The organism is Streptomyces sp. NPDC097107 (assembly GCF_044762405.1).
In the GTDB taxonomy this organism is placed as follows: domain Bacteria; phylum Actinomycetota; class Actinomycetes; order Streptomycetales; family Streptomycetaceae; genus Streptomyces; species Streptomyces thinghirensis.
On sequence record NZ_JBIWEF010000013.1, the window covers coordinates 120,686 to 178,356 of the forward strand.

43 protein-coding genes and 2 tRNA genes (1 of these 45 cut by a window edge) are annotated in these 57,671 nt (G+C 72.2%); 36 read left to right on the forward strand and 9 right to left on the reverse strand.

What is annotated here, in order from left to right; genetic code table 11:
- The 6 genes from ACIQ1J_RS28425 to ACIQ1J_RS28450 all read left to right on the forward strand — a co-directional run.
- The coding region (locus ACIQ1J_RS28425) for a ribonuclease E/G (protein ID WP_403561213.1) at positions 1–3,789 on the forward strand (3,789 nt) is incomplete at its 5' end.
- A gap of 182 nt (positions 3,790–3,971) precedes the next feature.
- Positions 3,972–5,033, forward strand: a complete 1,062-nt coding sequence (locus ACIQ1J_RS28430; protein ID WP_403561215.1) for an iron-containing alcohol dehydrogenase family protein — start codon at positions 3,972–3,974, stop codon at positions 5,031–5,033.
- A gap of 215 nt (positions 5,034–5,248) precedes the next feature.
- Positions 5,249–5,569 carry a 50S ribosomal protein L21 gene (rplU, locus tag ACIQ1J_RS28435; protein WP_007449531.1) on the forward strand — a complete coding sequence of 107 codons (321 nt, stop codon included), beginning with the start codon at positions 5,249–5,251 and terminating at the stop codon, positions 5,567–5,569.
- A gap of 14 nt (positions 5,570–5,583) precedes the next feature.
- Positions 5,584–5,838, forward strand: coding sequence for a 50S ribosomal protein L27 (gene rpmA / locus ACIQ1J_RS28440; RefSeq protein ID WP_003976205.1), 255 nt, complete (start codon positions 5,584–5,586; stop codon positions 5,836–5,838).
- A 127-nt stretch (positions 5,839–5,965) separates the two neighbouring features.
- Complete coding sequence (gene obgE / locus ACIQ1J_RS28445) at positions 5,966–7,402, forward strand: GTPase ObgE (protein WP_403561218.1); 1,437 nt, start codon at positions 5,966–5,968, stop codon at positions 7,400–7,402.
- Positions 7,403–7,606: 204 nt separating this feature from the next.
- Complete coding sequence (locus ACIQ1J_RS28450) at positions 7,607–9,643, forward strand: glycosyltransferase (protein WP_403561220.1); 2,037 nt, start codon at positions 7,607–7,609, stop codon at positions 9,641–9,643.
- 84 nt (positions 9,644–9,727) lie between these two features.
- Here the strand turns inward: ACIQ1J_RS28450 and ACIQ1J_RS28455 are convergent, their stop codons facing one another.
- Both ACIQ1J_RS28455 and ACIQ1J_RS28460 read right to left on the reverse strand, forming a co-directional pair.
- On the reverse strand, positions 9,728–13,291 hold the full coding sequence (locus ACIQ1J_RS28455) for a CDP-glycerol glycerophosphotransferase family protein (protein WP_403561222.1): 3,564 nt from the start codon (positions 13,289–13,291) through the stop codon (positions 9,728–9,730).
- Between the two features lie 23 nt (positions 13,292–13,314).
- Positions 13,315–15,546 carry a CDP-glycerol glycerophosphotransferase family protein gene (locus tag ACIQ1J_RS28460; protein ID WP_403561224.1) on the reverse strand — a complete coding sequence of 744 codons (2,232 nt, stop codon included), beginning with the start codon at positions 15,544–15,546 and terminating at the stop codon, positions 13,315–13,317.
- A gap of 344 nt (positions 15,547–15,890) precedes the next feature.
- On the opposite strand from ACIQ1J_RS28460, the gene galE reads away from it, so the two are divergent.
- On the forward strand, positions 15,891–16,862 hold the full coding sequence (galE, locus tag ACIQ1J_RS28465) for a UDP-glucose 4-epimerase GalE (RefSeq protein ID WP_403561226.1): 972 nt from the start codon (positions 15,891–15,893) through the stop codon (positions 16,860–16,862).
- A gap of 298 nt (positions 16,863–17,160) precedes the next feature.
- Here galE and ACIQ1J_RS28470 read toward each other — a convergent pair whose 3' ends face one another.
- Positions 17,161–19,203: a hypothetical protein gene (locus ACIQ1J_RS28470; RefSeq protein ID WP_403561228.1), complete on the reverse strand. Its 2,043-nt coding sequence runs from the start codon at positions 19,201–19,203 to the stop codon at positions 17,161–17,163.
- A gap of 351 nt (positions 19,204–19,554) precedes the next feature.
- Here ACIQ1J_RS28470 and proB point away from each other — a divergent pair, with 351 nt between their 5' ends.
- The 5 genes from proB to ACIQ1J_RS28495 all read left to right on the forward strand — a co-directional run bounded on the left by proB (position 19,555) and on the right by ACIQ1J_RS28495 (position 24,627).
- Positions 19,555–20,679, forward strand: a complete 1,125-nt coding sequence (proB, locus tag ACIQ1J_RS28475; RefSeq protein ID WP_403561230.1) for a glutamate 5-kinase — start codon at positions 19,555–19,557, stop codon at positions 20,677–20,679.
- A gap of 145 nt (positions 20,680–20,824) precedes the next feature.
- Positions 20,825–21,301, forward strand: a complete 477-nt coding sequence (locus ACIQ1J_RS28480; protein ID WP_307852189.1) for a hypothetical protein — start codon at positions 20,825–20,827, stop codon at positions 21,299–21,301.
- A 104-nt stretch (positions 21,302–21,405) separates the two neighbouring features.
- A complete protein-coding gene (locus tag ACIQ1J_RS28485) occupies positions 21,406–22,692 on the forward strand; it encodes a glutamate-5-semialdehyde dehydrogenase (protein ID WP_403561232.1) in 1,287 nt (428 codons plus the stop codon).
- A 209-nt stretch (positions 22,693–22,901) separates the two neighbouring features.
- Complete coding sequence (locus ACIQ1J_RS28490; protein ID WP_210962547.1) at positions 22,902–23,471, forward strand: hypothetical protein; 570 nt, start codon at positions 22,902–22,904, stop codon at positions 23,469–23,471.
- An 85-nt stretch (positions 23,472–23,556) separates the two neighbouring features.
- Positions 23,557–24,627 (forward strand): hypothetical protein, encoded by a 1,071-nt coding sequence (locus ACIQ1J_RS28495; protein WP_403561234.1) that lies wholly within the window; start codon positions 23,557–23,559, stop codon positions 24,625–24,627.
- A gap of 28 nt (positions 24,628–24,655) precedes the next feature.
- On the opposite strand, the gene ACIQ1J_RS28500 is transcribed toward ACIQ1J_RS28495, so the two are convergent.
- On the reverse strand, positions 24,656–25,837 hold the full coding sequence (locus tag ACIQ1J_RS28500; RefSeq protein WP_403561400.1) for a M48 family metallopeptidase: 1,182 nt from the start codon (positions 25,835–25,837) through the stop codon (positions 24,656–24,658).
- A 142-nt stretch (positions 25,838–25,979) separates the two neighbouring features.
- On the opposite strand from ACIQ1J_RS28500, the gene ACIQ1J_RS28505 reads away from it, so the two are divergent.
- The 10 genes from ACIQ1J_RS28505 (at position 25,980) to ACIQ1J_RS28550 (ending at position 31,338) form a co-directional block, all read left to right on the forward strand.
- Positions 25,980–26,141 carry a hypothetical protein gene (locus tag ACIQ1J_RS28505; protein WP_167355229.1) on the forward strand — a complete coding sequence of 54 codons (162 nt, stop codon included), beginning with the start codon at positions 25,980–25,982 and terminating at the stop codon, positions 26,139–26,141.
- 142 nt (positions 26,142–26,283) lie between these two features.
- A complete protein-coding gene (locus ACIQ1J_RS28510; RefSeq protein ID WP_210962545.1) occupies positions 26,284–26,451 on the forward strand; it encodes a hypothetical protein in 168 nt (55 codons plus the stop codon).
- A gap of 58 nt (positions 26,452–26,509) precedes the next feature.
- Positions 26,510–27,220 (forward strand): nicotinate-nucleotide adenylyltransferase, encoded by a 711-nt coding sequence (gene nadD / locus ACIQ1J_RS28515; protein WP_403561237.1) that lies wholly within the window; start codon positions 26,510–26,512, stop codon positions 27,218–27,220.
- A 16-nt stretch (positions 27,221–27,236) separates the two neighbouring features.
- Positions 27,237–29,057, forward strand: coding sequence for an LCP family protein (locus tag ACIQ1J_RS28520; RefSeq protein ID WP_403561239.1), 1,821 nt, complete (start codon positions 27,237–27,239; stop codon positions 29,055–29,057).
- Positions 29,058–29,214: 157 nt separating this feature from the next.
- Entirely contained in the window at positions 29,215–29,661 is a 447-nt protein-coding gene (gene rsfS / locus ACIQ1J_RS28525; RefSeq protein ID WP_210962542.1) for a ribosome silencing factor, read from the forward strand.
- The gene (locus ACIQ1J_RS28530; protein ID WP_403561242.1) at positions 29,658–30,329 is read left to right on the forward strand and encodes a histidine phosphatase family protein; all 672 of its coding nucleotides are present in this window, start codon (positions 29,658–29,660) and stop codon (positions 30,327–30,329) included. Before rsfS ends, ACIQ1J_RS28530 begins: the two co-directional genes overlap by 4 nt.
- A gap of 119 nt (positions 30,330–30,448) precedes the next feature.
- Positions 30,449–30,521, forward strand: a tRNA-Ala gene (locus ACIQ1J_RS28535).
- Between the two features lie 201 nt (positions 30,522–30,722).
- Complete coding sequence (locus tag ACIQ1J_RS28540; RefSeq protein ID WP_107095222.1) at positions 30,723–30,896, forward strand: hypothetical protein; 174 nt, start codon at positions 30,723–30,725, stop codon at positions 30,894–30,896.
- Positions 30,897–30,899: 3 nt separating this feature from the next.
- Positions 30,900–31,133 (forward strand): hypothetical protein, encoded by a 234-nt coding sequence (locus ACIQ1J_RS28545; protein WP_003976229.1) that lies wholly within the window; start codon positions 30,900–30,902, stop codon positions 31,131–31,133.
- Between the two features lie 132 nt (positions 31,134–31,265).
- A tRNA-Ala gene (locus ACIQ1J_RS28550) sits at positions 31,266–31,338 on the forward strand.
- A gap of 64 nt (positions 31,339–31,402) precedes the next feature.
- Here the strand turns inward: ACIQ1J_RS28550 and ACIQ1J_RS28555 are convergent.
- Both ACIQ1J_RS28555 and ACIQ1J_RS28560 read right to left on the reverse strand, forming a co-directional pair.
- A complete protein-coding gene (locus ACIQ1J_RS28555) occupies positions 31,403–33,016 on the reverse strand; it encodes an NADH-ubiquinone oxidoreductase-F iron-sulfur binding region domain-containing protein (RefSeq protein WP_403561245.1) in 1,614 nt (537 codons plus the stop codon).
- A complete protein-coding gene (locus ACIQ1J_RS28560) occupies positions 33,017–34,270 on the reverse strand; it encodes a cytochrome b/b6 domain-containing protein (RefSeq protein ID WP_403561247.1) in 1,254 nt (417 codons plus the stop codon).
- A 532-nt stretch (positions 34,271–34,802) separates the two neighbouring features.
- Here ACIQ1J_RS28560 and leuS point away from each other — a divergent pair.
- The 9 genes from leuS to holA all read left to right on the forward strand — a co-directional run bounded on the left by leuS (position 34,803) and on the right by holA (position 46,973).
- On the forward strand, positions 34,803–37,703 hold the full coding sequence (gene leuS, locus ACIQ1J_RS28565; protein ID WP_403561249.1) for a leucine--tRNA ligase: 2,901 nt from the start codon (positions 34,803–34,805) through the stop codon (positions 37,701–37,703).
- Between the two features lie 189 nt (positions 37,704–37,892).
- Complete coding sequence (locus tag ACIQ1J_RS28570) at positions 37,893–38,636, forward strand: hypothetical protein (protein WP_403561251.1); 744 nt, start codon at positions 37,893–37,895, stop codon at positions 38,634–38,636.
- Positions 38,637–38,709: 73 nt separating this feature from the next.
- A complete protein-coding gene (locus ACIQ1J_RS28575) occupies positions 38,710–39,555 on the forward strand; it encodes a DegV family protein (protein ID WP_403561253.1) in 846 nt (281 codons plus the stop codon).
- A gap of 152 nt (positions 39,556–39,707) precedes the next feature.
- Positions 39,708–40,919 carry a helix-hairpin-helix domain-containing protein gene (locus ACIQ1J_RS28580; protein ID WP_403561255.1) on the forward strand — a complete coding sequence of 404 codons (1,212 nt, stop codon included), beginning with the start codon at positions 39,708–39,710 and terminating at the stop codon, positions 40,917–40,919.
- Positions 40,916–43,729, forward strand: a complete 2,814-nt coding sequence (locus ACIQ1J_RS28585; protein WP_403561257.1) for a ComEC/Rec2 family competence protein — start codon at positions 40,916–40,918, stop codon at positions 43,727–43,729. The genes ACIQ1J_RS28580 and ACIQ1J_RS28585 overlap by 4 nt, the downstream gene beginning before the upstream one ends.
- A gap of 4 nt (positions 43,730–43,733) precedes the next feature.
- A complete protein-coding gene (locus tag ACIQ1J_RS28590) occupies positions 43,734–44,561 on the forward strand; it encodes an arylamine N-acetyltransferase (RefSeq protein ID WP_403561259.1) in 828 nt (275 codons plus the stop codon).
- Between the two features lie 182 nt (positions 44,562–44,743).
- The gene (locus ACIQ1J_RS28595; protein WP_403561402.1) at positions 44,744–45,625 is read left to right on the forward strand and encodes a YceI family protein; all 882 of its coding nucleotides are present in this window, start codon (positions 44,744–44,746) and stop codon (positions 45,623–45,625) included.
- A gap of 54 nt (positions 45,626–45,679) precedes the next feature.
- Positions 45,680–45,925, forward strand: coding sequence for a hypothetical protein (locus ACIQ1J_RS28600; protein ID WP_210962533.1), 246 nt, complete (start codon positions 45,680–45,682; stop codon positions 45,923–45,925).
- Between the two features lie 58 nt (positions 45,926–45,983).
- Positions 45,984–46,973 (forward strand): DNA polymerase III subunit delta, encoded by a 990-nt coding sequence (holA, locus tag ACIQ1J_RS28605; protein ID WP_210962532.1) that lies wholly within the window; start codon positions 45,984–45,986, stop codon positions 46,971–46,973.
- A gap of 198 nt (positions 46,974–47,171) precedes the next feature.
- Here holA and rpsT read toward each other — a convergent pair whose 3' ends face one another.
- Positions 47,172–47,438 (reverse strand): 30S ribosomal protein S20, encoded by a 267-nt coding sequence (gene rpsT, locus ACIQ1J_RS28610; RefSeq protein WP_210962531.1) that lies wholly within the window; start codon positions 47,436–47,438, stop codon positions 47,172–47,174.
- Between the two features lie 297 nt (positions 47,439–47,735).
- On the opposite strand from rpsT, the gene lepA reads away from it, so the two are divergent.
- From lepA to hemW, 4 genes are all read left to right on the forward strand, one after another.
- The gene (gene lepA, locus ACIQ1J_RS28615; RefSeq protein ID WP_210962530.1) at positions 47,736–49,604 is read left to right on the forward strand and encodes a translation elongation factor 4; all 1,869 of its coding nucleotides are present in this window, start codon (positions 47,736–47,738) and stop codon (positions 49,602–49,604) included.
- A 301-nt stretch (positions 49,605–49,905) separates the two neighbouring features.
- Entirely contained in the window at positions 49,906–51,783 is a 1,878-nt protein-coding gene (locus tag ACIQ1J_RS28620; protein ID WP_403561262.1) for an AMP-dependent synthetase/ligase, read from the forward strand.
- A 239-nt stretch (positions 51,784–52,022) separates the two neighbouring features.
- The gene (locus ACIQ1J_RS28625; RefSeq protein WP_403561264.1) at positions 52,023–54,197 is read left to right on the forward strand and encodes a SpoIIE family protein phosphatase; all 2,175 of its coding nucleotides are present in this window, start codon (positions 52,023–52,025) and stop codon (positions 54,195–54,197) included.
- A gap of 296 nt (positions 54,198–54,493) precedes the next feature.
- Entirely contained in the window at positions 54,494–55,726 is a 1,233-nt protein-coding gene (hemW, locus tag ACIQ1J_RS28630; protein WP_403561265.1) for a radical SAM family heme chaperone HemW, read from the forward strand.
- Between the two features lie 134 nt (positions 55,727–55,860).
- Here hemW and ACIQ1J_RS28635 read toward each other — a convergent pair whose 3' ends face one another.
- Both ACIQ1J_RS28635 and ACIQ1J_RS28640 read right to left on the reverse strand, forming a co-directional pair.
- Positions 55,861–56,664: a DUF3097 domain-containing protein gene (locus tag ACIQ1J_RS28635; RefSeq protein WP_403561267.1), complete on the reverse strand. Its 804-nt coding sequence runs from the start codon at positions 56,662–56,664 to the stop codon at positions 55,861–55,863.
- A gap of 34 nt (positions 56,665–56,698) precedes the next feature.
- The gene (locus ACIQ1J_RS28640; protein ID WP_403561269.1) at positions 56,699–57,433 is read right to left on the reverse strand and encodes an MBL fold metallo-hydrolase; all 735 of its coding nucleotides are present in this window, start codon (positions 57,431–57,433) and stop codon (positions 56,699–56,701) included.
- A gap of 191 nt (positions 57,434–57,624) precedes the next feature.
- Here ACIQ1J_RS28640 and hrcA point away from each other — a divergent pair, with 191 nt between their 5' ends.
- Positions 57,625–57,671, forward strand: the 5' portion of a protein-coding gene (gene hrcA, locus ACIQ1J_RS28645; protein WP_210962524.1) for a heat-inducible transcriptional repressor HrcA. It continues 970 nt past the right edge of the window; 47 of the gene's 1,017 nt are visible here — the first part of the coding sequence; the start codon lies at positions 57,625–57,627; its stop codon lies beyond the right edge, outside the window.

Sequence of the window (57,671 nt, forward strand, 5' to 3'; positions counted from 1 at the left end):
GCGCCTGCCGAGGACGCTGCGCCTGCCGAGGAGGCTGTTCCGCGCCGTAGCCGGCGTCGTGCCACGCGCAGTGTGACGGCGCCGACCGAGTCGGCTGCCGAGGAGATGTCCGCTGCTGCGGTGTCGGACGCCGGGCCGGCCGCGGTGCCTGCGGCCGCCGAGGTGTCCGCGCCTGCCGAGGACGCTGCGCCTGCCGAGGAGGCTGTTCCGCGCCGTAGCCGGCGTCGTGCCACGCGCAGTGTGACGGCGCCGACCGAGTCGGCCGCCGAGGAGGCGTCCGCCGCTCCGGTGTCGCACGCCGAGCCCGCAGCCGCCGAGACGCCCGCCCCCGCCGAGGCCGAGGACGCCGCCCCGCGCCGTACCCGGCGTCGCGCCACGCGCAGCGTGGCCGCCCCGACCGGCGCGCCCGCCGACGCAGGCGCCGAGGTGAGCGAGTCCGCCCCGGCCCCCGAGGCCGCGCAGGCGGCCCCCGAGACGCCGGAAGAGGCCGCCGCGCCCGTCGAGGACGCCGCTCCGCGTCGCGCGCGCCGCCGGTCCACCCGTAAGGCCGCCACCGGTTTCGCCGCGCCGGCGCAGACCGCCGCCTCCGACGAGGCGGACGCTCCCAAGCGCCCGTCGCGTCCCGCCGTCGCGGTGTTCCAGGCGCCCGTGTTCGCCGAGCCGCAGTTCCAGACGCCCGAGCGGGCCGCCGCCGAGGCCGCCGCGGAAGCGGCCGGGGCCGAGCCGGAGAAGGCGCCGCAGGAGACCGAGGAGCTCCCGGAGGAGCAGACCGCCGGGTCGCGTCGGCGTCGCAAGCGCCGGGGCGCCGCCGCCGAGGAGGCCACCGAGGAGCGGGCCGCCGCCGTCGTGAAGCAGGACGAGCCGAAGGCCGAGGCCGAGGCCGAGACGGACGCGGACTCCGACGCCGACGAGTCCGGCGAGGACCACGACGACGCCGAGGGCTACGAGGAGTCCGGTTCGCGCCGTCGCCGTCGCCGGGGCGGCCGCCGCCGTCGCCGGGGCGACTCCGCCGACGGCGACTCCGCCGACGGTGAGGAGTACGCCGCCGATCAGGCCGCACGGGCCGGTCAGGACGCCGAGGACACCGGCGAGCAGGCCGAGGAGGACGCCGAGGAGAACGAGGACGCCTCGGACGAGGGCGGCGGCTCCAGCAGCAGCCGTCGCCGCCGGCGCCGTCGTCGCCGTGCCGGGGACGGCTCCGGTGACGCCGAGCCGTCGTCCGCCGACGACCCCGAGCGCACCGTCGTCAAGGTCCGCGAGCCCCGTCCCCCGAGGGAGAAGGGCGAGCCGTCGGACGAGGTGCAGTCCATCAAGGGCTCGACCCGCCTGGAGGCCAAGAAGCAGCGCCGCCGGGAAGGCCGTGAGCAGGGACGCCGGCGCGTTCCGATCATCACCGAGGCCGAGTTCCTGGCCCGCCGCGAGGCCGTCGAGCGCGTCATGGTCGTCCGCCAGCACGGCGAGCGCACCCAGATCGGCGTCCTGGAGGACGGCGTGCTCGTCGAGCACTACGTCAACAAGGAGCAGGCCACCTCGTACGTCGGCAACGTCTACCTCGGCAAGGTGCAGAACGTGCTGCCGTCGATGGAGGCCGCCTTCATCGACATCGGCAAGGGCCGCAACGCCGTCCTGTACGCCGGTGAGGTCAACTTCGAGGCCCTCGGCATGTCCGGCGGGCCGCGTCGCATCGAGTCCGCCCTCAAGTCCGGCCAGTCGGTCCTGGTGCAGGTCACCAAGGACCCGATCGGTCATAAGGGCGCCCGCCTGACCAGCCAGATCTCGCTGCCCGGCCGCTACCTGGTCTACGTGCCCGAGGGCTCGATGACCGGTATCAGCCGCAAGCTGCCCGACACCGAGCGGTCCCGGCTGAAGACCATCCTCAAGAAGATCGTCCCCGAGGACGCGGGCGTCATCGTGCGCACCGCCGCCGAGGGCGCCAGCGAGGACGAGCTGCGCCGCGACGTCGAGCGGCTCCAGGGGCAGTGGGAGGAGATCCAGAAGAAGGCGAAGAGCGGCGGCAGCTCGAACGCGCCCACGCTGCTCTACGGCGAGCCGGACATGACCGTCCGGGTCGTGCGCGACATCTTCAACGAGGACTTCACCAAGGTCGTCGTCAGCGGTGACGACGCCTGGCAGACCATCCACGGCTACGTGTCCCACGTGGCGCCGGACCTCGCCGACCGGCTGTCCAGGTGGACCAGCGAGGTCGACGTCTTCGCCACGTACCGGATCGACGAGCAGCTCGCCAAGGCGCTGGACCGCAAGGTCTGGCTGCCCAGTGGCGGTTCGCTGGTGATCGACCGGACCGAGGCGATGGTCGTCGTCGACGTCAACACCGGCAAGTTCACCGGTCAGGGCGGCAACCTCGAGGAGACGGTCACCAGGAACAACCTGGAGGCGGCCGAGGAGATCGTGCGCCAGCTGCGGCTGCGCGACCTCGGCGGCATCATCGTCATCGACTTCATCGACATGGTGCTGGAGTCCAACCGGGACCTGGTGCTGCGGCGACTGCTGGAGTGCCTGGGCCGTGACCGTACGAAGCACCAGGTCGCCGAGGTGACCTCGCTGGGGCTCGTGCAGATGACCCGTAAGCGGGTCGGGCAGGGGCTGCTGGAGTCGTTCTCCGAGACCTGCGTCCACTGCAACGGCCGTGGCGTCATCGTCCACCTGGACCAGCCGACCGCCGCCGCCGCCGGTGGTGGCGGCGGCGGTGGCAAGCGCCGCAAGCGGGCGCGGGCCGGCGGCGGAGAGCAGCCGCACGAGCACGAGGCCGCGGCCGGCGTCGAGACCGGTGTGACGGCGGAGCAGGAGGCGGACACCGAGTCCGAGTCCGAGGTCGCGGCCGAGGTGGCCGAGCCGGTCGCCCTCCCGGCGCCCGACTTCAGCGCGGACGAGGAGCTGTACAGCAGCGCCGCCGAGGCCGAGGCCGCCGCCACGCGCGGTCGCGGCCGGCGCCGCACGAGCCGGCGGGCGTCGGCCCCGGCGGGCGCCCCCAAGGCGGCGAAGGGCGAGGCCCGGCGCGCCGAGGCCCCGACCGCTCAGGACGTCACCGTCCAGGAAGAGGTCGAGCGTCCGGTACGGCAGGAGTCCGCCGCCGAGGTGCTCGCCGAGCCCGCCGCCGTCGAGGACGCCGTCTCCGGTGCCCCGGACCCGGCCACCGAGGAAGCCCCGGCCGCCGTCGAGGCGCCGGCTGCCGAGGAGGCCGCGCCCAAGGGCCGGACCCGCCGTCGGGCCACCCGTAAGGTGTCCGCGCCGGCCGGTTCGCCCGCGGGTGCCGAGGCCGCCGTGCTGACGGTCCCGGAGCACGCCCAGGCCCCGCAGGCCGAGCAGGCGGCTCAGGAGGCGCAGGCGGCTGCCGAGGCCCCCGCGGAGCCGTCCGGTACGGCCGCCGAGAGCGCCGCCCCGGCGCGTCCGCGGCGCCGTGCCGTGCGCAAGCCCACCACGTCCACCGCGGCCGAGGAGGCGGCCGTCATGGTCGTCCCGTCGGCCCAGGCGGAGGACGCGGGCGGGACCGCGGCCGTGGCGGAAACCGAGGCGGACACCGCCGAGGAGACCGCCCCGGCCAAGAAGGCGGCGGCCCGCAAGACGGCCAAGAAGGCGACGGCGAAGAAGGCCGCCACCAAGAAGACCGCGGCCAAGAAGACGACGACCGCGAAGAAGACCACGGCCAAGAAGGCGGCCAAGACGACGACCGCCAAGAAGGCCACGGCCAAGAAGACGGCGTCGAAGAAGACCGCGGCTGCTGCCCAGCAGACGCCGTCCTCGGTCACGGCCGCCACCGACGAGGGCTGATCCGGCCGCCTGTCGCAGCACGTGTGGTCCTGTCCGGCCCGGAATCCGCTCGGATTCCGTTCGGGCGGGACCACACGTTTCCCCGGACGTTCCCGGGCGCATCATCACCGGACAGCCCCGCCGCCGACCCGTCACCGCAGACCCGTCCCCGCCGAACCGTCCCCGCGAGGAGAGAAGATCACGTGCCGGTACTGACGAGGCTCATCCCCTCGCCGCTCGTAGTGGACATCCGTCCGGGAGCGCTCGACGACCTGGCGAGTGTCCTCGCGGACCAGCGGATCTCCCAGTCCGGAAAGCTCGCCGTGGCGATCAGCGACGGCTCGGGAGCCCGTCTGCGCCGGAGACTGGCGCCGTCCCTGCCCGGCGCCGACTGGTTCGAGGTCGGCGGCGGCACCATCGACGACGCGGTGCGGCTGGCCGACGGCATGAAGGCGAGCCGCTACGACGCGATCGTCGGGCTCGGCGGCGGCAAGGTCATCGACTGCGCCAAGTTCGCCGCGGCCCGCGTCGGCCTGCCCATGGTCGCCGTGGCCACCAACCTCTCCCACGACGGCATCTGCTCGCCGGTGTCGATACTCGACAACGACGCGGGCCGCGGTTCGTACGGCGTGCCGACGCCCATCGCGCTCGTCGTCGACCTCGCGGTGATCCGCGAGGCGCCGATCCGCTTCGTGCGCTCCGGGATCGGTGACGCCGTCTCCAACATCTCCGCGGTCGCCGACTGGGAGCTGGCCCACCGGGTCAACGGCGAGAAGGTCGACGGCCTCGCCGCCGCCCTGGCCCGGCAGGCCGGCGAGGCCGTGCTGCGCCACCCCGGAGGATGCGGCGACGACGGGTTCCTGACCGTGCTGACCGAGGGCCTGGTGCTGTCCGGCATCGCCATGTCGATCGCCGGGCACACCCGTCCCTCGTCCGGCGCCTGCCACGAGATCAGCCACGCGCTCGACCTGCTGTATCCGGGGCGGGCGGCGAGCCACGGGGAGCAGGTGGGCATCGGCGCGGCCTTCGCGACGTATCTGCGCGGCGACCGCGAGGGCTCCCTGCTGATGGCCGGGACGCTGCGCCGGCACGGGCTGCCCGTGGTGGCCCAGGAGATCGGGTTCGACGACGCGGAGTTCGTGCGGGCCGTGGAGTTCGCGCCGCAGACCCGGCCCGGCCGGTACACGGTGCTGGAGCATCTCGACCTGTCGCCCGCGCGGGCCAAGGAGGCGTACGCCGAGTACGTCGCGGCGGTCGCCGGCTGAGGCGACGACCGGGGCGACCGGGGCCGGTTTGACCCCTGTCGTGCGGCCCCGTAATCTTGACCGTCGGCGTGTCGACTGACGCGTCACATCCCCGTAAACCCTTCTTCCTTCCGGGTGCGGGCCCCGACGGGCCCCGGCCGGGAGAGGCCGCCCGCGTGTTCACCGGGCGGCTGGACTGCGGGGGTGCCGTTCCAGAGCGAGAGAGTGAGATCCGCTTGTACGCCATCGTGCGCAGCGGTGGTCGCCAGCACAAGGTTGCTGTCGGCGACATCGTTGAGGTTGACAAGATTTCCACCGCCCAGGTCGGCGACACGGTCGAGCTCTCGACCCTGCTCGTCGTTGACGGCGACGCTGTGACCAGCGACCCGTGGGTGCTGGCCGGCATCAAGGTCCAGGCCGAGGTCGTGGACCACCACAAGGGCCAGAAGATCGACATTCTGCGCTACAAGAACAAGACCGGCTACCGCCGTCGTCAGGGCCACCGCCAGCAGTACACGGCGATCAAGGTCACTGAGATCCCCGCGGCTGCGAAGTAAGGGACTGAGAACAGATGGCACACAAGAAGGGCGCATCGTCCACTCGGAACGGTCGCGACTCCAATGCCCAGCGGCTCGGCGTGAAGCGCTTCGGCGGTCAGGCCGTCAACGCGGGTGAGATCCTGGTCCGCCAGCGCGGCACCCACTTCCACCCGGGCGCCGGCGTCGGCCGTGGCGGCGACGACACGCTGTTCGCCCTGCAGGCCGGTGCGGTGCAGTTCGGCACCCACCGTGGCCGCAAGGTCGTGAACATCGTTCCGGTCGCCTGATCGGAAACTTTCGCGAGGCGGACCTCACTTCCCCAGGGGAAGCGGGTCCGCCTTTCGCGTGTTACCCAAGAGACACCCACGAGACTTTTCCGCAGTAAGTAGTAACCGGTAACTGGAGGCACATCCCATGACCACCTTCGTGGACCGCGTCGAGCTGCACGTCGCCGCGGGTAGCGGAGGCCACGGCTGTGCCTCCGTCCACCGTGAGAAGTTCAAGCCGCTCGGCGGCCCGGACGGCGGCAACGGCGGCCGTGGCGGCGACGTGATCCTCACCGTCGACCAGTCGGTGACCACGCTCCTCGACTACCACCACTCGCCGCACCGCAAGGCCACCAACGGCAAGCCCGGCGAGGGCGGCAACCGCTCCGGCAAGGACGGTCAGGACCTGGTCCTGCCCGTGCCCGACGGCACCGTGGTCCTCGACAGGGCGGGCAACGTCCTCGCCGACCTGGTGGGCCAGGGCACCTCGTACGTCGCCGCGCAGGGCGGCCGGGGCGGTCTCGGCAACGCGGCGCTGGCCTCCGCGCGGCGCAAGGCGCCCGGCTTCGCGCTGCTCGGCGTGCCCGGCGACCTCCAGGACATCCAGCTGGAGTTGAAGACCGTCGCCGACGTGGCGCTGGTCGGCTACCCGAGCGCCGGCAAGTCCTCGCTGATCTCGGTGCTGAGCGCGGCCAAGCCGAAGATCGCCGACTACCCCTTCACGACGCTCGTCCCGAACCTGGGCGTGGTGACGGCGGGCTCGACCGTCTACACCGTCGCCGACGTCCCCGGTCTGATCCCCGGCGCCAGCCAGGGCAAGGGCCTCGGCCTGGAGTTCCTGCGGCACGTGGAGCGGTGCAGCGTGCTGGTGCACGTGCTGGACACGGCGACGCTGGAGTCCGAGCGCGACCCGGTCTCCGACCTGGACATCATCGAGGCGGAGCTGCGCGAGTACGGCGGCCTGGACAACCGGCCCCGGATCGTCGTCCTCAACAAGATCGACGTGCCCGACGGCAAGGACCTCGCCGAGATGGTCCGGCCGGACTTGGAGGCACGCGGCTACCGCGTCTTCGAGGTGTCCGCGGTGGCCCACATGGGCCTGAAGGAGCTGTCCTTCGCGCTGGCCGAGCTGGTGGGCAACGCGCGCGCCGCCCGGCCCAAGGACGAGGCCACGCGGATCGTCATCCGGCCCAAGGCCGTGGACGACGCGGGCTTCTCCGTCACCCGCGAGGAGGACGGCCTGTTCCGGGTGCGCGGCGAGAAGCCCGAACGCTGGGTGCGCCAGACCGACTTCAACAACGACGAGGCCGTCGGCTACCTCGCCGACCGGCTCAACCGCCTCGGTGTCGAGGACAAGTTGATGAAGGCGGGCGCCCGCAACGGCGACGGCGTGGCCATCGGCCCCGAGGACAACGCGGTCGTCTTCGACTGGGAGCCGTCGGTGACGGCCGGCGCCGAGATGCTCGGCCGCCGCGGCGAGGACCACCGCTTCGAGGCGCCCCGTCCGGCCGCTCAGCGCCGCCGGGAACGCGACGCCGAACGCGACGAGGCGGACCGGGAGTTCGACGGTTTCGAGCCCTTCTAGGCTCGGTACCCGGCTCTCCGGGAAACGGCCCCACCCTGTGGGCGGCAGCACGCCGCCCACAGGGTTACACAGGTGTGTCGAGGCCGTGATCCGCTGTCGAACATCAATGTGTACGTTGTGAGGAGGATGTGGTCACAGCTGTGTGGCCAGGGGTGGGTGAACGGACTGACCAGCCGTTTCCCGAAAGCAGAGAGAAGCCGCCAAGTGAAGATCGCATTTCTCGTCCGGGACCTGTGCCACATGGGGGGCGTGGTCAGCGCGACGCAGAACCTCGCGGGGGCGCTCGCCGAGCGGCACGACGTCGAGATCGTGGCCCTGCGCAAGGTGCGTGACGAGTCGTACTTCCCGCTGGACCCGCGGGTGTCCGTCCGGGTGCTCAGTGACATGCGTCCGCACTCGCCGGTCTCGGACGTGGACGACCCGCTGTCCGACAAGTTCCCGCTGGTCTACCCGCTCAACGCCGGTGCCAGGACGCCGGTGGTGAGCAGGCTCGCGGAACTCAGGCTCCTGGAGTACCTGGAGACCACCGACGCCGACGTCGTCGTCAGCTCCAGCCCGCGGAACACGATCATGCTGGCGCAGGCGCGCGGTGACTACCTGAAGGTCACTCAGGAGCACTCGATGCCCGCCATCTACGCCACGGACATCAAGGAACGCCTCTTCCCCGCCTACCGGTCCCTGGACGTCCTCACGGCGCTCACCCCGGAAGAGGTCGCCGCCATCGGCAAGCAGGTGCCCGCGGTCGCCAACCGTCTCGCGGTGATGCCCAACTGCGTACCCGCCTCCACCGTCAGGGCCACCGGCACCAACAAGGTCGTGGTCTCCGCCGGGCACCTGACCGGCAACAAGAACCACGCCCTCCTGATCGAGGCGTTCGCCAAGGTCCACGCCGTCGCACCGGACTGGACGCTGCGCATCTACGGCCACGGCGCCGAGAAGAACAAACTGCGCGCCCGTATCGAGGAACTGGGGCTCTCCAACAGCATCCTGCTGATGGGCCAGACCTCGCCGGTCACCCCGGAGTTCGGCAAGGGCTCGGTCTTCGTCCTGCCCTCCAAGCGCGAGGCGTTCGGCAACGTCGTCGTCGAGGCGATGGCCGCCGGGCTACCGGTCGTCGCCACGGACGCCGACCACGGGCCGCGCAACATCCTCACCGACGGCGAGGACGGGCTGATCGTTCCGCGCGATGACGTGGACGCGATGGCGGAGGCGATCCGGAGCCTCGTCCAGGACGACGGGCTGCGGCAGAAGATGGCCGCCGCCGCCGTCCGCAACGCCGAGCGCTTCCACGAGCGGGCCAGTCGCGAGCGCTTCGAGGCCATCATCGAGGAGGCCCTCGCCCGCAAGGAGCTGCCCCGTCATGCCACGGCCCGCGTGGACCGGCAGGGCTCCGTCCACGTCGCCGTGGGCGCGCTGCCGCCGAGCGCCGGGCAGGCCGACCTCGTGCTGCGCAAGGGCGCCGCCGCGGCCGGCGAGCACCGCTTCCCGTTCTCCGCCGAGGGCGACGCCGTCGTGCCCTGGGACGCCGGGCTGCCGCACGGCACGTGGGAACTGACCCTGGCCACCCGCGAGGGCGACCACGAGGTGGCACTCGGCACCGACGGCTACGGCTGCGACACCCGGGACCTGCTCGCCGTGGAGCTGCCGCGCCCGCAGGGGCCGGCCCTGGCGGTGCTGCTGCCGCACCTGCACGAGGACGGCGGGCTACGGCTGCGCAGCGCGCTGCGCGAGGTCCACGCCGAGGTCGGCCCGGTCGGGGTCGACGAGCGGACCATCACCCTGCGCGCCGAGCTGTGGGGCGCCCGGCCGGCCGCGGGCGCCGTCGTGGAGGCCGTGCACCGCCGGGACAAGAAGCGGGTGCTGGCCTTCCCGCTGCGCGACGAGGGCGACGGCCGGGTGGCGGCGGACATCGACTGCGCGACGCTGGTCGGTGAGCACACCGACGCCGACGAGAAGGAAGTCATCTGGGACTTCTCGCTGCGCACCGCGCCCGGCGCGCCCCGGGTGCAGCTGGCCAAGCTCGCCACCGACGTACTGGCGCCGGTCAACGTGTTCACCTTCCCGCGCCCGGTGATCAGCGAGGCCGTGGCGGCGGGGCCGACGGTACTGACCCGGGCGGTGCGCAAGTCCCGCCGGGCACTCGGCCGGACCCCCGCGCCGCCGCCCACCCGCCGGCGTACGGAACTGCGGCCCTACTTCACCGCCGCCTGCCAGTTCGCGGTGAAGACCGTGCGGCTCTGACCCCGGCACCGCACGGCACAAGGCCGAGCGGGCGGGGCCCGGAGGAGATCTCCTCCGGGCCCCGCCCGCTCGCCCTTGTGCCGCTCAGCCCTCCCGGGCCTGTTCCAGCATCCGGTCGACGACCCGCGCGGACGCGTTGCCGTCGTCCAGGTCGCAGAACAGGTGGTGGAAGCGGTCGAACCGGTCCTGGTACTCCGCCTGGACCTGGTCGATGTCCCGGATCGCGTCGACCAGTTCCTTGGAGTTGTCGATCAGCGGGCCGGGGGAGTCCTGCTCGAAGTCGAAGTAGAACCCGCGCAGTGTGTCCCGGTAGTGCTCCAGGTCGTACGTGAAGAACAGCATCGGCCGCTTCAGGTGCGCGTAGTCGAACATCACCGACGAGTAGTCCGTGATCATGATGTCCGCCGCGAGGTAGAGGTCGGCGATGTCCGGGTACTCCGAGGCGTCCCACACGAACCCGTTGCCCGCGCCCGGTACCGCGTCCACCACGTTGGAGTGGCGGCGGATCAGCAGCACGTGGTCGTCACCCAGGCGGCGCTGGGCGTCCTCGAGGTCGATGCGCAGGTCGAACAGGTACTGGCCGGCGCTGTGCGACTGGTCGTCGCGCCAGGTCGGCGCGTACAGGACGACCTTCTTGCCCTCGGGCAGACCGAGCGCCTTCCTGACCCGCGCCGCGATCGCGTCCTTGTCGGGCGAGTACAGGTAGTCGTTGCGGGGGTAGCCCGCCTCCTGGATCTCACCGTCGTAGGAGAACGCCCGCTTGAGGATCGGCGTGCTGAAGCGGTTGGAGGAGACGAGCAGGCTCCACTGCTTGGCCTCCAGCGCCAGCTTCTCCTGGTAGCGCCGGTCGAAGTGCAGCGTGTCGATGTCGTGCCCGATCTTCTTCAGCATCGTGCCGTGCCAGGTCTGCACGATGGACTGGCCGGGCCGGCGCTCGATCCAGTCGGGAAGGTGGGCGTTGGTGACGATGTAGCGGCTGGAGGCCAGCGCCTCGTACCACTCCCGGCCCCACATGCGGACCGGCTCGACACCCTCCGGCAGCGCCACCTGGCCGTCGCGGACCGCCCACAGGTGCTTCAGGCCCGAGTCGCGGCGCCTCAGCTCCTCGTACATCGCGCGCGGGCTGTCCGAGAACTGCTTGCCGTTGTAGCTCAGGTAGAAGACCTGGTCCTTCAGCGGCTGCTGGGACAGCGGCTCGTACACCTCACTGCGCAGCTGCCGCTGGCGGTACGGGCCGCGCTCCAGGTCGCTCAGCTCGGAGCGGGCGTTGAGCTGCGGGAAGTCGCCCCAGCGGTTCTCCAACCAGTAGCGGCGGCCACCGAGTTCGGCCTGGACCGGGAAGGAGTCCGCGGCCAGCCGGTCGACCACGAAGGGCACGTCGGGCGCGCTCTCGTCCTCGGGCCGCAGGAAGAGGTTCCAGCGGCCGGCGCGCAGCGGGACGTCGCCGTTGCCACCGAGCCGGGAGGGGTCGAAGGACACCTCGAAGCGGCCGTCCTCCAGCCAGCGGGTCTCGACGAACCGCTCCTCGTAGCGGTTGCGCGGCTTGAGCAGGAAGCGGGAGCCGGCCAGCCGCGGGTCGGCGTGCCCGGTGAGGGCGATCCGGCCGTCGCGCACGGTGGCGGTGTCGATCAGGGCACGGCGGGTGCGGCCGGAGAACTTCAGGAAGCCGGTGTGGCCGGCCACCACGGCCAGCTCGACCAGGTGCGCCTGGCTGCCGAGCGACGCGGGCAGCGGGAACTCGGCGTCGGACAGCCCCTCCTGCATCACGGTGCCGAACCGGCGCTCCTTGCCCTGCGGGTCGGTCGCGACCAGCACCGTGGACCAGGTGCGCTTCTCCGGCTGGGCCTTCTCGTCGACGCCCTCGTGGAAGACGAGCGCCACGTCGGCCACCGGCACCCCGACCGAGAACGACTGTGCGCCGCCCTCGCGGGTCACGGTGACGGGATATTCGAGGGTCTCGGCGCCCTTCTGGTTCTTGACCCGCAGGACCACCTGCTCGTCCGAGGCCAGCGGCTCGCGGATCTCACCGGTGACCTCGATCCGGTCGCCCTCCAGGGCGCGGCCGGTGACCAGGGCGCGGACCTTCTCGATGCGCAGCTTCAGGGCGCCGCGCTCGACGGACGGCAGCAGCCGGAAGTCGGGGCTCAACCAGTGGTACGGCGGGAAGTTGCAGGACGCGCCGCCGCTGGAGTGGACGGCGTGGCGCCGCACCAGGCCGGAGGAGAAGATGCCGAGGCCCACGTGCCACACGGCCTCCTGCCACTCGCCGCCCCTGCGGAGCCGGGCGGGGTCGATGGTGACCTCCCAGCCGGCCCAGTCGTAGTTGTGGCGGTCCTGGCCGGAGTCGGTGGTGACCTCGGGGCGCGGCACGTTGCGGGCCGGCAGCAGGATGCGGCGGCGGGAGCGGTCCTTGCGCAGCTGGAGCACCTTGACCGAGGCCTTGCGCGACGGCTGGTCGATCTTGTCGATCCAGGCGTTGCCGGACAGCAGGAGCTTGCCCCCGGACCAGCTCACGTCCTGCAGCGGCGCGCGCATGTTCAGGTGCTGGTCGATGCGCAGCGCCTCCTTGGGCAGGTGCAGGTCGGCACCTTCCAGGGAGGGCCACGAGGCGTACTTGCGGACCAGGCCGCTGACCTCGGGCGTCTCGCGGCGGCGCTGGCCGGCCAGCAGGGCGATCAGCTCCTCCGTCTGGTGCTTGCGCACCAGCAGCCACTGCACGCGCAGTTCGGCCGGGAGGTCCATGACGACCTTGGGGTCGATGCTGTCGAGGAATCGGTTCGCCGAGCGCAGGAACTCGGCCCGGTACTCCTCGTCGCCGTCCGGCACCACGTTGAGGAACAGCCGCAGGTCGTCACGGAGGACACGGGTGTCGTACTCGCGCTTGAGACGGGCGTACGTCTCACCGGGCTGCTCGGCGAGGAAGGCGCTGATCTCCATCACGGAGGTGACACGGTCGCGCACACCAGCCGGGTCGGTGCGGCGCTGCGTGATCGACGGGGCGGACTCGCCCTCGCGCAGCCGCCAGTAGTAGCAGGGCTCCGAGATGACGTCGACGCTCTCGGCCAGGTAGTGGGCCCGCATCGTGACCGGGGTGTCCTCGTACAGCCGGCCCTCGGGGAAGGCGAAGCCGTTCTTCTCCCAGAAGGTGCGGCGGAAGACCTTGTTGCACGCGATGCGGTCGGCGACGAGCTTGGCGTAGCGGGATATGTGGGTGCCCACCCGGGCCTCGCCGGCCAGCATCCGCATCAGCGGGACCTGCCAGGACTTCTCGCCCCTGAGATGGAAGACGTTGCCCGTGGCGAAGTCCGAGCCGCTCTCGTCGAGGCTGCCGACCATGAGCCGGTAGGCGTCCGGCGGTATCAGGTCGTCGCTGTCGACGAAGGTCAGGAACTCCGCCTGGGGGGCCAGGTGGGCCATGCCGGTGTTGCGGGCGGCGCCGAGGCCGCCGTTCTCCTTGCGTATGAGCTTGAAGCGCGCGTCGCGGGAGGCGTACTCCTCGGCGATGGCGGCGGAGCCGTCCGGTGAACCGTCGTCCACCATCAGGACCTCGAAGTCGCGGAAGGTCTGTGCCGCCAGGGAGTCCAGACAGGCGGGGAGGTAACGCTCCACGTCGTAGATGGGGACGATGACACTGAGCCGAGGGGCCATGGCTTGGTGATCTCCTTTCGGGGTCAGGCCCGCTCGACCAGTTCGAGCGACTGGGCGGGGGTAGGGGCGTGAGGGCGTTCGTCGAACGGGACGATGGGCAGCAGGCTCTCTTCACCGAGGAAGACGCGTCGCACGACGCGTTCGGCTGCGTGTCCGTCGTCGAATTCGCAGAAACGCCGGCGGAAGGCGTCCCGGCGCTCGCTCGTGTCCCGGCTGTCGTACTCGCCCGAGGCGAGCAGCCGCAGCAGCTCCGCCTGCGTGGTGGCCACCGCGCCGGGCGGCTCCTGGAGCAGGTCGAAGTAGGTGCCGCGCACCGCGGAGTAGACGTCCCAGTCGGGGACGTAGCTGATGATCGGGCGGTCCAGCACGGCGTAGTCGAACATCGCCGAGGAGTAGTCCGTGATCAGGGTGTCCGCGGCGAGGTACAGCTCCTCCACCCGGGCATGCCCGGAGACGTCGATGATGCGGCCGGTGCGGCGCAGTTCGGCGACGTGCGGGGAACTGCCGTAGAAGTAGTGGCCGCGCACCAGCAGGGTCACGTCCGGCCCGAGTTCGTCGGCGATCCGCGCCAGGTCCAGCGGCGGGGTGAACCCCGGCTGGTACTCGCGGTGCGTCGGCATGTAGAGGAACGCCTTGGCGCCGTCGGCCAGTCCCAGCGCCGCCCGCGCCGCGCGCACGTCCTCGGCCGTGGCGTTCACGAGGGCGTCGTTGCGCGGGTAGCCGCTCTCCAGCGTGGTGTAGGAGCAGGGGTAGACCCGCTCCCAGATCACGGTCGAGAACCGGTTGGCACTGATGCTGAAGTCCCAGCGGTCGCACCGCTCCAGGAGCTTCTCGAAGTCCATGTCGGTGGAGGCCGGGAACTTCTGCTGGTCCAGGCCCATGGTCTTCAGCGGGGTGCCGTGGTGGGTCTGCACATGGACCTGGCCCTCCCGCTTCACCACGGAGTCCGCGAAGTTCACGTTGTTCACGAGGTACTTGGCTCGGGCGAGGGCGGCCCAGTACTCGCGCGAACCCACCCGCACGGCCCGCACACCCTTGGGCACCTGCGCCGCGTTCTCCGCGCGGACCGCCCACACGCGGCGCATGTGCGGGGCCAGCCGGGCCAGTTCGGCGTCGATGGCGGCGGGGTTGCAGGAGACGCTGCGGCTCCAGTAGGCGGAGAACAGCACCAGGTTGTCGTCCAGCGGCAGCCTGAGCTGGGACTGGTAGAACGCGCCCATGGCGCTGCGCTTGGACCGGTTGAGGGCGGTGCGGGTGCGGGTCTTGACCCGCTGGCGGAACTTCACCGCCGCGAGCGCGCTCACCATGGTCGTGTACGCGTCGCGCTCCAGCATCCCGTACTTGTGACCGCGACCGCCGGCCGGCCGCGTGAAGCCCTTGGGCAGGCGGGCGCGATAGTCGGCCGAGGCGCGGTGGAAGAACTCCGCCCGCGCGTCCTGCGGCAGGCGGCCCGGGCGCTCCAGGACGGTCAGGTAGTGGTCGGCCATCTTACGGAACAACGGGCCGCGCCACTCGGCGAGTTCCTCGTGCGCGTCGAGGAAGTCGAAGACCCGCTGGTACTGGTCGAAGACGTCGAAGTGCTTGCGGCTCACGGTCTTGAGGATGTTGCCGCCCTCGCGGCGCTGCCGGTATCGCACGCAGACCCGGTCCAGTACGGCGATCCGCTCGGCACTGATCAGGGAGCAGAACGTCCAGGGGGCGTCCTCGTAGTATCCGGGCGGGAAGGTGAGCCCGGTCCGGGTGACGAAGTCGCGCCGGTATGCCTTGTTCCAGACGATCTGCAGCAGGTCGAGCAGCTTGGGGCGCTCGGCGAGGGAGAAGACGTCCGGGCCGTCCTGCTTGAGGAGATCGGCCCGCAGGTTCGGGCGGACCCTGCCGTCCCAGTAGGTGCGGGCGTAGTCGAAGACCAGAATTTCGGGATTGTCCGTGGCGTCGAGCCGGTCGCGAATGGCGGACAGGGCGCCGTCGGACAGCGTGTCGTCACTGTCCAGGAACAACACGTAATCGCCTGTGGCCTTTTCCAGTCCCGCGTTGCGCGCACGCCCCAGGCCCACGTTTTCCGTGAGGTGAATCACATGAATCCGGGCGTCCCGTTTCGCGTACTCGTCGAGAATGGCCCCTGACCCGTCCGGCGAACAGTCGTCGACCGCGATGATCTCGAAGTCCGTGCAGTCCTGTCCGAGTACGGAGTCAAGGCACTCGGGCAGATAGCCCTGCACCTTGTACACGGGGACGACGAGAGAGAGTTTGGGCATCCTTACAACCTGTTCCGAGAACTGACCACGGGACCGCGGGCTGGGACCGGAACGCGTTCCGGGCGTCGTTGGGGCCTGGAGCGCGCCGCCGCCTCAGCGTAAAGGATTCACGCGGAGTTTCCGCTGGCACGGTAGTCGGACCGTCTGTGCCCAGTCACAGCGGGAAATGGCCGGGGCGGGAGGCCCGAATCCACCGCCTCGAAGCGGCTGGAGAACTTCCTCACATTCGGCCCCCCTGTCCTCTTTATTGACTTCCGTCGCCTTCCGCCCCATGTGCCCGACTCGATTTTCCTGGGCGCACGGACGAGTCTGCACCCAGAGACAGAGACCTGGGAGGCATGAGGATGAGCTGGCTGGTCACGGGCGGAGCCGGGTACATCGGAGCGCATGTGGTGCGCGCCCTGGCCGACGGCGGTGAACGCGTGGTCGTGTACGACGACCTGTCCACCGGCAGCACCGACCGCGTGCCCGACGGGGTGCCGCTGGTCGTCGGCAGCGTGCTGGACCGGGCGGCGCTGGAGGACGCGATTCGTGACCATGCTGTGACAGGTGTGGTGCACATCGCGGCCAAGAAACAGGTCGGGGAGTCGGTGGAGCGGCCGCTCCACTACTACCGGGAGAACGTGACGGGCCTGGCGACCCTCCTGGAGGCCATGACGTCGACCGGCGTCGGCCGCCTCGTCTTCTCCTCCTCCGCGGCCGTCTACGGCATGCCCGATGTGGACCTCGTCACGGAGGACACCCCCTGCCTGCCGATGAGCCCCTACGGCGAGACCAAGCTGATCGGCGAGTGGCTGATCAACGCCGCCGCCCGGGCCCACGGCATCCGCGCGGCGTCCCTGCGCTACTTCAACGTCGCGGGCGCGGCCGCCCCCGAGCTGGCCGACTCCGGCGTCTTCAACCTCGTCCCCATGGTCTTCGAGCGCCTGGCGGCGGGTGACGCCCCGCGCGTCTTCGGCGACGACTACGCCACGCCGGACGGCACCTGCGTACGGGACTACATCCACGTCGAGGACATCGCCTCCGCCCACCTCGCGGCGGCCCGGCGCCTGACGGACGCCCCCGAGGGCACGTCGCTCATCCTCAACATCGGGCGCGGTGAGGGCAGTTCGGTCCGGGAGATGGTGGACCGCATCCTCAAGGTCACCGGCAGGCAGGACGTCGCCCCGCACGTGACCGAGCGCCGCCCCGGCGACCCGGCCCGCGTGGTCGCCTCCGCCGACCGCGCCCACGAGGAACTCGGCTGGTCGGCACGCCATGACCTGGACGACATGATCGACTCGGCCTGGCAGGGCTGGCGCCACCACCACGGCTGACCGGCGCGGGTGACCGGCGCGGGTGACCGGCGTGGGTGACGGCGCGGGTACCGCCGGGTGGTGAACGGGGACCGCCCCGGCGGGTCGGGTCCCGGCGGGTCGGACTCTCGCGGGTCGGGCCTTCGAGGTCAGGTCCTCGCGGTCATGCTCGGGCCGGGCTTTCGAGGTCAGGTCCTCGCGGTCATGCCCGGATCAGGCCCCCGCGGGCCAGGCCCGGATCAGGCCCCCGCGGGCCAGGCTCCGGCATGGGCCCGCCGCGGCTGCCCGGGAGCAGCGCAGGGGCCCCGCCCCCGGCGGATCAGGCCCCGGCGCGCTGCCCGCCGTGGCTGCCGGCGGGCAGCGGTGCCGGCTGCTGTCGTGGGCCGGGGAGCGCGAGTTCCGTGCTGAGCCGCTCCGCCATCCGCGCCCGGTGTTCCCCGGCCGCCGCGCACAGCGCCTCCACCGCCCCGGCGAAGCGCTCCTGGGGCGGCGGCTCGGCCGGGCCCAGCAGGCGCAGGGCCAACGCGGCGCGTGCCTCGGCCAGTTCGTCGCGTTCCGGGTGCCGGACCGCGGCCAGCAGCTCCGGCACCCCGGCCGCGTCCGGCGTCAGCACGGTCGCCGCCGCCACCGTCGGGAACGACTTGCGGAACCCGTCCTCGGCCAGCCCGCTGGTGTTGGCCACCGCGTACGGCTTGCCGCTCGCCAGGAAGTCGCTGATCACGCTCGACACGTCACTGATCAGCAGGTCGGCCCGGTTGAAGCAGGCGTACAACGGCGGCCGGGCGTCCGTGACGACCTGGTGCTCCCACTCGGGCAGCGAAGCCCAGTACGCCTCCTCCCAGGCGGCCGTCGCCCGCGTCACGGCCCCGGCCCGCCCAGGCTCCGGCGCGGACCGGCGCAGCATCCGCTCCGCCTGGTCGGCGGCCGGCCGGAAACCGGCAGCGGTGAGCCGGTCCAGCTCCGCCGTCCGCCGGGCCAGCTCACCGGCCGCCGACGCCTCCTGCCGGGGCCCGCTCCGCTCCCGGTTCGCCGCCCGCACCAGTTCCCGGATACGCAGATCGGCGGCCGCGGCCCGTCCATCCACCGACCCCGTCAGCGGATGCGGCTTGTACAGCAGCCGCACGCCCGGGTCCGCGAGCAGCGCCCGTACGAGGTTCTCGCCGGCCTCGACCACCGACGTGTTGCCGGGGTTGCCGTCCCAGCCCTCCCACGTCGGCGCGTACAGGACGGTCGTGAACGCCCCCGGGGCGGGCGGCCCCGCGTACGGCCGTACGGCGTCCAGCTGCGGGCGGCCGATCTCCACCACGTCCTTGTCCTCGACGCCGACCTCCGCCAGGGCGTACCGCTCGCGCGCCGCCGGACCGGCCACCCACACCTCGTCGTAGGCCTTCGCGTACGGGTTGCACGAGGACAGCTTGTCGCTCTCCCCGTGGTTGACGAAGGCGTGCTTGATCGTGGGGATGCGCAGGACCTGCGAGGTCTTTCCGGAGTTGGAGGGGTGCAGGAGGACCCGGAGTGTGGAGTGCTCCAGGCGCATCAGCGTGGACACCTTCGGCAGGCACACGACCGGGATGTCGGTCGCCGCGATCCGCTGCACCATGAACCGCTCCCGCAGCACGATCACCGGCCGCCCCTCCAGTCGCGCGAGGGGCTCCAGCCACATGTTGGCCTGGTAGGCCGAGGACGCCCCACCCGAGAAGTACAGGCCGACGGTGGGCCGGTACTCCGCCAGCCACGCCTCGAACCAGTCGAGCACCTCCTGCTCGCCCGCCGGCCGGCGCCCCGGCAGCAGCCGCAGGAGCAGCGCGCCGAGACCCGTCAGCGCCACCGACAGGGACAGTGCGAGGCCCGCCGCGCCGTACACCGGTGCGTCGGTGGCCGCCGTCGCCAGCAGTCCGGCCGTCGCCGGCAGCCCGAACGCCGCGAGGCGGTGCCCGGGGCGGCGCAGCAGCAGCGGAGGCGCCGGGGTCAGCCGCAGTGCCGAGGGGTCGATGTTCCGGGTCACCACGGGCAGCGTCCGGGTGCGCCGGACCAGGACGGACACCGCCTGGATCGCCCAGTGCAGCCCGTAGAAGGCGAGCAGCCCGGCGACGAGGGGGGCGTACACCGTCTCCCGGTGCTGCTCGCCGAGCCGCAGCAGGCCCACCACCAGCAGCAGGTCCCGCAGCACGTGCCGCACCGTGACGTCGGCGTGCGACTTGGCGAACAGCGACACCATGCCCCGCTGCCAGCGGTACAGCACCGCCTCGGCGGCCAGCGAACCGGCGGTCGCCGCCAGCAGCAGCGGCACGTGCGGCAGCAGCGCCCCCACGGCCTGTGCGGCGAAGGCGGCCGCCAGCACACCGAGGAGGAGCAGCTTCACGGCGGTCCGCCGGCGGGGGAGCGCGAGTCGGAGGAGACGAAGGCTGGGGAGGGTGAACCGGGCGGGGCCCCGGGGGACAGGGCGGCGGGGAAGACTGCGGCGGGGCAGGGAAAGGGGCACTGCGGTCGCTCCAGGCTTGCTCGTCGCGCATCGGACATCCGGGTTAACGGCGGCCGACCTCCGGACGACACGCGCGTGTTGACGGCCCCCTCGGCCAGTTGGGCGCCGCAGCCCCTGTCCAGGCCCCTGTCCGCAGCCTGGACCGCGGCGCGGGACGCGCCCCCGTTCGCGTAGATTGCCTGGCGAGCGCCCGGATCGGCGCGCGTCGACGGGAGAGGGCGGGCGGCAACAGTGGCTGGGGCAAGGCAGGCCGTGGGCGAGGCCCGCAGGATCGTCGTGAAGGTCGGTTCCTCCTCGCTGACCACCGCGGCGGGCGGCCTGGACGCCGACCGGGTCGACGCGCTCGTCGACGTTCTGGCCAAGGTGCGGGGCGCGGACAAGGAGGTCGTACTCGTCTCCTCCGGCGCCATCGCCGCCGGGCTCGCCCCGCTGGGCCTGCGCCGCCGTCCCAGGGACCTGGCCCGTCAGCAGGCCGCCGCCAGCGTCGGCCAGGGCCTGCTGGTCGCCCGCTACACCGCGTCCTTCGCCCGCTACGGCGTCCGCGTCGGCCAGGTGCTGCTGACCAGCGACGACATGAGCCGCCGCGTCCACCACCGCAACGCCTCCCGCACCCTCGACAAGCTGCTGGCGATGGGCGCGTTCCCCATCGTCAACGAGAACGACACCGTCGCCACCGACGAGATCCGCTTCGGCGACAACGACCGGCTCGCCGCCCTCGTCGCCCACCTGGTCCGCGCCGACCTGCTGGTGCTGCTGTCCGACGTGGACGGCGTGTACGACGGCGACCCGAGCAGGCCGGGCACCTCGCGGCTGGCGGAGGTGCGGGAGACGGCCGACCTCGCGGGCGTCGACATGGGCAGCGCGGGCAAGGCCGGCGTCGGCACCGGCGGCATGGTCACCAAGGTCGAGGCGGCCCGGATCGCCGCCGCCGCCGGTATCTCCGTGGTGCTGACCAGCGCGGTCCACGCGGCCGACGCCCTGGCCGGCAAGGACACCGGCACCTACTTCCACACCACCGGCAAGCGCTCCGCCGACCGGCTGCTGTGGCTCCAGCACGCCTCCACCCCGCAGGGGGCGCTCGTCCTCGACGACGGGGCGGTGCGCGCGGTCGTCGAGGGCCGCAAGTCGCTGCTGCCGGCCGGGATCGCCGGCGTCGAGGGCGAGTTCGCCGCGGGCGACCCGGTCGAGTTGCGGGACGGCGCGGGACGCGCGGTGGCCCGGGGGCTCGTCAGCTTCGACGCCAGGGAACTGCCCCGGCTGCTCGGCCGCTCCACCCGGGAACTCGCGCGTGAACTCGGACCGGCCTACGAACGCGAGGTCGTACACAGGGACGATCTGGTGATCCTGCACCCGTAATGGGCCGAAACGTCCCCGAATCGGCGGTGGACGTTCCGCAAAACCGCCCCGCGATCTTGTGCGGCCTGCTCAACTTTCCTTCAGGGACAAGCCCGGCCGACCACCGGGCCGAGCCGTGTGCGTGAAGGAGGCCGTTGTGAGCGGAGTGCGCCCTGGAACGGCGGCGTCCCGCGGCCGCCCCGGCAGCGGCTCCCGCAACGCGTCCCGCCCGGCCGGCGAGGAGCGCGCCCTGACCAGCGTCGCGGCCGGCGACCGGTTCCGGGGCGAGGAGCCCGAGCACACCCCCCGCCTGTGGCACGTCACCCTCAGCGTCTCCGGGGCCCGGGCCCCGATCACCGAGGTCCGGCGAGCCCTGGAGCAACTCGCCCACGACCATCCCTTCCTGCTGACCAGCCGCTACGCCGACGACCACGCGGAGATCCGGTACTGGGAGGAGGCCCGCGACCTGCACGACGCCGCCGCCGTCGCCCTGCGCCTGTGGGGCGAGCACCGGCAGACCGCGGGGCTGCCGCCCTGGGAGATCGTCGGCCTGGAGGTCATCGACCGGGCGACCTACCACCAGCGCATCGCCGCGGGGTACGGACCGGCACCGGCGACCCCGGTCGGAGTCCACCCCTTCTAGTCACCCTTTGGCCAGCGGCTCACCCCCTTTGTCGCCGTCCGGGCCGTGTCTCGGGGTTTGGGACGACCGGCGGAGGGCCCCGCGCCGCCTACTACGCTTTCCCCATGACCACGCTCTCGCCGTACGACTCGATGTCCCCGGTCACCCGGGCCGCCTACCGGGCCAAGTCCGCCGCGGCCGACCTCGCGCCGCTGCCGCGGGCCGCGAAGGACGACGCGCTGCTCGCCGTCGCGGACGCGCTGGAGGTTCGTACGAGCGAGATCGTCGAGGCCAACGCCCAGGACGTGGCCAAGGCCCGCGCCGCCGGGACCAGCGAGGCCATCATCGACCGGCTCACCCTGACCCCGGAGCGGGTCCGCGCCATCGCCTCCGACGTGCGTGACGTCGTCGCGCTGCCCGACCCGGTCGGCGAGGTGGTGCGCGGCTCCACCCTCCCCAACGGCATCGACCTGCGCCAGGTCCGCGTGCCGCTCGGCGTGGTCGGCATCATCTACGAGGGCCGGCCCAACGTCACCGTCGACGCCGCGGCCCTGTGCCTGAAGGCAGGCAACGCCGTCCTGCTGCGCGGCTCCTCCTCGGCCTACCAGTCCAACACCGCCCTCGTCCGGGTCGTCCGCGACGCCGTGGGCGGGGCCGGGCTGCCCGCCGACGCCGTGCAGCTGGTGCCCGGCGAGAGCCGTGAGAGCGTGCGCGAGCTGATGCGCGCCCGCGGCCTGGTCGACGTGCTCATCCCGCGCGGCGGCGCCTCGCTGATCAACACGGTCGTCCAGGAGTCCACGGTCCCCGTCATCGAGACCGGCACCGGCAACTGCCACGTCTACGTCGACGCGCAGGCCGACCTCGACATGGCCGTCGACATCCTGATCAACTCCAAGGCACAGCGCGTGAGCGTCTGCAACGCCGCCGAGACCCTCCTGGTCCACCAGGACATCGCCGCCGACTTCCTGCCCCGCGCGCTGGACGCCCTCGCGGAGGCCGGGGTCACCGTGCACGCCGACGAGCGGGTGATGGCGTACGCCGAGGGCTCCAAGGTGACGGCGGTCGAGGCCACGCCGGAGGACTGGGAGACGGAATACCTCTCGTACGACATCGCCGCGGCGGTCGTCGACTCGCTCGACAAGGCCGTCGAGCACATCCGGCTGTGGACCTCCGGCCACACCGAGGCCATCGTGACGACCTCGCAGCAGGCCGCCCGTCGCTTCACCCAGCTGGTCGACTCCACGACGGTGGCGGTGAACACGTCCACCCGTTTCACCGACGGCGGCCAGTTCGGTTTCGGCGCCGAGATCGGCATCTCCACGCAGAAGCTGCACGCCCGCGGCCCGATGGGGCTGCCGGAGCTGACCAGCACCAAGTACATCGTCACCGGTGACGGGCACGTACGGCGCTGACGGGCGTGTACGGCGCTGACGGGCGTGTACGGCGCTGATGTTGCGGGTCGCTCGCCGACGGGCGGTCCGCGCGCCGCGGTGCACGCCGGGGGCCTATGTGAACGGCACGCGCCCTCGGCCGCGCCCCTGAACCGATCGGGGCATCTCACCCACCGGATGAATTTCCCCGCCGTCTGCCCAAAACGACCCACCAGGTCTACTCTGGACCCGTGCCGGAGGACGTGGGGGGTAGGCCGTTCCCTGACGGCTGGGAGCCCGACGACGATCACGACCACGGGGTGTCGGACGAAGAGTTCGCCTCCGTGGTCTTCGACGAGGCCTTCGTACAGGCGGCCGTGGTGCACGAGCCGACCGCCGTCGAACGCCTCCTGGCCGCCGCCCAGGCCAGAGCCGAGGCCACCGAGGCGGAAGCAGCCCGCCGCGGCCGCGGAAGAGCCGAGCGCTTCGACGACGGGTACGGCGATTCCGGCCATGATCCCGACCTCGACGACCCGGACGACGACCGCGACCCCCTCGACCGCCCGTACGGCGCTCCCGCGGCGTACGGCAAGCAGGTCCGCTGGCACCGGCCCGTCGCCTGGGCGCTCGCCCTGCTGATGGGCGTCGGCATGGTCGCGCTGGCCTTCGTGGCCGTCTACCGGGGCGCGTCCTCGGGCGGCGGCACGCGTCCGGTGCCGCCACCCGCCTCGACCGGCCCGGAGCAGGGCGGCACCGCGACCCCCTCGGCCTCCGCCGACTACTCCCAGCCGGCCGTCCCGGTCATTCCGCACAGCCCCTGACCTGCCGTCCTGCTGCCGGAAACCTGGCCCAACTTGACCTGCACCGGCGCGTTTACGCGACCTTCCGCAGACCTACTCTGAAGTTATGGCAGGGCTTGGCGAGCCGCCCGGAGGAACGCCCGAGGGCGCCCCCGGAGGCGGCGAGGAAGAGTACCGATCCGTCGTCTTCGACGAGTCGTTCGTCCGCGCTGCCCGCCTTCAGGAGTTCTCCGCCCAGGAGCGCCTGACCGACCACGCGCCCGCCGTACGCCGCCGCACACCGTTGCGCCGGGCCGGACTGTCCCGGCAGGCGCTGGTCCTGGTCGTGCTGATCGCCGTCGCCTTCGGCACCGCCATCTACATGGGCGTACGGCACCCGTACCAGAGCCCCGACGCACAGCGGTCCGCTGAGCCGGTGCGGATGACCGTCGTCCCGCTCGCCCCCGAGGGCAGGGTGCCCGGCGCCGACGACGCCGCGCACCTGTACGAACACAGTCCGGCGGCACACTTCCGGTCCGCGGCCGAGGGCGTCCCGCTGCCCGGGGCCCGGCGCACCGCGCACTTCTCGGACGACCAGGTGCTCAACGCGCTGACCACCGCCAAGAACTACATCGTCCGCTCGGCGCTCGACCCGGACGTGCTCGGCGGCGGAGAGGTCCGCTCGGTGCGGGTGTTGCTTGACCCGGACCAGCTCGAGCAGTTCGACAAGAGCTTCGAGAAACCCGTCGCGGACGGCCGGCACGCGCCCACCGGATGGTTGGTGCGCTTCGACCCGGCCCGTGCCGAGCTGGCCGACGCCGAGATCAGGGTGAACGGCAGCCTGCGGGCCGTGGAGAGCGACGCGTCCACGCTGGAGGTCACCGCCGACCACACCATGGTGTACCCGCTGCGGTCCGCCGGCGACGAGGGGGCCGAGGTGTCGCTGTTCACCGTCCGGCGGGAACTGCACTTCCGCTTCGACCGGGACGACCTGCGGCTGCACCAGACACAGCTCGTCGCCGCCTACGTCCAGGCCGGGCCGCTCTCCTGTGCCGAGGACTCGGCGAGCCGGCTCCGCCCGCTGCTCGCGGGCAAGACGGCCGGGAGCGGCGCCCCCGCCGGCACCGACCCGTACACCACGGACAACGCCACGGCCCTGTGCGGCACCCTCGCGGCCGGCGCCCAGCCGAGGGTGTGAGGGCCGGGGACGCCGCTCGTACGTCCGCTCAGGCCCCGTCGCGCGGCGGGCGGTCGTCCGGAGCGCCCGGGCCGCCGGAACCCTCCGGCCCGCCGGTCCCGCCACCCGGCCCGCCGGTCCCGCCACCGGGCCCCCCGGCCCCGTCCCCGTCCTTGGGCGGCCTCGGCTGGGAGGCCGTGAAGCCGCCGAAGCCCCGCCGCATCCGGTCGCCGAGGTCACCGGCGCCGCCCGCGATGTCGTTGACCAGCTTCATCAGGGGGTCCTTGGAGCCGCGCACATGCGTGGCGTAGCTGGACGCCGACTCGCGGAAGGTGTCCCGGACCGAGGTGTCCTTGTCCTCGCCGCGCCGCGGGTAGTGGCCGTCCATGATCCGCTGGTAGTCCCGGGACGCCGCCCACTTCTTCAGCTCGGCGGCCCGCACCGTCGTGAAGGGGTGGGAGCGGGGCAGCACGTTCAGGATCTTCAGCACGGAGTCGCGCAGGTCGCCCCCGGCCTCGTACTCGTCGGCCTGCTCCAGGAACGCGTCCACGTTCATCTCGTGCAGGTGGTTGCCGCCCGCGATCTTCATCAGGCCCCGCATGGAGGCCTGGAGGTCCTGGCCGACCAGCAGACCCGCCCGGTCGGCGGACAGCTCCGACTTGCGGAACCACTCGCGCAGCGCGGTCACGATCGCCATGATCGCCAGGTTGCCCAGCGGGATCCAGGCGACCCGGACCGCGAGGGACGTGAGGAAGAGCAGGACGGTCCGGTAGACCGAGTGCCCGGACAGCGCGTGCCCGACCTCGTGCCCGACGACCGCCCGCATCTCCTCCTCGTCCAGCAGCTCGACGAGGCCCGTGGTGACGACGATGATCGGCTCGTCCAGGCCGATGCACATCGCGTTCGGGGTCGGGTCCTGGTTGACGTACATCGGGGGGACCTTCTCCAGGTCCAGGATGTAGCAGGCGTCGCGCAGCATCACGTTCAGATGGGCGAACTGCCGGTCCGAGACCCGCACCGAGTCGGACAGGAACAGCAGCCTCAGACTCCGCTCGGGCAACAGGCCGCTCAGCGCCTTGAAGACCGTGTCGAAGCCGCTCAGCTTGCGCAGCGCCACCAGGGCGGAACGGTCGGCCGGATGCTCGTACGCACGCGAGGAGATCCCGGGGAAGCGCCTGCGCTGCCTGCTCGGCACGTTCTCGTGCCCGTTGTGCTGGTGGCCGTCGGACATGTCTTCCCCCATGTGCGTGTGTGTGGCCTGTGCGTGTGCCCGGCCCTTTACGAACCCTTGTGCGGCCCTTTGTGCCCCCGAAGCCGAGCCCAGCCTAGGCGGAGATACCGTGGACGGGCAGTGCAACGAAGGAGTCCACGTCATGGCGCACACCCCCCACACCGACTGGCTCGCCACCGCGGCGACGGCGGCGGAGCAGCAAGGGGCGGGGAATCTGCTCCGGGTCGTGCTGATCGTGATGGTGGTGGGCTGTGTGCTGACCGCGTGGTTCCTGCTGCGGGGGTACAAGCGGAAGGACGACTGAGGAGATCCGAAGGTTCCCCGGACCCCTCCGACCGGTCATCGGCCGGTCACCAACGGCGGAGTCGGCGTGATCGCCAGGAAGGCGCCCGCATACGATGAGCGGACGTCTTTATCCCGCCCACACCGGATAGGTCCTGCCGAAGATGAGCTTCCACAGCACCGCTGCCCAGTTTGTCACCCTCGCCTCCGAGGGCGGCGAGGAGCACAGCGGCAACCACCAGAGCCTCAGCCCCTACGTCACCGGCATCGGCGCGTTCGTCATCCTGATGCTCCTGCTGTGGATCACCACCCGGTTCAACCGCGACCGCTGAGCGCGGGGGCAGTGGGCCCGGCAGGAGCCCTCGGGCCGGGCCGGTAGGGTCTGCACGCATGGGAGAGCAGGACATGCCTACCGGTCCGGCGCACGAAACGGCGCACGCGCCGGCGCGTGGCACGCAGAACCGCGCGGTGCCCGCCCGCGCCACCGGCCGGGGCAACGGCCCGTCGCCGTCGGGCAAGCGCCGCCTCGGCGTCATGGGCGGCACCTTCGACCCGGTCCACCACGGGCACCTCGTGGCGGCCAGTGAGGTCGCCGCGCAGTTCCACCTCGACGAAGTGGTGTTCGTGCCCACCGGGCAGCCGTGGCAGAAGAGCCACCGCACGGTCTCCGCGGCCGAGGACCGCTATCTGATGACGGTCGTGGCGACCGTCGAGAACCCGCAGTTCTCGGTGAGCCGCATCGACATCGACCGCGGCGGTCCCACCTACACCGTGGACACCCTCCGCGACCTGCGCGAGCTCAACCCGGACGCCGACCTGTTCTTCATCACCGGCGCCGACGCCCTCGCCCAGATCCTCACCTGGCGCGACAGCGAGGAACTGTTCTCCCTGGCGCACTTCATCGGCGTCACCCGGCCCGGCCACACGCTGACGGACGCCGGACTCCCCAAGGGCGGCGTCTCACTCGTCGAGGTCCCCGCCCTCGCCATCTCCTCCACGGACTGCCGTGCGAGAGTCGCCAAGGGCGATCCCGTCTGGTATCTGGTGCCGGACGGGGTCGTGCGCTATATCGACAAGCGCCAGCTGTACCGCGGCGAGTGAGCCGAGAGGGGCACCGGTGAACGACGGATACGACACGGGCTACGGCGACGGCGGCGACCAGTACGAACTCGTGGGCTACGACGAGTACGGCCGGCCGGTGTACCGCCCGGCCCAGGGCCAGGCCCCGGCCCGGCCCGGCGGGCAGCAGCCGTACGACCCGTACGACCCGTACGCGCAGCAGGGGCAGCACGACCAGCAGGGACAGCACGACCAGCAGGGGCAGCAGTACGGGCAGCAGGGTCAGCAGTACGGGCAGCAGGGCTACGGCTACGACCCGTACACCACTGGCGGACAGCAGCCCGCCCCACAGCCGTACGAGACGTATGACGGCTACGGCTCCCAGACCGGCTACGACACCGGTCGGCAGCCGCCCGCCCCTGGCTACGACGCCTACGACGGCTACGCCTCCGGTACGCAGCAGCAGCCCTCGTACGACCCGTACGGTCAGGCGGCCACCAGCGGCCGGCAGCCCCGGGTCGCCGAGCAGACCGCCTACATCCCGCAGCAGGCGGGCCCGCCCGGGGAACCGGAAGCCCCCGAAGAGACGCCGGATCCCGACCGGGAGTACCGCACCGAGCAGTTCGCCTTCGTCGAGGAGCCGGCCGACGACTCCGAGGACGTCATCGACTGGATGAAGTTCACGGAGAACCGCACCGAGCGCCGGGAGGAGGCCCGACGGCGCGCACGCGCGCGTGTCGTCGCCCTGGTCGTCGTCCTGGCGCTGATCGTGGCCGGCGGCGTCGGCTACCTCTGGTCCGCCGGAAAACTCCCCGGGCTGTCCTCCTCGGACGACAAGACGGGCGGTACGACGGCGGCGGGCGCCCAGAAGCGCGACGTGATCGCCGTCCACCTGCACGACACCACCGGCGGCGGCACCTCCACCGCGCTGCTCGTCGACAACACCACCACCAAGCGGGGCACCGCCGTCCTGGTGCCCAACTCCCTCTCGCTGACCGGCGACGACGGCAGCACCACCACGCTCGCCAAGTCCGTCGACGACGACGGCCCCGACGCCACCAGGACCGCCCTCGACTCGGCCCTCGGCACCGACATCGAGGGCACCTGGCGCCTGGACACGCCCTATCTCCAGATCCTCGTCGACCTGGTCGGCAACATCGAGGTCGACACCGACACCGACGTCCCGGACCCGGCGGCCAAGGACAAGGGCGCCAACCCCCTCGTGCGCAAGGGCGAGGGCCAGACCCTCAGTGGCAAGATGGCCGTCGCCTACGCCACCCATCGCGGCTCCGGCGAGGAGGCGGGCGCCCAGCTGCAGCGTTTCGGGCAGGTCATGCAGGGAGTGCTGCGCAAGCTGTCCTCGGACCCCGCGGCCGCGACGACCACCGTGCAGACCCTCGGGCTGATCCTCGACCCGCCGCTGACCGAGAAGGACCTCGGCTCCTTCCTCGCCGGGCTCTCCGACCTCGCCAAGGGCGGCGACTTCGAGACCGCGCTGCTGCCCGTCCAGGACGACGGCAGGCTCAGCGCCGAGGCCGGTGACGGCATCGTCAAGGAGGTCCTCGGCGGCACCGCCAAGAGCCCCGACAAGGACGCGGCCGTCAGTGTCTCCGTCCGCAACGCCACCGGCGTCGAGGACCGCACCGGCAAGGCCCGCGTCGTCCTCCTCAACGGCGGGTTCACCTTCCTGGAGGGCGGCACCGGGTCCGGCACCGAGGCGGCGTCGAGGGTCGTCTACGCCGAGGCCGCCGACAAGGAGAACGCCGTCCAGGTCGCCAAGACCCTGGGCCTGCCCGCCGGCTCCGTCACCCAGGGCGAGGTCTCCGCGAACGCGAGGGTCTCGGTGGTGCTCGGCCAGGACTACGAACCGGCCTCCTAGAGATCGGCCTCCTGGAGATCGGCCTCCTGAAGACCCGCCCGCCGGAGAGCGGCCCCCTGGAGACCGCTCTCCGGCGGGCGGGTGATTATCACGTGGGCCGCCGTCGGCGGTCGTGAGACCCTTGAGGTCAACCGACCACCGACCCGAAAGCCAGGCAGTGACCGCGACCGACCGCTCCATCGAACTCATCAACACCGCCGCGCAGGCGGCGGCCGACAAGCTCGCGCACGACATCATCGCCTACGACGTCAGCGACGTGCTGTCGATCACGGACGCCTTCCTGCTGGCCTCCGCGCCCAACGACCGCCAGGTCAAGTCGATCGTCGACGAGATCGAGGAGCGGCTCAGCAAGGAACTCGGCGCCAAGCCGGTACGCCGCGAGGGCGACCGCGAGGCCCGCTGGGTCCTGCTCGACTACGTCGACATCGTCGTCCACGTCCAGCACAGCGAGGAGCGCGTCTTCTACGCCCTGGAGCGTCTGTGGAAGGACTGCCCCGAGCTGGAGCTGCCCGCCGAAGCCAAGGAGACCCGCGGCAAGGCGGAGGAGCACGCCAGGCTCCGGGCCGCCGAGGAGGCGACGGAGACCGACGGGGACTGGCGATGAGCGCCACCGGCGAGGTGACGGCCGGACAGCCCGGCCGCGGTCGGCGGATCATCCTCTGGCGGCACGGCCAGACCTCGTGGAACGTGGAGCGCCGCTTCCAGGGCACCACGGACGTCGAGCTGACCGGGACCGGCGTCGCCCAGGCCCGCCGTGCCGCCCAGCTGCTGGTGCACCTGAAGCCCGACGCCATCGTCGCCTCCGACCTCGCGCGCGCCGCGAACACGGCCGCCGAGCTGGCCGCGCTCACCGGCCTGGACGTGACCCTGGAGGAGGGGCTGCGGGAGACCTATGCGGGCGTCTGGCAGGGGCTGACCCACGACGAGATCATCGCCCGGCACGGCGAGGAGTACGCGGCGTGGAAGCGCGGCGAGCCGGTCCGCCGCGGCGGTGGCGAGCTGGAGACCGAGGTGGCCGACCGCGCCGCCCCCGTGGTGCTCCGGCACGCCGAGAAGCTCGCCGGGGACGGCACCCTCGTAGTGGCCAGCCACGGCGGCACGATCCGCACCACCATCGGCCGGCTGCTCGGGCTGGAACCGCACACCTGGGAGAGCCTCGGCGGCCTCACCAACTGCTGCTGGTCCGTCCTGGGCGAGGGCGCCCGCGGCTGGCGTCTGCTCGAGCACAACGCCGGCACGCTGCCGGAACCGGTGCTCGGCGACGACGACTGAGGCGCGGCCGACGGGCCCGGTACCCGGATTTCACTTTCCGGCAGGTCGCAGGCTAAAGTTCTTCTTGTTCGCCCCGCCGAGCGGAGCGAAAGACCATGCGGCCCAGCCGCGTGGCACCAGGGGCTATAGCTCAGTTGGTAGAGCGCCTGCATGGCATGCAGGAGGTCAGGAGTTCAATTCTCCTTAGCTCCACAGCCCACGGACGAATCCCGTCCCCCTCGGGGGGCGGGATTTTTCGTTTGCGCCCGCTTGAGCAACGGGAGTCCCACAGGCGTATAGCCCTGTGAGGCTCCGTGTCCGGACTGGTACTGAGGCGTCGCTGACCGTATTGGCCCGGTCGTGGCAGAATCAAACGGCCGGAAGGGGACCGCGACCCGACGGGAGGGAGTGGCGATGCCTGCGAGCATCCTCGAGGAGGTCGGTCACCTCCTCGGCGGAGCGGTGACACGGAACACGGTCACCCGCCTCAGCTGCCCTTCCTGCGGTTCCGGGCACGTGGCCCAAGTCCTCGGCGACAACGGCGGAATCTCGTACGTGTGCACGGCCTGCGGCCACAGCTGGAGCTGATCGATGGGTGCACACAGGCGAAAGTGCGACTGGTGCGGCAGCGGCACCCCGATCGTGCGGGACATGGAGCCGGTCAATCCGGACTACCAGTACTGGTGCGAGGAGTGCGCGCGGGCGCTGATCATAAAGGGCGACCCGATCGAGACGTACCGCGAACTCGAGGGCGAGCCGATCTACGGCCGGCTCCTCGAGGAGCACTGCACGCTCAAGCGGTTCTACTCGTTCGTCACGGCGTAGCGGGCCTGCTCGTCATGGCCTGACAGCTTGCGCAAGGGGTAAGGCGGGCAAACTGGAAACGATTTGGTGTTGTGCCCGGTCGACCGTGTAATGTTGGCGTCGCCGCCGGGGAGACCGGGCGGCAGACAGCAAGGGGCTATAGCTCAGTTGGTAGAGCGCCTGCATGGCATGCAGGAGGTCAGGAGTTCAATTCTCCTTAGCTCCACAGGAACAAGGGAAACCCCCGGATCATCGATCCGGGGGTTTCCTCGTGCTCGGTGGTCGCGCGCTCAGCGGCCGAGCGCGCGGCGGCCGCGGCCCTGGGACAGGACCGGCAGGTTGGTGCGCGAGGACGGCGCCTGCCCGCGGGTGTCCTCCTCGATGCGCAGGGCGAGCGCGGGACAGCGGCGCACCGCGCGGACCGCCTTGGCCTCCGCGAAGCGCGGTACGTCGGCCTGCGCGACGGTCGGGAAGCCGTCGGCGCCGAGCTGGAAGACCTCCGGGAGGATGTCCGCGCACAGGCCGTGGCCCCGGCACAGCGTCCAGTCGACGTAGATCTTCTGACGGCTGGTCCCGTTCTCGTCTCCGCCGCCGCCCGGGATGCCCGTAGGGGTCCCGCCGCCCTCCAGGAGCGGCAGTACACCTTCCACGGGCCGCCCGCAGCCGTTGCCGAGGACATGGGCGGCGAGGTCGTCCGTGAACGCCGTGAGGGTCGACTCGAGGAACATCGCCGAGCCGTCCGGGTGCGAGCAGGCGCCGCGCCGCTTCACGTTCCGCGCGACCTGCTTGACCGCCTCCAGGGCGGCCGGCCCCCCGCCGTTCAGGATGTCCTCCAGACCGCGCGCGGCGGCCGGCAGGCCCAGATAGCAAGGGCCGCACTGGCCCGCGCTCTCCTCCGCCAGCCACTGCGCCACCCGCAGCGACTCGCCCAGTGGGCAGGTGTCCTGACTGATCGGCAGGATCGCGCCCGCACCCAGCGAGCCGCCCACCTGCTGCAGGGAGTTGCGGGAGACGATCGCCTCGTCGACGGTCGCCGCGTCGATCCACTTGCCGTGGTAGCCGCCGGTCAGCACGCCCTGCGGCACCGGTGGCGCGCCGGCGAGCTGGAGGACGTAGCGCAGCGGCACGCCCGTCGGCACCTCGATGACCATCGGTCGGGCCACCGCGCCGGAGACGGTGAGCATGACGGTGCCCGGCTCGTCGTACAGGCCGGTGTTGCCGTAGCGCTCCGGGCCGATGCGGGCGGCGATCGCCAGCTGGGCGAAGGTCTCGGCGTTGGACAGCAGGGTCGGCGCGCCGCCGACGCCGCTCTTCGAAGCGCTGATCTTGCGGCCGGGCGGGATCGCCGGGCCGCCGTCGATGGAGCGGACCAGCGAGGCCGCCGCGCCGGTGACCATGCGGACCGGATTGCGCTGCACGCGCGCGCGGAGGGCGGATCGGCGCCCGTTGCTCAGTCCGCGTTCGGCGAGGGCGGCCTCCATGGAGCGCTGGGTGGACTCGCGGGTGACGCCGATGACGAGCGTGCGGGCACCCATGGCCTCGGCGCACAGCAGCGCGCCGTCCAGGATCAGGTGCGGGGCGCGGTTGATGAGCACCGTGTCCTTGCGGCAGGCCGGCTCGTCCTCGCTGCCGTTGACGACCACGACGGGCCGTACGCCGCGCTTGATCGCCGCTTCGGCGACCGAGCGCAGCTTCTTGTGGAAGGGGAAGCCCGCGCCGCCGCGGCCCTTCAGGCCGATGCGTTCGGAGAGCTGCGCGAGCTGCTCACCGCCCAGCGGTTCGAGCGGACCGTGCACCTTGAGGTGCATCGGCAGATCCAGGCGCTCGACAAGGTCGAAGCCCGACGTGAGCTGGGGAAGACCGACCACGCGGACTTCGGGGACGTCGGGCAGGGCCTCGTTCACTTAAAAGCCTCCGGAAGGCGTGTTCCAAGGTTCGCCCGAACCCGGTGCGTCGAAGTCGTAGGACGCGTCGTAGGGCGACGCACCGGGGGGCGCACCGGGGGTTTGTTCAGTGGCGGGACCGCTGTTGTACGTGTCGTTCGGGTAGTACGTGTCGTAGACGGTGTTCGTCTCATTGGTGTCGTACACGTCACTCGAGCCGTAGCCCGACGCGTCCGTATTGCCGTAGACCGGGATGGTGTGTCCGGTGTCGTTGAGCGGGTCGTAGGCCGACCGGGGTGCCTCACCGACCGGGGGCGGCGACGGGACGGGCCAGCTGCCCGAGGTGCTGCCGCCACCGTCCACGAGGGGCATCGCCTCGGTGGGACGCATGTCCGTCGGCAGCTGGGCGGACGTGGTCGCCTCGGCCGCCAGAGGCCGCCGGCGCGTGCCGGAGGAGCCGGACACGGCGCGGTAGGCCGCCGCGAAGCCGCCTGCGGGCTCCGGCGGCGTGAGGCGCTCCGCGGGCTCGTACAGGGGCGCGGACGGGGGAGTCGCGCGGGGTTGCGACGCCCCGGCGCTCTCGTAGCCCGGCAGCGCGGACGTCGCCGTGGTCCGGGCCCGCCTCTCCTCCAGTTCCTCGCGGGCCATCCGTTCCCCGGTCCCGAGGAACCCGGCGATCTTGTCGGCGACCCTGCGTTTGACCGGGCGGGGCGCCGCGCGCAGCGCCAGGGCGGCCATGACGCCGAGCACGGACAGGCCGTACAGGAACAGGAACACCGGCTTCGCCGCGCGACCCGCGTAGAGCCCGTGCAGCAGGGCCAGGCACCACGCCGGGTAGGCCAGCATGTGCATGGCCCGCCAGCGGGCGGCCACGGGGGACGCGGACGCGAAGCGGTTGCGCAGGGCGCCGGTGACGCCAACGAAGATCATGAGCATGCTGGCCAGGGTGCCGAAGCCGATCAGGACGCTCCGGCCGCCGAACGACTCGTCGTCCGTGGCCAGGAGTCCGAACGGGACCACCGCGGCAACCCAGGTGGTGTGGTCCAGGGCCAGCTTGACCCCGATGTGCACCAGCAGGAACACGACCGCGGCGACCGCGGTGATCCGGTGAACCGCCTGGGCCAGGATCCGCTGGCGGGTGTCGAGGACGATCCGGTCCTGGGCGACGAGTCCCCAGATCACCGAGCAGCTGAGGAGGACGAGGGAGAGGACGCCGGCACCGAAGTTGAGGAACTCCGCGAAGGTGTCGTCCGCCGTGCTGTCGTTCGTCACCACGGCAGACCTCCCCACGTCGCGGACGCGAGGGAAGAGGGCGAGCTGTTGCTGCGGGGGTGGATCGAGGGAGGGTTCGAGGGGTTCATGGGGCAACTCCGGAGCGGTTCGGGGTAGCGGTCCCGGTGCCGCACTCTAAGTGGCGCCATACCCGTGAGTACGAGGTTTGAGTTATTGCGTTGTTATCAAACGACAATGCGTTCGTACTGATGTCCCTTAGTGGTCGTTACGCGAAGTAACCTTTGACCTTGGTTCAGGTTTGCCGGCCGTGAGGCGCGGTGCGGGAGGCCGTGCGGGTGGCCGGAAGCCCGTCGCGGCCCGCTCGGCGACTGCGGTACCCTGACGCCATGCGTGCCGTACGCCTTCTGCTTAGCGAGCCGCGCTGATCAGTCCCGACCCCGGTCGTAGTCCGGTGGCCGGAATCAGCGCGGCGTCCCCTCCTGTGCGAGGGGATTTTTCATTTCCCGGCATTCGCAGCCGCTGGTCTTGAATGTCGCAGCCGCCGGCAGAGACGATCGATGGAGCTTTGAGGATCATGAGCGAGACGAACCCCGCGGCGACCGCCCCTGTGCCGGCGGACGCCGCGCCGCACCGCTACACGGCTGCCATGGCCGCCGAGATCGAGGCACGCTGGCAGGACTTCTGGGACGCCGAGGGGACGTACGCCGCGCCGAACCCCAAGGGTGACCTGGCGGGCGACCCGGAGCTGGCCGTCAGGCCCAAGAAGTTCATCATGGACATGTTCCCGTACCCCTCCGGTGCCGGCCTGCACGTCGGCCACCCCCTGGGCTACATCGCCACCGACGTCTTCGCCCGCTTCCAGCGGATGACCGGCCACAACGTCCTGCACACCCTGGGCTTCGACGCCTTCGGCCTGCCCGCGGAGCAGTACGCCGTGCAGACCGGCACGCACCCGCGCGTGTCCACCGAGGCCAACATGAAGAACATGCAGAGCCAGCTGCGCCGGCTGGGCCTGGGCCACGACAAGCGGCGGTCGTTCGCCACGATCGACCCCGAGTACTACAAGTGGACCCAGTGGATCTTCCTGCAGATCTTCAACTCCTGGTACGACGAGAAGGCACGCAAGGCCCGCCCGATCGCCGAGCTGGTCGCCCGGTTCGAGTCCGGTGAGCGTGCCGTCCCCGGCCACCCCGGGCGCGCGTGGAACGCCCTGAGCGACGCCGAGCGCGCCGACGTGCTGGGCGGCTTCCGCCTGGCCTACGCCTCCGACGCGCCCGTCAACTGGTGCCCCGGCCTGGGCACCGTGCTGGCCAACGAGGAGGTCACCGCCGACGGCCGCTCCGAGCGCGGCAACTTCCCCGTCTTCAAGTCCAAGCTGCGCCAGTGGAACATGCGCATCACCGCCTACGCCGACCGGCTGCTGGACGACCTGGACGAGCTGGACTGGCCCGAGGCCATCAAGCTGCAGCAGCGCAACTGGATCGGCCGCTCCGAGGGCGCCCGCGTCGACTTCCCCGTCGACGGCGAGCGCATCACCGTCTTCACCACCCGCCAGGACACCCTGTTCGGCGCGACCTACATGGTGCTGGCGCCCGAGCACCCGCTGGTCGAGAAGTTCACCCCGGCCGCCTGGCCCGAGGGCACGCACGACGTGTGGACCGGCGGTCACGCGACCCCGACCGAGGCGGTGGCGGCGTACCGCGCGCAGGCCGCGTCCAAGTCCGACGTCGAGCGGCAGGCCGAGGCCAAGGACAAGACCGGCGTCTTCATCGGCGCCTACGCGACCAACCCGGTCGACGGCGAGCAGGTTCCGGTCTTCATCGCCGACTACGTGCTGATGGGCTACGGCACGGGCGCGATCATGGCCGTTCCGGCGCACGACACCCGCGACTTCGAGTTCGCGCGCGCCTTCGAGCTGCCGATCCGCTGCGTCGTCGAGCCGGCCGACGGCCGGGGCACCGACCCGGCGTCGTGGGAGGACGCCTTCGTCTCCTACGACGCGAAGATCATGAACTCGTCGAACGGCGAGATCAGCCTGGACGGCCTGGGCGTCGTCGAGGCCAAGGAGCGCATCACCGAATGGCTGGAGCGGACCGGCGCCGGCGAGGGCACCGTCAACTTCCGCCTGCGCGACTGGCTGTTCAGCCGCCAGCGCTACTGGGGCGAGCCCTTCCCGATCGTCTACGACGAGGACGGCATCGCCCACTCCCTGCCCGAGTCGATGCTGCCCCTGGAGCTGCCCGAGGTCGAGGACTACTCCCCGCGCACCTTCGACCCGGACGACGCCGACACCCGGCCCGAGACCCCGCTGTCGCGCAACGAGGACTGGGTGAACGTCACCCTGGACCTGGGTGACGGCCGCGGCCCGCGCCGGTTCCGCCGCGAGACCAACACCATGCCCAACTGGGCCGGCTCCTGCTGGTACGAGCTGCGCTACCTGGACCCGCACAACAGCGAGCAGCTGGTCGACCCCGAGATCGAGCAGTACTGGATGGGCCCGCGCGAGGGCCTGCCGCACGGCGGCGTCGACCTGTACGTCGGCGGCGCGGAGCACGCCGTGCTGCACCTGCTGTACGCGCGCTTCTGGTCCAAGGTCCTGTTCGACCTGGGGCACGTCTCCTCGGCCGAGCCGTTCCACAAGCTGTTCAACCAGGGCATGATCCAGGCCTACGTCTACCGGGACAGCCGCGGCATCGCGGTGCCGGCCGCCGAGGTGGAGGAGCGCGACGGCGCGTACTACTACCAGGGCGAGAAGGTCTCCCGGCTGCTGGGCAAGATGGGCAAGTCCCTGAAGAACGCGGTCACTCCCGACGAGATCTGCGCCGAGTACGGCGCCGACACCCTGCGCCTGTACGAGATGGCGATGGGCCCGCTGGACGTCTCCCGGCCGTGGGACACGCGCGCGGTGGTGGGCCAGTTCCGCCTGCTGCAGCGGCTGTGGCGCAACGTCGTCGACGAGAACACCGGCGAGGTGACGGTCGCGGACGTCGCGGACGCGGACATCGACGCGGACACCCTGCGCGCCCTGCACAAGGCCATCGACGGCGTGCGGCAGGACCTGGAGGGCATGCGGTTCAACACCGCCATCGCCAAGGTCACCGAGCTGAACAACCACCTGACGAAGGTGGGCGGCGTGGTCCCGCGCACGGTCGCCGAGCGCCTGGTGCTGCTGGTCGCGCCGCTGGCCCCGCACGTCGCCGAGGAGCTCTGGCGCAAGCTGGGGCACACGGACTCGGTCGTCCACCACGACTTCCCGGTGGCCGATCCCGCCTACGTCGCCGACGAGGCCGTGACCTGCGTCGTGCAGATCAAGGGCAAGGTCAAGGCACGGCTGGAGGTCGCCCCGTCCATCTCCGAGGAGGATCTGGAGAAGGCGGCGCTGGCCGACGAGAAGGTCGTGGCCGCGCTGGGCGGGGCCGGGATCCGCAAGGTGATCGTGCGTGCGCCGAAGCTGGTGAACATCGTCCCGGCGTAAGGCCGGCGCCGCGGTACCGCTGGGCTCGGGGTAGTCCCCTACGGGGAGGTTCCGGATCCGGTACGGGCAGGTTCGGGGTTCTGCTGGAACCCTGGGCCTGCCCGTTGCGTTTACCGTGGAAGAGCGGCGCGGCGGGTGCCGTGCCGCGGCCCGCCGGTCCGCGGGCCGGACGCTCGGAGGAGGAGCTTCGTGGAAGCAGTGATCGCAGTCTTCGGTCTGCTTTTCGTGCTCGCCCTCGTGCTGGGCGCCTACGCCACGGTGAAAGCCGTCGGCGCGGCCAAACGCAGCGTGGACCGCGGCATCACCCAGGCCCGCCGCACCGTCGAGGACCACACCCTGCGGGCCAAGTCCCTCGTCCAGATGGGTCCGGCGGGCGAGCTCGCGCAGCTGCGGCTGGCGCTGCGCACGTCGATGCGGGCCACGCAGGACGCGCTGCACGCGGGCGTGGCCGAGGACGAGTCCCTCAAGGAGTCCCTCGCCCTCTTCGAGCGGCTCAGCGCGCACGGGTTCGAACTGGACGGCGAGCTCAGGCGGCTGGAGGCCGAACCGGACCGCGCCACGCTCGCCGAGCGCCTTCCCACGCTGCGCGAGCGCACCGAGCGCATCATCCATTCGGCGGAGTCCCTGCGCTGGGCGGCCCGCGACCGGGCTCACCGTTTCGCCGACGACGACCTGGACTCCCTGAGCGCACAGATCGACGTCGAGGCCGGTGCCCTGCGGCACTGGACGGAGACGGAGCCCGCCGCCGCGCCGCCGCCCTGGCCCGAGGCGCCGGGCACCGATGCCCCGGCCACCCGGCAGAGTTGGCCTCAGACCCCGCAGCACCCGGGCCAGGAACCGGCGGAGGAACCGGCGCGGCCCGCCATCGCACCGCCCGGCCCGAGCCCCGTGTACCCCTGGCAGAAGAAGGCCCGTCCGGAGAACACGACCTGACCACGGACCTGTGAACGCCCGGTCGTCGGGGCCGGGCTGCCGTATGGGCGCTACGGCAGGTAACCTCCAGCTCATGTCCCGCCATGTCGCGATCGTCACGGATTCAACGGCCTACCTCCCGGCCCGGACGATGGAGCGGCACGGCATCACCGCGGTACCCCTGACCGTCGTCCTGGGCGACCGGGCGCTGGAGGAGGGCACCGAGATCTCGACCCGCTCGCTGGCCCAGGCCCTGCAGAAACGGCGGCCGGTCACCACCTCCCGCCCCAGCCCCGAACTCTTCGCCGAGACCTACCGCAGGATCGCCGAGTCCGGCGCGGACGGCATCGTCTCCCTCCACCTCTCCGCCGAACTCTCCGGCACGCACGACGCGGCCGTCGTCGCCGCGCGGGAGGCGGCGGTTCCCGTGCGTGTAGTGGACACCGGGATGATCGCGATGGCCCTCGGATTCTGCGCGCTCTCCGCAGCGGAGGCGGCGGACGCGGGGGGCACGGTGGACGAAGCGGTCACGGCCGCGGAGAAGCGGGCCGCGGGGACATCTGCCTACTTCTACGTCGACACCCTCGACTATCTGCGTCGAGGCGGCCGGATCGGGGCGGCCCAGGCGCTGTTCGGTTCCGCTCTCGCGGTGAAGCCCCTGCTGCAGCTGGGCGGCGGCCGTATCGAGCCCCTGGAGAAGGTCCGGACGGCGTCCAAGGCCATCGCCCGGCTGGAGGAGATCGTCGCCGACCGGGCGGGCAGCGCACCCGTCGACATCGCCGTCCACCATCTCGCCGCCCCCGACCGGGCGTCGGCCCTGGCGGACCGCCTGCGGGACCGGGTGCCCGGGCTGGCCGACCTGCATGTGAGCGAGGTCGGCGCGGTGATCGGGGCGCACACGGGGCCAGGGCTGCTGGGGGTCGTGGTCTCGTCGCGGTGAGGGGCTGTCGCGCGTCACGGTCGCGGGTCAGGGTTTCGCGTCAAGGTTCAGCGTCACCCGTGCGGGGGCCGGGGTTGTCCACAACCTGGGGGTAGTCCCCGGGAATTGAGCATGATCATCGCGGGTGTGCCGAGGTGCCCGATCCTCGTCGCATGGCTCTTCGATCACGCTCACGCACGGCTACCGCCACCAGTGGCCCGGGCCGTGACCCGGCCTCCGACGGCCGGCTCCGCAACCGCCGCTCGCCCAGCTCCGTCGGCCGGGCGCGGCACAGGCGCCGTCCCGCGCCGGCGGAGGAGCTCCGCCGACGTGCGGAGGCGCTCTTCGTCGGACCCGTCGGACCCGTCGGACCCGACGGACATGCCGGACGCGCCAGACATGCCGGACGCGCCGGGTCCGCCGGGCAGGGGAGCGAGCCGGGGACAGGGCCGCCGCCGACCTGGAGCCGCGATGCCGGGCGCCCGCAGGGAGCCGGAGACGGTGGCAGGGCACGGGGGGACGTAGCGGGGGCGGAAGAAGGAGGGGCGGAAGAAGGAGGGGCGCAAGAAGGAGACACGCACGGAGGGAGTGCGCAGGAAGGGGGAGCGTCGCCGGTCGCCTTCGATGGCGCCGCGGCGACCCGGCGGGAACGGGCGGGGCAGGCGCTGCGGGAGCGGATGCCCGTGTGGCTGCAGACGCGGTGCGGACTGGAGCGCCGCAGCGTGGCCGCGCTCACGGTGCTGCTCGTCGTCGCGGTGGTCTTCGCCGCACAGCACTTCTGGACCGGTCGCACCCAGCCCGTTTCGGCGCCCGAGGTGGTGCGGGAGGCGGCGGCGTTCGGCGCGGGGGGAGCGGACGAGGCGGCGGGAGCGGGCCCCACGGCCGGCCCGCCCAGGGGCCCGGCCGAGGGCCCGGCCACGGCCACGGTCGGGACCGAGATCGTGGTGGACGTCGGCGGCAAGGTCCGCAAGCCCGGAATCCATCGCCTTCCGGCAGGGTCACGGGTCGCGGACGCCCTGCGCGCCGCGGGAGGCGTGCGATCCGGTGCCAGGACCGACGGGCTGAACCGGGCGCGCTTCCTGGTGGACGGCGAGCAGGTGCTCGTGGGCGCTTCCGCGCCGGTCGCGCCGGCCGGCCCGGGCGGCACCGCCCCCGGCGGGCCGGGCGCCCCGGTAGCGGGGGCCGCGCCCGCGGCACCGGTCTCCCTCAACACGGCGACCGCCGACCAGCTCGACACCCTGCCGGGCGTCGGCCCCGTGCTGGCCCGGCACATCATCGACTACCGCACCCAGCACGGCGGCTTCCGCTCGGTGGACGAGCTGCGCGAGGTGAACGGCATCGGCGAGCGCCGCTTCGCCGACCTGCGCAACCTCGTGCGGCCATGAGCACGGACGCGAGCACGGCCATGAGCGTGCGGACGAGGTTGCCGAGCGGGGAGGCGGAGCCCACCGACCACCTGACCGCGTCCCCGCGCGCAGCCGTGCACGCCGCCTCCGGGCATCGGCTCGGTGCGGCGCATCCCCGGCAGGACGGGCCCACGGACCTGCGGCTGGTGCCGCCCGCGCTCGCGGCCTGGGCGAGTGCGGCGCTGATGCCGGACGTGCCGGCCGGGTGGGCGGTGGGCCTCCTGATCGGCGTTCTGGCCCTGTCCGGCGCGCTGCTGCTGGTGGCACGGAGGCAGCGCACGCGGAGGCAGCGCACGACGCGCGGACGGCACCGCGCGACGGCCGCCGCCCTGCTCCTCTGCGTCGCCGCGTCCGCCACCTCGGCCGCGCTGCACGGCGCGGATCTGCGCCGGGGGCCCGTGCCGGCGCTGGCACGGCAGTACGCCACCGTCACCGCCGAGTTGGAGATCACCGCCGACCCCCGCCTCACCCGGCCCCGCGTCCGGGGGAACCGGGCCGTGCCGCCCACCGTGCTGATCGAGGCCGACGTACGACGGGTGACGGAAGCGGACGGGACGGAGGTGACGACACGGACGCCGGCGCTGCTGCTCGTGGACGTGGCCGAGGGCGACCGCGAGGGCAGGGGCAAGGGCGAGAGTGAGGGGTCACCGGACCGGGCCTCCGCGGGGGCCGCGGACGACGCGCGGCTCACCCGTGCCGGGCCCGGCATCTCGCGCTGGCTGGGACTGTTGCCGACGACGCGGATCCTCGTCACCGCCCGGTCGGCGCCCCCGAGGGGGAGCGGGGACCGGATCGCCGCCGTGCTGCGGGTACGGGGCGGTCGGGAGGCGCCGGAGGTGGTGGCAGGGCCGTCGGGAGCACAGCGGCTGGCGGGACGACTGCGGGCCGGGCTGCGGGAGGCCACCGAGGGGCTGCCGGCGGACGCGCGGGCGCTGCTGCCGGGGCTGGTCGTCGGTGACACGTCGCGTATCACGCCGGAGCTGGAGGAGGCGTTCAAGGAGACCGACCTCGCGCACACGCTGGCCGTGTCCGGGGCCAACTTCACGATCGTGCTGGCGCTGCTGCTCGGACCGCCCGGACTGGCCCAGCGCAGCGAGCGCCGAGGGCTGGCGCCCCGTCTCGGTATCTCCCTGCGGACGACCGCGCTGCTCGGCGGGGTGCTGGCACTCGCCTTCGTCGTAGTGTGCCGGCCCGACCCGAGCGTGCTGCGGGCCGCCGCCTGCGGGGCCGTCGCCCTGCTCGCCCTGGCCACCGGACGCCGCAGATCGCTGCTCCCGGCGCTGGCGACGGCGGTGCTCCTCCTGGTGCTGTACGACCCGGGGCTGGCCCGCAGTTACGGTTTCCTGCTCTCCGTGCTGGCCACCGGGGCGCTGCTCACGCTGGCCCCGCGCTGGAGCGCGGCGTTGCGCCGGCGCCGGGTTCCTCCTCGGCTCGCCGAGGCGCTGGCCGCCGCGGGCGCGGCCCAGGCCCTGTGCGCGCCGGTCGTCGCCGTGCTGTCGGCGCGGGTGAGCCTGGTGGGGGTGCCCTGCAATCTGCTCGTGGAGTTCGCGGTCGCGCCGGCCACGGTGCTGGGGTTCGCAGCACTGGCGACGGCACCGGTGGCGATGCCGGTGGCCGAAGGGCTCGCCTGGTGCGGAGGTTGGCCGGCCGAGTGGATCGCGGGGATCGCCCGTACCGGGGCCGCGCTGCCCGGCGCGGGAGTGGACTGGCCTGGCAGCTGGGCCGGGGCGGCGCTGCTCGCCCTCGTCACGCTGGGCGTGCTGCTCGTCGGCCGACGGTTGCTGAGGCATCCGTGGTGGTGCGGTGTGTGCGCGGTGCTGCTGGTGCTGGCGGTGGTGCGGCCACCGCCGCTGGCCCGGGTGATCACGGGGTGGCCTCCGCCGGGGTGGCGGATGGTGATGTGCGACGTGGGACAGGGCGACGCCATGGTGCTCGCGGCCGGTGAGGGCGCGGGCGTCGTGGTGGACACCGGACCCGACCCGGCGCTGGTCGACCACTGTCTGCGCTCCCTCGGCATCACCCGCGTCCCGCTCGTGGTGCTGACCCACTTCCACGCCGACCATGTGGCGGGTCTGCCCGGGGTGTTGCGGGGGCGTTCGGTGGGCGCGATCGAGACGACCGCCCTCGAAGAACCCGCGGACCAGGCCGAGTCCGTCCGCAGGCAGGCGACGGCACGGCGGATTCCCCTGCGGCACGCCTCCGCCGGGGAAGAACGGCGGTCCGGCCCCCTGTCCTGGCAGGTGGTCTGGCCGCCACCGACCCCGCCGAAGGCCCCGCCACCGACCCGGCCGGAGGTCCCGCCACCGACCCCGCCGAAGGCCCCGCCACCGACCCGGCCGGAGGTCCCGCCACCGACCCCGCCGAAGGTCCCGCCACCGACCCCGCCGGCGACCGCGGCGCCGGTCTTCCCGACGAGCACGGAAGGACCCAACGACGCCAGCGTCACCCTCCTGGTGCGGACGGCGGGACTGCGTCTGCTGCTGCTCGGGGACCTGGAGCCCCCGGCACAGCGGGAGCTGGCGAGATCACCGGCGGGAGCGGCGCTGGAAGGGGTCGACGTGCTGAAGGTGGCCCATCACGGCTCCGCTCACCAGGATGCCGGCCTCATACGGAAGGTGGCCCCACGGCTCGCGCTCATCAGCTGCGGCGAGGACAACACCTACGGGCACCCGGCCCCCGGCACCGTCGAGGCGCTGCGCGCCCGGGGCGCGACGGTGCTGCGGACGGACCGGGACGGGGCGCTGGCGGTTACCGGCACGGGCAGGTCGTTGCGGGTGGCGCGAGACTGAGGGCATGGATGCAACACAGGTCGACGCCTACCTCCGCCGCCTGGGAGCCGAGTACCCGGCGTGGCCCACCGCCGGCGCCCTGCGTGAGCTGCACCTTCGTCACCTGCGGACGGTGCCGTTCGAGAACCTGTCCGTCCATCTGGGCGAGGAGATCGTGCTGGAGGAGGGGCGGCTGCTGGACAAGGTGGTGGGCGCGCGGCGGGGCGGGTTCTGCTACGAACTGAACGGTCTCTTCGGCGCGTTGCTCACGGCGCTCGGGTATGAGGTCACGCTGCTCGCGGCGCGGGTGTACGGGGACGGGAGCAGGCTCGGGATCCCGTTCGACCACCTGGCGCTGCGGGTGCGGACGGTGGACGGGGGCGATCTGCTGGCGGACGTCGGGTTCGGGGCGCACAGTCACGGTCCGCTGGAGTTCGCGGAGCGGGGTGAGCAGAAGGATCCGGGAGGCACGTTCCAGGTCGTCGAGGCGGGTCCGGACGCGGCCGGGGTGCGCGGCGGGCACGACTCGGCCAGGGCGGCCGACCTGGACGTGCTGCGGGACGGGAAGCCCGTGTACCGGGTGGAACCGCGCCCGCGGGTGCTCGGCGACTTCGAGTCCGGCGCGTGGTGGCACAGCACGTCGCCCCAGTCGCACTTCCTCCAGTCGCCGGTCTGCTCGCGGGTCACGAAGGACGGAGGGAGGATCACACTGAGCGGCCGCAGGCTCGTGTCGACGGCCGGCGACGGTCGCCGGGAGGAGCGTGAGCCCGCCACGGACGAGGAGGTACTCGCGGCCTACCGGGAGTACTTCGGCATCCACCTCGACGAGGTGCCGACCGTGCCCGGACTGTGAGGATCCGCGGCGTCCGGTGTGGCGATATCGGGCCACACAGGGCTACTCATGCCACTCATGCGCACTCCCAGCACATGCGCCGGTTTCCCTTGATGTAGTCCCGTGTTGCCTCGAAAACCCCATCGGTGATCGAATGTTTCTTCGTCAACTAGTTTTCTCACGTCGTGCAGAGGGTGTCGCAGATGATCGGCCGCTGGCTGGGAAGCCGAACGAAGCGGATGCAACGGACGGGTCCCCTGGCGGCGGTGCGGCTCCCGCCGAACGCGGGCGTGCTGAACTGCCGGGTCCTCGGCCCCGTCAACGAGCCGATTCCGCACGCTGAGTTCACGGTCAGCGACACCATGGGGCGCAAGGTGGTCGGCGGCGGGACGGATCCCTTCGGGTCGTTCGTGGCGACGGTGCCGACGGGGGAGTACAGACTCGCGGTGTCCGCCGAGGGTTACACGCCGTACCGGGCGTCCGCGACCGTCACCGAGGACGCGCCGGCCTCGCTCGGCGACGTGACCCTGCAAGTGGCCCAGCCTCCGGAGCTGCCCGCGCCGGGCGACTGGGAGATCGAGCCGGCGCACTCGTCGATCGCGTTCACCGCACGGCACATCGGGCTGGCCCGGATCCACGGCCGGTTCAACTCCTTCGCGGGCGCGGTGCGGATCGGCGACGACATGGAGCAGTCCGCGATGCACGTGGTCATCGACGCGGCCTCCATCGACACCAACGTGACGATGCGCGACGACCATCTGCGGTCGGGGGACTTCCTGGACGTGCGGCGGTTCCCGACCCTGGAGTTCTACAGCGACCGGTTCACGCACCGGGGCGGCAACCGGTGGGCCGTCACGGGAGCGCTCTCCCTGCACGGCGTGACGCGCACGGTCACCCTGGACGCCGAGTATCTCGGCCTGGGCAACGGCATGGAGGGCGAGGCGCGGGCGGCCTGCCGCGCCACCACCGAGCTGCACCGCGACGACTTCACCGTGAGCTGGCAGACCATGCTGGCACGCGGCATCGCCGTGGTCGGGCCCAGCATCAGGATCGGCCTCGACATCCAGATCGTGCCCAAGGGCTGACGCGGCACCGACCTGACCATCCGCCCTGCCGCGCGGTGTCCGACAATGGCACCCGTGAGTGATGTGAGACATGTGCTGGTGCTGCCCGACCGCGACGCCGCGGAGGAGGCGGCCCAGGCGCTCGGTGAGCGCTTCGGACTCGACGAGGAACCCCGACTGCTCCGGGACGCCCTGGCCGGCGAGGACGACGCCGAGGACGCCCAGTGGCTCGTCGTACTGCGCGACGAGAGGGAGCGGCTGGACCCCCGCGAACTCGACGAGTTCGCGGGGGAGTGGGAGGGCTGGCGCGAGGAACCCTAGGGCCCGACGGCGTCGGCGGCGAAGTCCGTTGTCAGTGGTGCGTGCGATGCTTGTCGCGATGGCCAGGAAGACTGCGAATGACGACCCTCTCGCCCCGGTGACGCTTGCCGTGGGCCAGGAGGACCTCCTGCTCGACCGTGCCGTGCGGGAGGTGGTGGCCGCCGCGAAGGCCGCCGACGCCGACACGGACGTACGCGACCTGACCCCCGACCAGCTGCAGCCCGGCACCCTCGCCGAGCTCACCAGCCCCTCGCTCTTCGCCGAGCGCAAGGTCGTGGTCGTACGCAATGCGCAGGACCTGTCCGCCGACACGGTCAAGGACGTGAAGGCCTATCTCGGCGCACCCGCCGAGGAGATCACCCTGGTCCTGCTGCACGCGGGCGGCGCGAAGGGCAAGGGCCTGCTGGACGCAGCCCGGAAGGCGGGGGCGCGCGAGGTGGCGTGCCCGAAGATGACGAAGCCCGCCGACCGGCTGGCCTTCGTACGGACGGAGTTCCGTACCGCCGGGCGCTCGGCCACCCCCGAGGCGTGCCAGACGCTGGTCGACGCCATCGGCAGCGACCTGCGGGAGCTGGCCTCGGCGGTGTCCCAGCTGACCGCGGACGTCGAGGGCACGATCGACGAGGCGATCGTCGGGCGGTACTACACGGGACGGGCCGAGGCCTCCAGCTTCACGGTCGCCGACCGGGCGGTCGAGGGACGGGCGGCGGAGGCGCTGGAGGCGCTGCGCTGGTCGCTGGCGACCGGAGTGGCACCGGTGCTGATCACCAGCGCGCTGGCGCAGGGCGTGCGGGCGATCGGGAAGCTGTCCTCCGCCCGCGGTGGGCGCCCCGCCGACCTCGCCCGTGAGCTGGGGATGCCGCCGTGGAAGATCGACCGCGTCCGGCAGCAGATGCGCGGCTGGACCCCGGACGGAGTCTCCGTGGCCCTGCGCGCGGTGGCCGAGGCGGACGCGGGGGTGAAGGGCGGCGGGGACGATCCCGAGTACGCCCTGGAGAAGGCCGTGGTGACGATCGCCCGCGCGGCCCGTTCGCGGGGACGGGCGTAAGGGGCGTAAGACCTCACACAGACCGAAGGCCCCGGCGTCCGTCCTGGGGAAGGACGGCCACCGGGGCCTTCGGATCAAGCTCGTGGATCCATGCCCGCGTGGCGAACGCAGGCCGCGCACGGATCCTGGGTGCCGGACGGGAGCGGATGAGAGAGGGCCCGCTCTGGGTCCTTCCGGCGATCAGACCAGATGAGGGGTTCAGCCCTTGAGGGCGCCGACCTTCTGCGACAGCGCCGACTTCTTGTTGGCGGCCTGGTTCTTGTGGATGACGCCCTTGGAGACGGCCTTGTCGAGCTGGCGCGAAGCGACGCGCTGGTACTCGGCGGCCTTCTCGGCGTCACCCGCGGCAGCAGCCTCACGGGCCTTGCGGATCGCGGTCTTCAGAGAGGACTTGACGGCCTTGTTGCGCAGCCGGGCCTTCTCGTTGGTCTTGTTCCGCTTGATCTGGGACTTGATGTTCGCCACGAATGAGCCTTTGCAGGTTCAGGCACGAGGCCGCGAGGGTCCCGTGCCGATGATTTCTTGAAGGAGTGCCTCGCGCTGAGAGGGCAAGAGACACAGCCCCCCACACTACCAGCGGCTCACCGAGCCACCCAAACCCGGCCCCGGCCCCACCCCGATCCGGCCCGGGCCCGGCCCCGCCCCCGCCCTCGACCCGTCCCGAACCCATCACGGCTCCCCACCCGTGGGACGATGGAAGCTACGTATCGATCCGACCCGAGACCGCAGACACTGCGGACGCCTCAAGAATCAGGACCCTGCGTGCCCGCGATCCCCAGCCATGTGCCCGAGCCGAGCCGTACCGACCCGGCGCTGATCCGCAACTTCTGCATCATCGCGCACATCGACCACGGCAAGTCCACGCTCGCCGACCGGATGCTCCAGCTGACCGGTGTGGTGGAGCAGCGGCAGATGCGCGCCCAGTACCTCGACCGCATGGACATCGAGCGCGAGCGCGGCATCACGATCAAGTCCCAGGCGGTGCGATTGCCGTGGGCCCCCACCCACGACAAGAGCAGTACGCACATCCTCAACATGATCGACACGCCGGGGCACGTCGACTTCACCTACGAGGTCTCGCGGTCGCTGGCCGCGTGCGAGGGCACGATCCTCCTCGTCGACGCCGCCCAGGGCATCGAGGCCCAGACCCTCGCCAACCTCTACCTGGCGATGGAGAACGACCTCACGATCATCCCCGTGCTGAACAAGATCGACCTGCCGGCCGCGCAGCCCGAGAAGTTCGCCGAGGAACTGGCCAACCTGATCGGCTGCGACCCCGCCGACGTGCTCAAGGTCTCCGCCAAGACCGGCCTCGGGGTCGAGGCGCTGCTGGACAAGGTCGTCGCCGAGGTCCCGGCCCCGGTCGGCGTCAAGGACGCCCCCGCCCGCGCGATGATCTTCGACTCCGTCTACGACTCCTACCGGGGCGTCGTGACGTACGTCCGGGTCATCGACGGCCAGCTCAACAGGCGCGAGCGGATCCGGATGATGTCCACCGGCGCCACGCACGAGCTGCTGGAGATCGGCACCAACTCGCCGGAGATGCTCTCCGCCGACGGTCTGGGCGTCGGCGAGGTGGGGTACCTGATCACCGGCGTGAAGGACGTCCGCCAGTCCAAGGTCGGTGACACCGTCACCAGCATGCACAAGGGCGCCGAGGAGGCGCTCGGCGGCTACAAGGACCCGCGGCCCATGGTCTTCTCCGGCCTGTACCCGCTGGACGGCTCGGACTACCCCCTGCTGCGCGACGCGCTGGACAAGCTCCTGCTCAACGACGCCGCCCTCGTCTACGAGCCGGAGACCTCCGCGGCCCTCGGCTTCGGTTTCCGCGTCGGCTTCCTGGGCCTGCTGCACCTCGACGTGATCCGCGAGCGGCTGGAGCGCGAGTTCGGCCTCGACCTGATCGCCACCGCGCCCAACGTGGTCTACCGCGTGATCATGGAGGACGGCGTCGAGCACACCGTCACCAACCCGAGCGAGTTCCCCGAAGGCAAGATCAACGAGGTGTACGAGCCGGTCGTGCGCGCCACGATCCTCGCGCCGACCGAGTTCATCGGCGCGATCATGGAGCTGTGCCAGACCCGGCGAGGCACCCTGCTCGGCATGGACTACCTCTCCGAGGACCGGGTGGAGATCCGCTACACCCTCCCGCTCGCGGAGATCGTCTTCGACTTCTTCGACCAGCTGAAGTCGAAGACGCGTGGTTACGCCTCGCTGGACTACGAGCCCACCGGCGAGCAGACCTCCAGCCTGGTCAAGGTCGACATCCTGCTGCACGGCGACAAGGTGGACGCCTTCTCGGCGATCACCCACAAGGACGCGGCGTACGCGTACGGCGTGCGGCTCGTCGCCAAGCTGCGCGAGCTGATCCCGCGCCAGGCCTTCGAAGTGCCCATCCAGGCCGCCATCGGCTCCCGGGTGATCGCCCGCGAGACCATCCGCGCCATCCGCAAGGACGTCCTCGCCAAGTGCTACGGCGGTGACATCTCCCGTAAGCGCAAGCTGCTGGAGAAGCAGAAGGAAGGCAAGAAGCGGATGAAGATGGTCGGTTCCGTGGAGGTTCCGCAGGAGGCCTTCATCGCGGTCCTGTCCAGTGATGACAACGCGGGGTCGGGCAAGGCCAAGAAGTAGCCGCTTCCTCCCTCGCGGCGCATCCCGCCCACCCCGGCAGAACGGACACGAAGGGGCCCGCCGTGCGAAAGCGCGGCGGGCCCCTTCGCATGTCACGGGAGTGCGTCTGTACGAAGTGACAGGGCGCGGAGACTTACGCACAGGCCGGTCGCCCTTTACTCTGATGCCTGCTCGCTAGTTACTCGCGAGTTAAACAACGCCTGAACCATCGCCCGAGAGTGAACCAGCCGCACCTGAACCAGCCGCACCTGAGTCGGCCGCACCGACCCGGCCGCACCGTCGCGGGCCCACGGAGGATGTCGTGAGCGACACACAGACACTGATCGAGAACCGTCCGCCCTCCGTGGCGGGACTCTTCCTGGAGCGGGTGGCGGCCACGCCGGACGCCGAGGCCTACCGCTACCCGGTCCCGTCGGCCTCGGGCGAGGGCCCGGACGACTGGAAGTCGCTGACCTGGGGAGAGGCGGCCGAACGGGTCTACGCGATCGCGGCCGGCCTGATCGAGCTGGGCATCCAGCCCCAGCAGCGCGTGGCGCTGGCCTCCTCCACGCGGCTGGAATGGATCCTGGCCGACCTCGGCATCATGTGCGCGGGCGCGGCGACGACCACCGTCTATCCGCAGACCAACGCCGACGAGTCGGCGTACATCCTCTCCGACTCCGAGAGCCGGGTGCTGATCGCGGAGGACGCCGCGCAGCTGGCCAAGGCCCGGGAGAAGAAGGCGGAGCTGCCCGACCTCACCCACGTCGTCGTGGTCGACGCGGCCGGCGCCGACACCGACGAGGACTGGATCCTCACCCTCGGCGCGCTGGAGGCCCTCGGCGCGGCCCGCCTGGAGAAGGACCCGGAGCTGGTCGCGAAGCGGGTCGGCGCCCTGACCAAGGACCACCTCGCCACCCTCATCTACACCTCCGGCACCACCGGCCGGCCCAAGGGCGTCCGCCTCCCGCACGACAACTGGTCGTACATGGCGAGGGCGATCGCCGCGACCGGGCTGGTCACCACCGACGACGTGCAGTACCTGTGGCTGCCGCTCGCGCACGTCTTCGGCAAGGTGCTGACCTCCGGCCAGATCGAGGTCGGTCACGTCACCGCCGTCGACGGCCGCGTCGACAAGATCATCGAAAACCTGCCGGTCGTCCAGCCGACCTACATGGCGGCCGTGCCGCGCATCTTCGAGAAGGTCTACAACGGCGTCGCCGCCAAGGCCCGGGCGGGCGGCGGAGCCAAGTACAAGATCTTCCAGTGGGCCGTCGGCGTCGCCCGCGAGTACGCCAAGGTCACCCAGGACAACTTCAAGCGCACCGGCACCGCGAGCGCGCCCGCCGGTCTGCGCACCAAGCACGGCATCGCCGACAAGCTCGTCTACGCCAAGATCCGCGAGGCCTTCGGCGGCCGGCTGCGCGCCTGCGTGTCCGGCTCGGCCGCCCTCGCCCCCGACATCGGCTACTTCTTCGCCGGCGCCGGCATCCACATCCTGGAGGGCTACGGACTGACCGAGTCCTCCGCCGCGTCCTTCGTCAACCCCGGCGAGGCCTACCGCACCGGCACGGTCGGCAAGCCGCTGCCCGGCACCGAGGTGCGCATCGCGGACGACGGCGAGATCCTGCTGCGCGGCCCCGGCATCATGGAGGGCTACCACAGGCTGCCCGAGAAGACCGCCGAGGTGCTGGAGGCCGACGGCTGGTTCCACACCGGCGACATCGGGGAGCTCTCGCCCGACGGTTACCTGCGGATCACCGACCGCAAGAAGGACCTCATCAAGACCTCGGGCGGCAAGTACATCGCGCCCGCCGAGGTGGAGGGCCAGTTCAAGGCGGTCTGCCCCTACGTCTCCAACATCCTGGTGCACGGCGCCGACCGGAACTTCTGCACCGCGCTCATCGCCCTCGACGAGATCGCGATCACCGAGTGGGCCAAGGAGAACGGCCTGGAGGGCAAGCCGTACGCGGAGATCGTCGCGGCGCCCGTGACCGTCGAGATGGTCGACGGCTACGTCAGGCAGCTCAACGAGGGCCTCCAGCGCTGGCAGACCATCAAGAAGTTCCGCCTGCTGCCCCGCGACCTCGACGTCGAGCACGGCGAGATCACGCCGAGCCTGAAGCTGAAGCGGCCGGTGGTGGAGCGGGAGTACAAGCACCTGATCGAGGAGATGTACGACGGCTCGCGCGAGGCGTAGCGCGGGCGGGCGTCGCGGTCCGCACGGCTGACGCCCGAAGCCGTCCGTCTTCCGGCTGTCTTCCGGCTGTCTTCCGGCTGTCTTCCGGCTGTCTTCCGGCTGTCTTCGAACGTTCGCCTAGCACGGTTCTCACCCATGGCGGCCCACTTCGGTAACTCCGTGCTCAGGAACGGGGTCGGTCTGTCACTCTGTCGGCATCGACTGCGAAGTATTCGCACGAACTGCCCGGGGAGCCGTCCATGGGGGCCATTCCGACGCAACGGGAGAGCGTCTCCCGCGCCAGTGGGGCGCCCGCGCACACTGCTGGGGCATACGCCCAGGAGTGCGCGCGGGCGCACGTGACCCTGCTCGGAAGCTCCCTGGCGCCGGGCGCCGCCCGGGAGATGGTGCGGGCCGCGCTCGCCGACTGGGCCGAGCTCGGGCTGCCCGGCACGGAGCAGCTGACCGAGCATCTCGCCGCCGACGCCCTGGTCGTCGTCAGCGAGCTGGTCACCAACGCCGTCGTGCACGCCGGCACGGACGTCGAGGTGGGCTGCCGCCTGGAGGAGACGGGCACCCTCGTCGTCGAGGCCACGGACCACCACCCTTCCCGCGCCCCGCGGAGCGGCGACCTCGAGACGCCGCACGAGACCCCCGAGTACGGGCGCGGCCTGCGGCTCGTCGCCGCGCTCTCGGAGGCCTGGGGCATCACGTACCGCCCGGGCACCAAGACGGTGTGGGCACGCCTCCCGGCCGCGGGCGCCGAGACCGCCGAGCAGGTCGAGGCGTACGCCGGGGGGCTCGGGGCGCGGCGCCCCGGGCCGACGGGCACGGACCTGCCGGGGGAGGGGGACGGGGGTCCGAGGTGTTCGGGCGGCCCGGGGGTGACGGGGGGCCCGGGTGTCTCAGGCGTGCCGGGCGTCCAGAAGGGCGAGGTGCCCCGGGACGGGCAGAAGGCCCTGGAGGGGCCGCCGGTCCTGGAGGGGCCAGTGGTTCTTGAGGGACCAGTGGCTTCGGAGGGTCGGACGGTCCTGCACGGCTCGGAGAGCCGGAGTGGCGGCGCCGACAGGCGGGACGGAACGGCCAGGACCGTTCGGCGCGGTGTTCGCGACCGGGAGTGGCTGGGCCGTGGTGCCCTGTCCTTCCTCGCCGAGGCCTCCGACCTCCTGGCGGGGCAACTCGACGAGGACCTGGTCGCCTCGCTCACCGGCCAGCTGATCGTGCCGCGGCTCGCCGACTGGTGCGCCGTGTGGCTGGAGGACGAGTCCCTGGGCCGTGGAGCCTGGAGCGACGACCCCGGGGCGGCCGTGGGGGCGCGGCTGGCCCGCGTCTGGCACGGCAGCGAGAGCCACATCGAGGAGCTGCGCCGAGCCCTGGAGAAGGACCCGCCCCGCCCGCGTGATCCGTGGCGCTCCGGCCCCGCCGCCCACCCCTGGCCCGGCGAGGCGCTCGGCCCGGACGGCACACACGGTGCCGCGCTCGCCTACCGCCTGGTCGCCGGCGGCAGGCCCTTGGGCACCCTGGTCATCGGGCGTACCGGCACCCCGGGCTGGGCCGGTTTCCCCGACGAGATCACCGGACTGGTCGAGGACCTCAGCCGCCGGGTGGCGCTCGCCATCGGCGCCGCCCGCCAGTACGCCCGGCAGGCCACCATCAGTGCCGTCCTCCAGCGCGGCCTGCTGCCCGGCGCGGTCGCCGAGATCCCCGGCGTGCGCAGCGCCCTCGTCTACGAACCGTGCGACAAGGGCGGTCCCAGCGGCGACTTCTACGACCTCTTCCCGGCCGGCGAGGGCCGCTGGTGCTTCGCCGTCGGTGACGTCCAGGGCAAGGGCCCCGAGGCCGCCGTCGTCATCGGCCTCGCCCGGCCCTGGCTGCGGCTGCTGGCCCGCGAGGAGTACGGCGTCCCCGACGTCCTCGACCGCCTCAACCAGCTCCTCCTCGACGACGCCACCGAGGCCGCGGACGCCGCCGCCCGCGCCCTGGTCGCCGTCGGCCCTGCGGTTGCCCCGGGCGACGGACCGCAGACCCGCTTCCTGTCCCTGCTCTACGGCGAACTGGTCCCCTTCGACGGCGGCGTCCGCTGCACCATCGCCTCCGCCGGGCACCCGCTGCCGCTGCTCCTCGAACCCGGCGGCACGGTGCGCACGGTCGCACAGCCGCAGACCCTGCTCGGCGTCGTCGAGGACGCCATGTACACCAGCGAGACCTTCGAGCTGCGGTCCGGCGACACCCTGCTCTGCGTCACGGACGGGGTCACCGAGCGGCGCAGCGGCTCCCGGCAGTTCGACGACGGGGACGGTCTCGCCGTCGCGCTCGCCGGGTGCGCGGGACTGGACGCCGGGCTGCTCGCCGAGCGCATCAGGCGGCTGGTGCACGAGTTCGGGCCCCGGCCCCCCGAGGACGATCTGGCGCTGCTGGTGCTCCAGGCGGATTGAGCGCGCGGGCGGACACACGCGGGCCGGGGACGCATGCGGGCCGGGGACGCACGCGGGCGGGGGGCGCGTCCGGGCCGGGGGCACATGCGGGCTGGGGACGCATGCGGGCCAGGGACACATGGGGGCCGGGGACGCACGCGGGCCGGGAACGCGTGCGGGCCGGGAACGCGTGCGGGCCGGGGACGCACGCGGGCGGGGGGCGCGTCCGGGCCGGGGGCACATGCGGGCTGGGGACACACGCGGGCCAGGGACACATGCGGGCCGGGGACACACGCGGGTACGGGACAATGGAACGCATGCCCTCCGCACTCCCCGACGGCGAGCCCGTCCCCGCCGACGGCGCTCTCCCGGCGTCCGCGCTCGCCGGCGCCGCCGACCGCCCCCTCGGCTTCTACCTGCACGTGCCGTACTGCGCGACCCGCTGCGGCTACTGCGACTTCAACACCTACACCGCGACCGAGCTGCGCGGCACCGGCGGCGTCCTCGCCTCCCGCGACAACTACGCCGAGACGCTCGTCGACGAGGTCCGCCTGGCCCGCAAGGTGCTCGGCGACGATCCCCGCGAGGTCCGCACGGTCTTCGTCGGCGGCGGTACGCCCACCCTGCTGGCCGCCGGCGACCTGGTGCGGATGCTGCACGCGATCCGCGACGAGTTCGGCCTCGCGGCGGACGCGGAGGTGACGACGGAGGCCAACCCGGAGTCGGTCGACCCGGCCTACCTCGCCGCTCTCCGCGAGGGCGGCTTCAACCGGATCTCCTTCGGCATGCAGAGCGCGAAGCAGCACGTCCTGAAGGTGCTGGACCGCACCCACACCCCGGGCCGCCCGGAGGCCTGCGTCGCCGAGGCCCGCGCGGCCGGCTTCGACCACGTCAACCTGGACCTGATCTACGGCACCCCCGGCGAGACCGACGACGACTGGCGCGCCTCGCTGGACGCGGCGCTCGGGGCCGGCCCCGACCACGTCTCGGCGTACGCGCTGATCGTCGAGGAGGGCACCCAGCTGGCCCGCCGCATCCGGCGCGGCGAGGTCCCCATGACCGACGACGACGTCCACGCCGACCGCTACCTGATCGCGGAGGAGACGCTGTCGGCGGCGGGCTTCGACTGGTACGAGGTGTCGAACTGGGCCACCTCGGAGGCGGGGCGCTGCCTGCACAACGAGCTGTACTGGCGGGGCGCCGACTGGTGGGGCGCGGGACCGGGCGCGCACTCCCACGTGGGCGGCGTGCGGTGGTGGAACGTGAAGCACCCGGGGGCGTACGCGGGGGCGCTGGCGGCCGGGAAGTCGCCGGGGGCCGGGCGGGAGGTCCTGACGGACGAGGACCGGCGGGTGGAGCGCGTCCTGCTGGAGCTGCGCCTGCGGGAAGGCGTCCCGCTGTCACTGCTGCGGGACGCGGGGCTCGCGGCCTCGCGCCGGGCGCTGTCCGACGGACTCCTCCAGGAGGGGCCGTACGTGGCGGGGAGCGCGGTGCTCACCCTGCGCGGGCGGTTGCTGGCGGACGCGGTGGTCCGGGACCTGGTGGACTGAGGGGTCGGCCCCGCTCCGGCGGGGAGCAGGAACTGCTCGGCCGTAGGGACGAGCAGGACGAGCAGATCGACGGGCCATCTCCGCAGCGGCGGAGAGCAGTCCGTCAGGCTCGGCCCGTCAACGACGGACCGCGCTCACGGCACGGTCACGTGATCGATGAGTCGTTCCACGCTGCCCAGCAGCTCCGGCTCCAGGTCCTTGTAGGACCCCACCCGCGCCAGGATCGCCTGCCACACCGCCCCGGTGTTCCCGGACGGCCACCCCAGTGCCCGGCACACCCCCGTCTTCCAGTCCTGCCCGCGCGGCACCCGGGGCCAGCCGTCGATCCCCAGCGCCGACGGCTTCACCGCCTCCCAGATGTCGATGTAGGGATGGCCGACGACCAGCGCGTGCTCGCTCGTCACCGCCTCCGCGATCCGCCACTCCTTCGAACCCGGCACCAGGTGGTCCACCAGGACGCCCAGCCGCGCGTCCGGGCCCGGGGCGAAGTCGGCGACGATCGACGGCAGGTCGTCCACGCCTCGCAGGTACTCCACGACCACGCCCTCGACGCGCAGGTCGTCGCCCCACACCTTCTCGACCAGTTCGGCGTCGTGCCGGCCCTCGACGTAGATGCGCCCGGCGCGGGCCACGCGCGCCCGTGCCTCCGGGACCGCCACCGAGCCCGACGCGGTGCGGGTGGGACGTACCGGACCGGACGACGGCCGGACCAGCGTCACCACCCGTCCCTCCAGCAGGAAGCCGCGCGGCTCCATCGGGAAGACCCGGTGCTTGCCGAAGCGGTCCTCCAGGGTCACCGTGCCCGCCTCGCAGCCGGTCACGGCGCCGCAGAAACCGGTGCCGGCCTCCTCGACCACCAGGCCGGGGTCGGCCGGGACCTCCGGTACCGGCTGCGGCTTCTTCCACGGAGGGGTCAGGTCGGCGGAGTACTGGCGCATTCTGATGACGATACGAGGAGCGGCCGCGCCGTGATCAGCGCGACACGCCGAAGCGGGCGGCCAGCGCGTCCCGTTGGGCCCTGACGAACGCCGCGTCCACCACCGCACCGTGACCGGGGACGTACAGCGCGTCCTCGCCGCCCAGGTCGAGCAGCCGGTCCAGGGCGGCGGGCCAGTGCGACGGCACGGCGTCGGGGCCCGCCTGCGGCTCACCGGACTCCTCGACCAGGTCGCCGCAGAAGACGACCTCGGGGTCGCCCGGCACCAGCACCGCGAGGTCGTGGCCGGTGTGCCCCGGGCCCACGTCGGCGAGCAGCACCTGCCGGCCGCCGCCCAGGTCGAGCGTCCACTCGCCGCAGACCTCGTGGCGGACGCGGACGAGCGCGTCGGCCGCCTCCTTTGCCCGCCGCGGGTCCAGTCCTTCCGCCACCGCGTCCGAGCGCAGCGCCTCCCGTCCGTGTCCGCCCCGCGCGAACACCGCGTCCGCGCCCACCGCGCCGTAGACCTCCGCGCCCGCGAACGCGGCGGCGCCGAAGACGTGGTCGAAGTGCGGGTGGGTCAGCGCGAGATGTGTCACACGGTGACCGGCGAGATCCCGCGCCTGGGCGCGCACCCGGGCGCCCTCGCCGAGGCTGGACCCCGCGTCCACCACCAGGGCCGCGCCGGCGCCGACGACCAGCCCCGCGGTGCAGTCCCACACCGGCAGCCGGCGCCGCCCCACCCCGGCCGCCAGCCGCTCCCATCCCAGGTCTTCCCAAGTCACCGTCACGACGACGACGCTAGCGATGCGACACCTCCGTTCACGGCGGCGCGGCCCCGGCCTTGCCGGGGGCGTACCCCACGGCCGTACACTGGGCCGGGGAAGTCTGGCACTCGCACGCTGTGAGTGCCAGGGACGGACCGTGAGACAGACGAAGACAGGCAAAACGCCGGGCGGACGACTTCGGGAGGTGTGCGCGAGTGCTCAGTGAACGCAGGCTCCAGGTGCTGCGCGCCATCGTCCAGGA

What these genes read in the sequence shown, in the direction of transcription:
- leuS (WP_403561249.1), top strand. Translation starts at nt 34,803, where the DNA reads ATGAGCGAGACGAACCCCGCGGCGACCGCCCCTGTGCCGGCGGACGCC.
- galE (WP_403561226.1), top strand. Translation starts at nt 15,891, where the DNA reads ATGAGCTGGCTGGTCACGGGCGGAGCCGGGTACATCGGAGCGCATGTG.
- ACIQ1J_RS28495 (WP_403561234.1), top strand. Translation starts at nt 23,557, where the DNA reads ATGGCAGGGCTTGGCGAGCCGCCCGGAGGAACGCCCGAGGGCGCCCCC.
- hemW (WP_403561265.1), top strand. Translation starts at nt 54,494, where the DNA reads ATGCCCTCCGCACTCCCCGACGGCGAGCCCGTCCCCGCCGACGGCGCT.
- obgE (WP_403561218.1), top strand. Translation starts at nt 5,966, where the DNA reads ATGACCACCTTCGTGGACCGCGTCGAGCTGCACGTCGCCGCGGGTAGC.
- ACIQ1J_RS28590 (WP_403561259.1), top strand. Translation starts at nt 43,734, where the DNA reads ATGGATGCAACACAGGTCGACGCCTACCTCCGCCGCCTGGGAGCCGAG.
- ACIQ1J_RS28500 (WP_403561400.1), bottom strand. Translation starts at nt 25,837, where the DNA reads ATGTCCGACGGCCACCAGCACAACGGGCACGAGAACGTGCCGAGCAGG.
- ACIQ1J_RS28510 (WP_210962545.1), top strand. Translation starts at nt 26,284, where the DNA reads ATGAGCTTCCACAGCACCGCTGCCCAGTTTGTCACCCTCGCCTCCGAG.
- ACIQ1J_RS28460 (WP_403561224.1), bottom strand. Translation starts at nt 15,546, where the DNA reads ATGCCCAAACTCTCTCTCGTCGTCCCCGTGTACAAGGTGCAGGGCTAT.
- rpmA (WP_003976205.1), top strand. Translation starts at nt 5,584, where the DNA reads ATGGCACACAAGAAGGGCGCATCGTCCACTCGGAACGGTCGCGACTCC.
- ACIQ1J_RS28505 (WP_167355229.1), top strand. Translation starts at nt 25,980, where the DNA reads ATGGCGCACACCCCCCACACCGACTGGCTCGCCACCGCGGCGACGGCG.
- ACIQ1J_RS28485 (WP_403561232.1), top strand. Translation starts at nt 21,406, where the DNA reads ATGACCACGCTCTCGCCGTACGACTCGATGTCCCCGGTCACCCGGGCC.
- ACIQ1J_RS28575 (WP_403561253.1), top strand. Translation starts at nt 38,710, where the DNA reads ATGTCCCGCCATGTCGCGATCGTCACGGATTCAACGGCCTACCTCCCG.
- ACIQ1J_RS28635 (WP_403561267.1), bottom strand. Translation starts at nt 56,664, where the DNA reads ATGCGCCAGTACTCCGCCGACCTGACCCCTCCGTGGAAGAAGCCGCAG.
- ACIQ1J_RS28540 (WP_107095222.1), top strand. Translation starts at nt 30,723, where the DNA reads ATGCCTGCGAGCATCCTCGAGGAGGTCGGTCACCTCCTCGGCGGAGCG.
- ACIQ1J_RS28580 (WP_403561255.1), top strand. Translation starts at nt 39,708, where the DNA reads ATGGCTCTTCGATCACGCTCACGCACGGCTACCGCCACCAGTGGCCCG.
- ACIQ1J_RS28585 (WP_403561257.1), top strand. Translation starts at nt 40,916, where the DNA reads ATGAGCACGGACGCGAGCACGGCCATGAGCGTGCGGACGAGGTTGCCG.
- ACIQ1J_RS28595 (WP_403561402.1), top strand. Translation starts at nt 44,744, where the DNA reads ATGATCGGCCGCTGGCTGGGAAGCCGAACGAAGCGGATGCAACGGACG.
- ACIQ1J_RS28625 (WP_403561264.1), top strand. Translation starts at nt 52,023, where the DNA reads ATGGGGGCCATTCCGACGCAACGGGAGAGCGTCTCCCGCGCCAGTGGG.
- ACIQ1J_RS28545 (WP_003976229.1), top strand. Translation starts at nt 30,900, where the DNA reads ATGGGTGCACACAGGCGAAAGTGCGACTGGTGCGGCAGCGGCACCCCG.
- nadD (WP_403561237.1), top strand. Translation starts at nt 26,510, where the DNA reads ATGGGAGAGCAGGACATGCCTACCGGTCCGGCGCACGAAACGGCGCAC.
- ACIQ1J_RS28530 (WP_403561242.1), top strand. Translation starts at nt 29,658, where the DNA reads ATGAGCGCCACCGGCGAGGTGACGGCCGGACAGCCCGGCCGCGGTCGG.
- holA (WP_210962532.1), top strand. Translation starts at nt 45,984, where the DNA reads ATGGCCAGGAAGACTGCGAATGACGACCCTCTCGCCCCGGTGACGCTT.
- ACIQ1J_RS28455 (WP_403561222.1), bottom strand. Translation starts at nt 13,291, where the DNA reads ATGGCCCCTCGGCTCAGTGTCATCGTCCCCATCTACGACGTGGAGCGT.